The following is a 55,901-nucleotide window of genomic DNA, read 5'->3' as shown; positions in this document are numbered from 1 at the left end:
GGCGGGAGCGACGGCGGTGCTGGCGGGCGCCCGGGAGCGGTGGCGTGGCACGCTGCTCGTGGTGGGTCAGCCGGCGGAGGAGACCCTCGACGGCGCCCGGGCGATGCTCCGGGACGGGCTCTACGAACGCTTCGGCGTGCCGGACGTGGTCCTCGCCCAGCACACCGCCCCGCTGCCGGCCGGTACGGTCGCGCACGGCCAGGGGCCGCTGATGGCGGGCAGCGTCTCCCTCGAGGTGGTCGTGCACGGCAGCGGCGGCCACCCGGGCACGCCCCAACTCACCGTCGATCCGGTGGTCCTCGCGGCGGCGATCGTGCTCCGGCTCCAGACGGTGGTCTCCCGAGAGGCCGACCCGGCGGACCAGGTGGTGCTCACCGTGGGCACGCTGCACGCCGGGGACCGCGTCAACGTGGTTCCGGACAGCGCGCGGTTGGGCATCAGCCTGCGCGCCCACGGCGAGCGGGCGCTGACCCGCGCCCTGGCGGGTGTCCAGCGGGTCGTACGTGCCGAGTGTCAGGCCGCTGGATGCCCGCGGGACCCGGACATCCAGGTCACCGCGCGCTCGCCGGTGTTGGCCTGCGACGGCGCGCCGACAGCGTCCGTACGCGGGGAGCACCAGCGGGAGTTCGGCCCGAAGCGGGTGCTCACGGACCATCCCTGTCTGTCCGCGACCGAGGACTTCCCCTGGTACGGCCCGGACGGTGCCGAACTGCACGGCGGAACGGAGGTGTCGACGGTGTACTGGCTGCTCGGCACGACCGGCGCCCGGCAGTGGCGGGCCGCCCTGGAACGGGCCGAGGGCGGGAGACCGGAGATCCCGGCGCAACACTCCCCGCGGTTCGCCCCGGACGTACGTACCGCGTTGCCGACCGGCATCTCCGCGATGGCGGGCGCGGCGGCGCGGCTGCTCTCGGTGGCGGACGGATGAAGGGCGACGCGGATCCGGGCTACGTGGAGGCGGTCACGGTGTGTGATGCCTCCACGGCGCCGCACGCGGAGACCACCGCTATCCGGCTGGTCGGTCTGCTGCCGGCGGACTGGACGTGCGTGCCGGAGATCGCCCCCGGCCGGATACGACTACGGGTGCTGCTGGACGAGGAGACGGGCAGCAGCGGTCGGGTCCGGCGCCGGGTGGCGGCCGTACTGCGGGACCCGGCGTTGCGCGGCTGGCGGCAGCAGGGGGACTGAGCCGGCGCCGTACGCGTCCGGTGTGCGGCGGTCGGTGCGCGGGTGTGTGCCGGGGCCTTGCCGACGGGTCCTCAGAGCCACCCGAAGTCCCGGGCCAGCAGGGCGGCCTGGGCACGACTGGCCGCTCCCAGAGCGCGCATCAGGTCGGCCACATGGCGGCGGTAGGTGCGCACGGAGATGCCGAGCTGTCGGGCGCCGGCCTCGTCCTTGCCGACGGACACCAGCGACCGGAGCACGCGGCGCTCCATCTCGGAGAGCGTGGGGGCGTCCTCGCTCAACGGTTCGTCGGCGACACCGGGCAGCTCCGCGGAGTCCGCCCAGATCTTCTCGAACAGCGCGACGCTGTGCGAGACCAGACCCTCCTCGTGCGCCAGCAACGCGCCGCGGGTGCCGTCCTCGGGGTCCAGCCGGATCAGCGCGGCGCGGCGGTCGTAGACGAGCAGGTGCTCGGAGACGTCTGCGGTCCTGATCTCCGCGCCCGTGGCGGCGATCTCCCGTAGGTAGCGAGAGACCGGGCTGTGGCGCAGCGCCTCGGCCGGCACCACGTGGCGCAAACGCACCCCGCGCCGGAGGCACCGCTGATGCAGGGGTCTGAGGTGGTTGATGCTCTCGGCGTCGAGCTCCGCGCGCGGCTCGACACACAGGATCTCCTCCCGGGCGAAGAAGGCGAGATCGTCCATGCGGCTGCGGATCTGCGCCGGGTCGGGAAGCTGTTCCACGCCCCGCTGCCCCGAGTCGTGCACCCGCGCTTCCGCACGCAGCGCGTCCAACACCTGGTGTGCCTGGGTGACCCGGAGGAGTTCCTCCTGGAGTTCGCGCATCCGGCGGTCGATCAGCCGGGGCATGGCGATCTCCGGGTCGGTGGGGGAGATGCCGCGCTCCTCGCCGCCCCGGCCCACCAGGCCGAGTTGGCACAGCCGCTCCAGTATGGTCTCGGCCGCTTCGGGGTCCGTACGCAGCCGGTGCTGGAGGCCCTCCGTGGAGGAGTTGGGGTAACGCAGGAAGTACCGGTACATCTCCTCTTCCTCGGCGGAGACGCCGAAGGCGGCCATCGCGTTGGCATCCACGCTGCACTCCCCCTGCTGGATCAGAGCCAGTCGCGGTGCCGGTGGGCTCGCACGCGTGGCCGGGTCGTACTGCCTGTGATCGTGGGCAATGGGCCGAGGGTAAGCGCATGGGCGGGAGTTGGGGGAGCCCTGTTGCCAAAATGTGGAAGATTTGTGAGGGTGCGGAGCGGCGAGCCGTGATCATGTCGCGAGGGCGACGCCGCTCGGGCCGCTCGGGATGCTCACTTCTCGCTGGTGTCCCCTCAGCAGGAGCGGGGTTGGGAACCGTGTGGCGGTGACCGAGCCATCCCCGCATCGGATCAGAGGAAACCCGCGATCCCGCTCTCGGCTTCCCGCGCTGCACGGCGCCAGCCCTCGATCGCCGCGAGGACGTCGCCGTCCAGTGCTTCACGTAGTTCGGGCGTGCTGCTCTCCCACTGTCGTACGCGGAGCCGTTCGACCACCGCAGCCGTGCCGCCGGCGGGATCGAGGTTGTTCAGGCCCCGGGCCGGGGCTGCTGAACAACCCTTCCGTGAGCTGCAGTCGTAGCAGCACTCCGCATCCGCACCGCTCACTCGTACCGACCGAGAGGACGACGCATGCCTCCGGAACCAGATCCGCGTGGCGGACCCTCAGCCCGGCGTCAGGTGGCGACGTTCGCGTGGCCGGGGCACGAGGTGGGGGTGGGCGCCATGCTCTACCGCGACAACGCCTTCCGGCTGACGGGTCTGCCGTCGACCGCCACGCCCCGCCAGATCCGTCGCCGCGCCGAGGCGTTACGTGCGGCCGAGACCCTCGACGTGGACGGGCCGTCGGAGCCGAGCCCGCTGCCGCCGGCCCAGTCGCCCGGCCACGCACACGTGCGAGAGGCGCTACGCCGGCTCGACGACCCGCTGCGCCGGCTGAGCGACGAGTTCTTCTGGTTCTGGCCGCTGCCCGGCGAGGACCGGCTCCCCGACCCGGGGCGGGCCCAGGAACTGTGGCGCCAGCTCGCGGAGCACGGCGCGGCGGATGACCACCGACGCCCTGCCGCCCTGCACAACCTGGCCGTGCTGGCGCACGCGTCCGTACTGGAAGGCACGACCCCGTGCGGAATCCCCTCGTGGGACAAGCGGTGGCGCAGGGCGTACCGGCTGTGGCGCGAGCTGTTGGACGACGACCGCTGCTGGCGGCATCTCGACGACCGGATTCGCGCGCTGGAGGATCCCCGCCTGCGGGAGTGGTCGGGTGAGCGCTTGCGGCGGGAGCTGCCCGCACTGTTGCTGGACGTGCACGCGCACCTCGCCGTGGAGGTGGCCAGCGTCGATGCCGCGGCGACACGCAAGCACCTCACGCGGATGCGCGAGTTCGACGCGAGTCAGGTGATGGACGCGGCACTGGAACGGGCCGTCGAGCCGGTGGCCGCCCGGGTCCGGGCCCGGTACGAGCGGGAGGACCTGAGCTCCACGGACCCGGCCGAGCACGACCGGGCCGGAGCGGCGCTGCTCGACGAGACCCGGGCGGACCTGCGTGTGCTGCGCACCGTGCTGGACGGGAGCCACCCCGTCGTCCAGGACGCGTCCGACGCGGTCGCCACGGCCGTACACGCACACGCCGTGCAGTGCGTGAACAGGACGGTGCAGGACGAACCGGCGGTGTCCGCGCCGAGGCTCGAACGATGCGTTCGCCATCTGCACAACGCCAGGGAACTGGCGACCTCCAGGCACGTGTGCTCTCCCGTGGAACGCGACCTCGGCCGCGTAATCCTGAATATGATCAACCTGGCCTGTCAGGAGGCGGTGGACAAGAGCAGACGCACCCCCCACGAGGGAGCGAACTACGCCACTGAGCTGCTGGCGGCTGCTGGCCCCCGGATGAAGACGCTCAGGGGACTGCCGCGGGCCGCGGTCGAGGACCTCGACGACCTCGACGAGGTCGCGGACACCCTCGCCCTCACCGCTGCGTTGGCCCTGTTCGAACACCGGAAGGTATCCGGCGGTACCCAGCGCACGCTCGCCGGATTCCGGAAGGCTCTGGAGTTCGCCCGGACCCACCGGACCCGCACCATGCTCTACGGCCAGATCGCCGCACTCGCCAGCGGCACGGGCACTCCCTCGTACCGCCAGCTCACCCTCCCCCGAAGTGACGGCCACGGGTACGACGACTACGAGTACGACCACGGCCACGACTCTCGTTACGGTTCCCGCTCTCGTCCGCCGACGCCGTCGAACGGCGTGGGCCGTTCTGCGTACGCGAAACGGTGCCGGGGCTGCTACCGGAAGACCTACGAGACCTACGTCCGGCCCTCGCGGTCAGCGGCGATGGGAACCCCCGTGCCGTGCTGTGCCGACTGCCGGCCCCGGACGATGGCGATGGCGAGCCAGGGGCGGCCGGAGGCTTCCACCGAGACCGGATGCTGGCTGTCCTGCGCGAGCGCGCTGATGGTGCTGCTGGGCCTGATCACGCTCGTCCTCGCCTGGTGGGGCGACGGACATGAGGGCTGGTACTACGCCGGTGGTGCGGTGCTGGCTGTCGGCTACGTCCTGTCCGAGTACACAGAGAGGAACGTACCTTGACCCGCATACCCCCCGAGCCGGCCTATCCGCCTCAGCCGAAGCATCCCCCAGGAACGGCCGGGCCGGACGGCGGCGGACGCCCACGCGCCCCGGTGGACGTCGAGGCTGGAAGGCTGGCCGAAGTCGCGGTCGCGGCCTGGCGGGCGGCCGTGCGAGCGGAGTCGGGGACGGAGGCGTCGGCGACCGTCCGCCGGCACCTTCGCACGCTGCTCGACGTCCTCGCCGAAGCGGCCGTGGAACTCCGCGCGTACGACGGAACGGTCTTCGATCCGGGCATGCGTGTCCGGGTGCTGGCCTACCAGCCCATGCCGCACCTGGAGCACGAACTGATCACCGAGACCGTACGTCCGGCCGTGTACCTGCGCGGAGCGCTACTGGCGCCCGCGGAGATCATCGTCGGTACGCCGCCGCACGAGCCGGAGGGCCCGGGCCAGTCGGACGAGGAACCGTCGGAAGCTGCCGCGGAGTCGGCCAATGAGGGGGCGGAGCGGACGGAGCCGACAGAGCGGACCGACCAGCCGATGGAGGAACCGGCGACGAAGCCGGTGAGGGGAGCGCAGCGGTGACGAGAACGAGAACCACCATTGATATCGGCATCGACCTCGGGACGACCAACAGTGCCGTGGCCGTACTGAACGGCGTCCAGACGGAAGTGATCAAGAACAACGACGGGCGGGAGACCACGCCGTCGGCGGTCTGGATCGATCGTCGGCAGCGGTTGTGGGTCGGCCAGACGGCCCGCGACCGGGCCGAAGTGGAGCCGGAGAACACTTGCTTGGAGTTCAAGCTGCGCATGGGGACCGCCGGGCAGGACAAGAAGTTCACGGGTGGTCGGACGATGTCTCCCGAGGAGCTGTCCGCGGAGGTGCTCAAGTCCTTGCGTGCGGACGCCGCCGCGCGACTGGGAGAGGTCACCGCGGCGGTCATCACGGTGCCCGCCGCGTTCGACCTCAGCGCGTGTGAGTCCACCCAGCGGGCCGCCGCGCTCGCCGGGCTCGAACTCACCCGACTCCTCCAGGAACCGGCCGCCGCCGCGCACGCGTACGGCTTCCAGGCGATCGAGGAGAACGCGACCTGGCTCGTCTACGACTTCGGCGGCGGCACCTTCGACGCCGCCGTCATCCGGCTGCGGGACGGCGAGTTCTCGGTGATCGGACACCGTGGCGACAACCTGCTCGGCGGCAAGCTGCTCGACTGGCGCATCGTGGACGAGCTGCTCGTCCCCGTCGCCGCCCGGCAACACCGCGAACTCGCCGGTCTGGAGCGGGGCGACCCGCGGTGGAACGGGGCGATCGCCAAGCTCAAGCAGGCCGCCGAGACGGCTAAGGTCCGTCTCTCCCGCAGCGAGTCCGCCGAGCTGTGCGTCGAGTTGCCCGATGACCGCGGTCGCCGCTTCGACTTCGATCACGAGCTGACCCGCGCGGAGGTCGAGCGGTTGGCGGAGCCACTGGTGAGCCGTTCCCTCAACCTGTGTCGCAAGGCGCTGGAGGAACTCGGCCTGGGCCCCGGCGACCTGGAGAAGGCCATCATGGCGGGCGGGCAGACCAGCATGCCCTACCTGCGGGAGCGGATCGCCGACCCGCGGCACGGGCTCGGTATCCCGCTGGACTTCACCCACGATCCGATGACGGTCGTATCCCGCGGCGCGGCGATCTTCGCTGGCGGACAGCCACTGCCGCGCGACTGGGGAGTTTCCGAAGCGCCGGCCCAGGGGACGTACACGGTCCGCTGCGAGTACCCGCGGGTCAGCCCGGACCTCGACCCGGTCGTCGTGGGTCAGGTGACGTCCCCGGACGGCGCGCCGGCCGCGGGGATGACGGTGGAACTGTCGAACGAGGAGTCGGACCCGCCCTGGCGCAGCGGCCGGCTGCGGTTGACCGACCAGGGAGGGTTCACGAGCACGCTACGAGCCGAACGTGGACGCCAGAACACCTTCCATATCGCACTCGCCGACGGGGAGGGGACGGTCCGTGCCGCTCGCCCGGACCGGCTCGCCTACACCGTGGGCGCGGTGGAGACCGAGCCCATGCTCACCCAGAGTGTGGGCGTCGGACTCGCCGACAACCACACGCGTCCGCTGGTGGAGCGCGGAGCTCGGCTCCCGGCGAGGCGCACCGTTTCGCTACGCACGACGGTCACCGTGCAGCAGGGAACGGGAGGCGGGTTGATCCGCATTCCCGTCCTGCGTGGTGAGCAGGCCCGCTCCGACCGCAACCCCACGATCGGTCGCATCGAGGTGGGCGCCGCCGAGGTCGCCCGCACGGTCCCCGCGGGCAGCGAGGTGCGGCTCACCATCGAGATCGACGCTTCCCAGCTCGTACAGGTCAGTGCCTATGTGCCGCTGCTGGACGAGACGTACGAGACGGAGGTGAGCCTGCTCGCCGAACCGGAGCTAGACCGCGACCGGCTGGTCGCGGCGGCGGAGGCCGAACGTCTCCGCCTGGCCGCGCTGCGGGAACGGCAGTCCACGGTGGAGAGCGCGGTGGCCGGTCTCCTGCTCCAGCGCATCGCGGACGAGGCCGTCGAGGAGGACCTGGAGCGGTTGCTGGCCGCGGGCCGCACCGACGCGGGCGCGGCAGCCGAGGCTGACCAACGGATACGGGAGCTGCGGCTTCAGCTGGATGCCGTGGAGGAAGAGCTGGCCTGGCCGGAACTCGTGGCCGAGGCGGAATCGGTCGTGATAGCGGCACAGGACCTGGTCGCCGCACACGGCAGCGCCTCGGACCGGGAGGACCTACCGCTCCTGGAACGGGAGATCGCGGAGGCGATCGAAGCTCGCGAGGCGGCGTCGCTGCGGACGCGCTGCGAGCGGCTCCGTACGTACACCACCCGGGTGCTCGACCGGGCCGGAGCCCTGCAACCACTGTTCTTCGCACAGTTGTCCCAGGAGCAGTCCACCATGCGCCACCCGGCCCAGGCCGCCCGCCTGATCCGGGAGGGCGAACGAGCAAGGGACGCGGGGGAACAGGAGCGCCTACGGGCGATCAACTACCAGCTCCAGGACCTGCTTCCCGGGCCGCCACCGCCGCTCGACCTCAGCAGCACGGTTGAGTCGACCTGACCGGGACGTGGGGACCGGTCGTTGACGGCCCCGGTACGCGGGTGCGTCACGGCGTCGGGGCCCGTGTCAGTCAGCGGCGTTCGCCTCGCACCCGAAACCGCCGCCGGGCAGTCGGCGTTCGGCACCCGGGAGCCGCCGGGCGTCCCGCGCTGGAACCGTCTGGCCGTCAGCATGCGCGCGGGCGCCCGCCGGGGCGACGGCCTCCCGCCCTGTGGCCTGGGCCCCACCAGGGCCCACAGTGCCAGGGCGGCCAGCAGCCTCAGTCGTCGCGGACCGGCGGTACTTCCGCACGTCGTTTCCGCCCCGAGGCTCGTTCACATCCGGCGCCGTCGGCCCGGTCGCTCGCTGGCCAGGCACCACTCAACCGCCCGCGATCGCGCGGAGTTCCGTCTCGTTGAACGGCGGCCGGTCCGAGACTTGGCCGTACGGTCCCAGCAGCGTCGCGAACACGGCCTTCGGGCCGGCCAGGGCCGTCATCGGACCGGAGAGCGTGAAGGCCCGGAAGAGCGCCTCGGCGGCTGCGGGGCGCGAACCGGACGCCGCCATCAGCCGGTTGACGTAGTGCCCCATCAGCCGCCCGGAGAACCCGGGTTGGTCGCCACGCGCCTCGGGGTAGAGCACGTCCTGCGTGGTCGCCGTCGCCCAGGCGCCGTCTACCGTACGGGCGATGGCGCGCTGGATCCCGTACGCCGTGCCGGCGGCGTGCCCCTGCCGGGCGAGGCCGTTGGCCAGGCCGTTCCGCAGAGCGGCGGCACCCCAGGCGGCCACGGACATGCCATGCCCGTACACCGGGTTGTACGTCGCCACCGCGTCGCCCGTCACGACGAAGCCCTCCGGCCAGCGGGGCAGTCGCTCGAAGAACCGACGCCGGTTGACGGTGCTGCGGGAGCCGCGCACCGGTCCCAACGGCTCGGCGCCGGCGATCAGGTCACCGACGACGGGATGCCGTACGGCCCGGGCGAACGGCACGAACCGCTCCGGGTCGGTCGTCGGTTCGCCACCACGCGTGCCGGAGAGGGTGACCAGCCATCGGCCGCCCTCCACCGGGAGCAGTGTCGCCGTCTGCCCGGGACATCCCGCGTGCGGGTCGGCCTGCACGTTCACCACCGGGAAGTCGGCCGGAATGCCGTCCGGGGCGCGGAAGACCCGGGTGGCGTAGGTCAGTCCGGAGTCGACGGTCTCCTCCGGCACGGGCGGCAGCCCCAGCGAGGCGAGCCAGGCGGTGGCCCGGGAGCCCCGACCGGTGGCGTCGACCACCAGGTCGGCGGGACAGTCCCGCACGTCACCGGTGGCCCGTTCGCGCAGCCGGGCCCCGGTGACCCGGGTGCCGTCGCCGAGCAGTTCCTCAGCTCGCACGCCCTGGCGCAGCGTCACGTTCCCGATCTCCAGCACCCGTTCGCGTACCACCCAGTCCAGCAGGTCACGGCTACAGGTGAGGAGGAACTGCATCTGCGGCCAGCGACGCATCCAGCCCCGGGCGGACAGCGAGACCAGGCCGTCGGGGATGCCGATACGCCGTGCTCCGGCGTCCAGCCAGCGTTGGGTGACGCCGGGCAGCAGCGACTCGATGACGCGTGCGCCGCCGGACCACAGCAGGTGGGTGTGCCGTGCCTGCGGGACCCCCTTCCGGGGATCCGGTCCGGTCGGCGGGTCGTCGCTCTCGACGAGGGTGACCCGGTCCGTCGACCGGGCCGCCGCCGCGGCGGCGAGCAGCCCCGCCAAGGAGCCGCCGAGTACGACCGTGTGCGTGCGTCCGTGCACCGTTCCTCCGTCTCCGCCCGCGCGGTGGACACCGCCGGGAATCGCTGCCTCACCGGTCACCGCGCTCCGCGCCGCTCCGGCTGGACCGGCTGGTTCGGACGGCCCCGCCGTTCCGCCGCCACGGCCGTGCCGCTGGCGACGGCCTCGGCCACCAGGGGGGAACGGGCGAAGTCCCTGGACACGCGGACCAGCCAGGCGAGTTCGCCGACGCCGTCCGAGCCGCCGGACGACCGTCCCGCCGCCAGCGTGTCCGGTGCCTCGCCCAGCGCTCCCGCCGGCGCGTCCGGTACGCCGCCACGGAGGCCGTACGACCCCGCGTCCGGCCCCTCGTGTGGCCCCGCGCCCGGTGCGGGGGACTCGGACTCCGTGAAGTCGATGTCCGCGGCCTTGGCGGCCACCGCGGACCGCAGCTGGCTGGCGTCCACCACCGCCCGCAGTCGCGTGCCACTGAGCCCGGCGCGCACGGCCAACTCCCGCGCCGCTTCTCCGACACGCGGGTCGATGTGCGCACGCAGGGCCAGCCGGCCGTCGTTGATCTCCGCGAGCCGCCGCGTGAGGCGTAGCTCCAGGTCCCACCAGGGCACCCGGATGGGCGGCACGATGGCGGGCACGGCACGGCGCATCGCGTCCCACAGCGGATACAGGTCGCGGTAGGCGCGGTAGCGGGTGACCCGGCCGCGTGCCTCGGTCAACCGGTCGCCCCAGGCCGGTAGCGCGTACCCGGCGGCGCTCAGCACCAGCCCCAGGGTCGCGAAGACGGGGGCGATCTGGGAACTGAGCACGTCCCAGTCGGTGCCCGCCAGCCGTGCCGCCACCGCGACCAGCTTGGCCGCGCTGAACAGCAGCGCGCCCAACGAGCCGGCCGCGATCAACCGCAGCCCGCGCCGTAGCCAGGGTCGTCCCACCACCCGGGCCCAGCGGACGCCCACCCGGATCAGGCGGGTCATGGCGACCGCCAGGGCGAGCAGGTACAGCAGGATGAAGGAGCGGAGGTACGGCGCGTCGGCGTAGTGGGTGTCGAAGTCCACGCGGCGTTCCTGGGACGGTTCGCCGAGCAGGAAAAGGACGTTGAGCGCCACGATCAGCAGCGCGTAGGCGAACACCCAGCGGCGTACGATCCGGCGGGCGTGGGCGGGTGACTCCCGCCAGTAGGTGATCAGCGCGAGCGAGGAGGCGCTGAGGGCCAGCAGGAGGGAATAGACCAGCGGCGCGGCCAGGTTCGGCACGCCGGAGATCCGGTTGACGTGCGTGATGGTGGCGGGCGCGGCGCAGAACACCGCCGTCGCCGCCAGGAACAGTGTGACGCAGACCGTCTGGCGCATCGGGTTGCGCGGATCGTCCCGCAGGTCGTGCAGCTTGATCAGCAGCGTCACCCAACCCAGCGCGGAACACGTCCAGTACAGCGCGGTCTGCGCCGTCACGGCGCCCGCCGGTCCGGCCGTCGGCCCAGGGTGGTCTCCAGGCGCCGTACCACCTCCGAGGCCGAGCCGGACTCCGGGGCGCGCCAGGTCTCCGCCGGCAGCCACCGGCTGACCCTGGCCATCAGGAGCGAGGCGAAGAAGTCGGCTTCCTGTTCCTCCTCGGCGTCGCAGTGTGTACGACCCGCGAGGATACGGGTCACCGCCGCGCGACCGGCTCCCTCGGTGCTGCGCTTCGGGTCCGTCCGGTCCGCTGGGCCCGTACGAGCCGCTGGGTCGACCTCCGTGTGGCCCACGGCGTCGACGGAGGGGCCCAGCCGCCGCTGGATGTCGGCGGCGGTCGGCCCGGTGGCCTGGTGGTCCGCTTCCATGTGCCAGAACTCGTGGCAGGTGATGAGGAGTTGGTGCCACGGGCTGGTGTGCGCCTCGCAGAGTATGTAGTGCGCGTCGTCGGTGGCCATCCAGAGCCCGCTGACGGTGTTCGGCGGGAAGGCGACGAGACGGTGGTGCACGGGCTTGCCCTGGCGCTGTTCCATCCGCGCGCACAGAGCGGCGAGCACCTGCTCCGGTTCGGCGGGGAGCGGCAGGTCGAGATCACGTACGAGCGCCGCGCAGCTTCGACGCATCGACTTCAGATCCATCGGGCACACCACCCTCAGACGTCGGGGGGAGCGGAATCGGCCTGCGGAGGACCGCCGTGCCGGCGGCCGCGGGCCGGCTGCTCCGAGCCTCCCGCGCGGTCCGTACGGCCAGCCCCACCGCCGCGGGCGTGCTGGTCATCATGGCCGTCCAGGACGTCCTCGACGATGCGGGTCACGGCCGCGAGCCCCTCGGGGGAGAGCTCCAGGGCGCGTAACGCGAGTCTTCGGACACCGAGATTGTGGGCGACACTGGCCAACTCGATCTCCGCGCCCGCCGCCGCGGCCGACTGCTCGTCGAGGAAGTAGGCGACGGGCACGCCGAAGAAGCGGGCCAGCGCGGCCAGCAACTCGGTGGACGGGTTGCGCTTGGTGCCCTTGCGCAGTGCCGAGAGGTACGCGCCACCGACCCGGACGCCGGGGCTGTCCTGTTTGACGGCGGTCGCGACCTCCTCGTTGGTGTAGCGACGACCTCGGGGTCCGTGCGGGCGAACGTCCTCGAAGAGCCGGTCCAAAGACGCGGCCAGCGCTGGCCGCTCCTCAGCGTCGGGCACTACCGCTCACCTCCACGCACGGTCTTCCCCGTAATCTGACACCAATACTCCCTTTTCAACCCCTGGTTGACACCGAGGGTCGCTACGAGTCTAGACTCACACTGTGCGACGGCTCAACTACGGGTTGAGTCGCGCGCGGGACAACCTCCGTGCCGTGCCCGGCAGTCGGCGTGCTCAGCAGGAGGGATGCCGTGGATTCGGGCTTCCACGAGGTCGGGAGAGGCGATCGATGACCACAGCGCCAGGAGCGGCCGAGCAGACGCATTGCGCACTGTGCAGGAAGCCGCTCACCGACCGCCTCACCGGCGTGCTGGACCGGCAGGAATGGGACAGCCGAGCCGCCGCGGAGGCCACCCGAGCCCGCAGCCGGGGACAGCAACTCTCCCTGATACTCGTCGACCTGGACCGTTTCAAGGGCGTCAACGACACCTACGGCCACCTCGCCGGGGACGCGGTGCTGCGGGCCGCCGCCGCCGTGCTGCGCGGCATAGAGGGAGGCGTCACGGGTCGCTACGGCGGTCACGCGGGTGACGAGTTCCTGATCCTGTTGCCCGGAGCGAGTGCGGCACAGGCACTGACGACCGCCCAGCGGGCCCAGGAGCGCATCCGGCAGCTGGAGGTCACCGCCCGCTCCAGCCGCAGCGACACGGTACGACTGACCGGTCAGGCCGCTTCCATGGGCGTCGCCACCTGCCGGGTCGCCGGCGGGGTCCGCGCGACCCTGGCCGACCTGGTGCTGGACGCCGACGTCGCGCTGCGTACGGCCAAGCGAGCCGGCGGCGACCGGGCGGTGGCCGCCACCGACGCGATCGGGGCGACCGAGGCGACAGGGACGACCGAGACGGAGGACGCCGCCGCCCGACCCGGACGGCGCCCCCCGTCCCACGGTGCCGGCGCTCCGGCGCTCGCCCCGGGCGTACTGTCCGAGGTGCCCCGGCAGGGCGGCGTACGCGAGGACCCGCCACCGCACCCGGAGCACCAGCCGGCTGGCCAGACCGGCGAACTCCGCATCCCGCTGGCCGCCTTCGAACCGGACGCCCACCCCGCCGCCAACGACCTGGTGCTGTCCGCCCCGGCCGCCGAGCGGCTGCACTCGCTGCTGGGGGAACTCCTCGGGCGCCCGGCCACCGGGCAGGCCCACCCGTCGGCCCCCGCGTCCACGTCCTAGGCCCCAGGACGGGGCCGTATCGGTGTCACTGGCGAGGAAGGCGCTGGAGTTCCTCCACCACCGCCGCGCGTGCTTCCAACAAAGCCTTGTGGGTGGTCGCGTCAGGGGTCGCCGCCGGGTCGACGCTGTTGAGCGCCTCGCGCCGTACGGGGTTGTCGGCGCCGTCGCGTGCGGCGAGCTGCTCCAGCAGCGTGAAGTCCTCCTGGCCGTCGCGGAAGAGCTCCCAACCGATCTTGGAGACCGGGCCCTGGCCGCCTTTCCCCGGGTAGACGAGATACTCGTCGCCCTGACGGAACTCGGGATTGAAGATCGGGTCGTGGTAGGGCTCCTCGGGCCACGAGTTGTACGCCCAGCGCAGATAGCCGTCGAGGCCGCTCTTCGCGCTCTGCCAGGGCAGCACCCGGGAGCCGAGGGGGGCGGCATGGGTCACTGTGTTGGGATAGGCCGGTTCGGACCAGGTGTAGAAGCTGGTCAGCTTCCCTTCCGCGCGGCGTCGGTCGATGAGCTCCTGCGACCAGTCGTCGAAATCGGAGTAGTTGAGTGCCAGGTCATACGTGAAGGGGTCGGCCTCGGCGGTACCGGAGCCGGCGAATCCGTTGCGCGCGAGCGCGGGCGCGGCCTTCTCCGTGAGGTCCAGGGCCTGCCGCATCAGGTCGGCGGGACGCTCGTCGAAGCCCAGGTGGACGGAGTCGAGCCAGCCTCGGTCGCGCACGTGTTTCTCGAAGGCCGCAAGGAACGCTGACCAGGCGTCGGCCCAGACCGCGCTTCCCACGCCGACCTGCTTGTCGATCGTTTCGCCCGTACGGCTGTCGGTGTAGATCAGGAAGTCACGACGGAAGCCCAGGAGACCGTAGGCGTGGATGTACGGGCCGATGCCGGCCGCGAGTTGCCGTTCGACGAGCCGGTCCCAGTTGTCGAAACCGAACACCCAGTCATGGCCGTCGTAGGTCCAGTCGACCGGTGAGCGGTAGGGCAGGCGAGTCTGCGAGCGCCACTCGCCGTCCGGCCACTCGACGCGCCACGGGTCCTCGGTGATGGTGGTGTTGACGACACGTTGACCACGCTGAGCGAGGTCACGCAGGTAGGGTCGCATGGCGTCGACGTGATCGTCCGACCATGGTTCGAGCCCATGGTGGTCGGCGATGGTGTCCGGTTGGAGCCACACGTTGAGGTGGAAGCCTCGTTCGGGCGGGGCGGGGAGGGTCACGTCCGCGACCCGCAGGTCGAGGTCGTACCTCACCGGGTCGGCGTCGTCGGCCTCCAGCACGACCTGGCCCCGGTACGATCCCGCGTCGGCGTCGTCCGGAATGGTGAAGGTGAACCACACCGGCTGTGCGTCGCCGGCGCCCACGTCCACACTGGCAGCCTCGATCAACGGGTCGGCGATCAGCCCACCTTGCCCGTCAGGTACGTACGAGGGGTAGCGCACCTGGACATCGCTCGCGGGAATCGCCGCCGTGCCGGCGTCGTTCGCGGTCAGCGGGGTCACTCGCACACGCAGGCCCTTGATGCCGGCCGGGCCGGCCACCGCCAGCTGTCCGGAGGCATGTCCCCCGCGGACGCCCGAAACGGAGAGGGCCTGGCTGGCCTTCACCGGCAGGCTGTCGGGGGCGGCTCGTGGGACGCGCACGAAGGACGAGGACGCGAAGTCGCCGGTGGGCACCCACACCTTCAGCGCGTCCGGGCGCGGTTGTGCGTTCGCCGAGGTGGCGGATGTGGTGGCGGTCCAGACAGACAGGGCGGGGACTGCGGTGAGCAGCGTGCGACGGCGCAACGGGGCCTCCGTTGGTGACAGCGGTTGGCGGTTAACGGTGCGATATAGTCAACAGAAGTGAACAGGATAAAACATTCCCCAACAAGAGGATCAACGGTGTGGATCGGCGGAAACCGTTCGCGCGGTGAACCGCTCGGCGGTCCCATCCGTTGACGCCGCCCGCCCGGGCCCTACATTCTCGCCTCGAAAGATCAGTCATCTGATGTCTCATGCTCCATCACAATCCGTCGGGTGGGAATGGGTTGAACGGGAACAGACCTGTGAGAAGCACTCTCATGGCGACATGCCTGGTCGCGCTCCGCGCCTTCCCATTCGCTCCCGACGCCCCGGCCCGCGATGCCCGGTCGAAGTGGCTGCTGTTCAGCAACACCGAGGACACCGGCCTGCGCGCAACCTCACGGTGAAGATGTCCTGTGGTCAGCGGCACGGCTCCCGGCGACCACGAGGTGACCGCCACGGACACCGGTGACCGGGTGGATCTGCCGTAGCGAGGTGCGGAAGGGCCCGTACGGAGGCAGGACTCGCGGTGGACGCGCTCGGCACTCGCTGTGCCGGCGGTTCCCGAGCCGGTTTCCCGGTCAGCGGACGTGGGCACCCAGCGTCGTACGGTCCCGTTCGGCGCGCGCCCCGTCGCGCCCGCCGCTACGCTCGGACCTGAAGCCGTCGCAGCAGGAGCCGCACCGCACCAGCCGCAGCGCCGAGGGGATGGTCATGGCCGCCGGGAAAGTCGCCGATCAGCTCGTCGAGGTCCTCATCCAGTCGGGGGTAAAACGCGTCTACGGCGTCGTCGGCGACAGCCTCAACCCCTTCGTCGACGCCATTCGCCGCAGCGGCGGCGCGCTGACCTGGGTACACGTGCGAAACGAGGAAGCGGGAGCCTTCGCCGCCGCGGCCGAGGCCCAGCTCACCGGCCGGCTCGCGGTCTGCGCCGGCTCCTGCGGCCCCGGCAACACCCACCTGGTGCAGGGCCTCTACGACGCGAACCGCAGCGGAGCGCCCGTACTGGCCATCGTCTCGCACATCCCCACCAGCCAGATCGGCACTGGCTTCTTCCAGGAGACGCACCCGGAGAAGCTGTTCAGCGAGGCGGCTGACTGGTGCGAACTCCTCTCGCAGCCCGAGCAGATGCCCCGCCTCGCCCGGATCGCCGCACAGCACGCGCTCGGCGGCTCCACCGTCGCCGCACTCGTACTCCCCGGCGACATCGACGGGAAGGCCACCACGAACCCGACCGGCCGCACCGTCCCCACGCCGGCCTGCGGCGTCGTCCAACCGGCCGCGCACAGCGTGCGGGAACTGGCCCGGCTGCTCAACGAGGCCCGCACCGTGACCCTCTTCTGCGGCGCCGGCACCCGCGAGGCGCACAGCCAGGTGATGCGGCTCGCGGACACCCTCAACGCGCCGGTCGGCCACAGTCTGCGCGGCAAGGAATGGATCCAGCACAACAACCCGTACGACGTCGGCATGATCGGACTCCTCGGTTACGGCGCCTGCCATGACGCCGTGCACGACGCCGAGTTGATGGTGATGCTGGGCACCGACTTCCCGTACGACACCTTCCTGCCGCAGGCGAGGACCGTGCAGGTGGACAGCGACGCGCGCAAGCTGGGCCGCCGCACCCCGCTGGAGTTGGCCGTGCACGGTGATGTCGCCGCCACCCTGGACGCCGTGCAGCCGCACCTGGAGCACAAGAGTGACCGGCGCTTCCTGGACGGCATGCTGCGCAAGCACGAACGCGCGCTGGCCACCGCCGTCGACGCCTACACCCGGGACGTCGAGCACCACCTCCCGATCCATCCCGAGTACCCAGCGAGCATCCTGGACGGACTCGCCGACGACGACGCCGTCTTCACCGTCGACACCGGCATGAACAACGTCTGGGCCGCCCGCTACATCACGCCCAACGGCCGCCGCCGCGTCATCGGTTCGTTTAGCCACGGCAGCATGGCGAACGCGCTTCCGCACGCCATCGGCGCCGCCCTCGCCGACCGCTCCCGGCAGGTCATCTCGCTGTCCGGGGACGGCGGGCTCGCCATGCTGATGGGCGAGCTGCTGACCGTACGACAGCACGACCTGCCGGTGAAGACGATCCTCTTCAACAACACCTCACTAGCGATGGTGCGGCTCGAGATGATGGTGGACGGCCTGCCCGCGTACGAGACCGACCACGCCCCGGTGAACTACGGCGAGATCGCGCGTGGTTGCGGCATCCCGGCCTGGCGCGTCGAGCAGCCCGGCGACGTGCACGGCGCGCTCGCCGACGCGCTGGAGCGGCCGGGGCCCGCGCTGGTGGAGCTGATCACCGACCCGAACGCGCTGTCGCTGCCGCCCAACATCACCTTCGAGCAGGTCAAGGGCTTCGCCCTGGCCGCGGGGCGCACCGTGCTGGACGGCGGCGTCGGCACCATGCTCGACATGGCCCGCGCCAACCTGCGGAACATCCCACGGCCGTGAGGCGGTTGACCGGCTCGGCTGGTCGTCGGGTCCGCTCGCGTACGCTCAGTCGCGCCCGGAGGCGTACGAGACGAACGCCGCCCAGGCGGTGGGGGAGAGGTCGAGTCGTGGGCTGTGCGGCTCCTTCGAGTCGCGTACGGAGACTGTGGCGGGAGCGATGGCGACCTCCACGCAGTTGTCGCCGGACGTGCCGCTGTAGCTGCTCTTGAACCAGCTGGGGTCGGTACCGCTCATAGTTCTCCTCGGAGCTTCCGAAGCATGCTCAACGTGTCCTCGCGGCTGAGCGCTTGTGAACGCAGCTTCCCATAGCGCTGCTGGAGCGCGCTTACGTTCGGCGAGGTCGTGATGAGATTACTGCACTGCTGCCCTTCGGTGTATCCAACCCATTCGTACTCCTGGGTCTCGGCCAGATACAGCGGGCCGTCGAGTCCCGCGTGTTCAGGGGAACGCAGTGGCATGATCTGGATCTCGACATTGCTTTGAAGAGCGCGCTCGATCAGGTAATCCAGGAGAATCCGGCTGACCTGAGCACTCCCTGTGTGGCGCTCAAGGACGGCTTGTTCGATGATGAAGCCGAAAGCTGTGTTGGGGTTTTCGGCGAAGAGCCGCTGTCGCTCCACGCGTGCAGAGACCTGCTTCTCCTGTTGTTCGTCGGTTAGGGGCGGGAGTCGTCGATCGAAGATGGCCCGGATGTACGCCTCCGGCTGCAACAGCCCCGGCACGACCCGGCATTCGTACGCGTACAGGGTGACCGCGTCCTGTTCCAGGCACGCCCACTGGCGGAACCAGGAGGCTAGGCCCGGCCGTCGGGTGAGGTGCTTGCCGGCGGCCTTCAACACCCGGTCGGCGTCCAGCGCTTCCTCCGCCCGCTCGATGAACTCCCGGGTGGGGTAGCGCCTGGCCTGCTCGATGGAGGCCAAGTAGGCGGTGGAATAGCGCAGTTCGCCTGCCAACGCTTCCTGGGTGAACCTGGCCCGCTCGCGCAGCGCCTTGAGCACGGAACCGAAGGTCCGCAGTGCTTCGGAGGGTTCCGGTTCGATGGTGTGCGTCATGCTGCCGGTGACCTCCGGTGCGCCCGTACGTAAAAGCCAACCACTCCATGGTCACGTTACGTGCTGATGGAAGTCCACAGCGTGCACTCGTACAACATCGGCCGTACGAGCCAGAGTCAGCGGGACACGTCAGCCGGCGGGCTTCTCCCAGACCGAGACATGCTGGCCGCTCTCGTGTGTGAAGGGCTCCCGGGTCCAGCCGTCCCAGCGCTCGCGCAGCCGCAGGCCCGCCAGTTGGGCCATCAGGTCCAGCTCCGCCGGCCAGACGTACCGGAACGGGATGGAGCGGTACCGCCCTCGGCCCTCCACGACCTCCACGTAGTTCGAACTCAACGCCTGCGTCGCGCAGTCGTACGCGTCGAAGGCCCAGTGCGTCGCGCTGGTGCGCATCGGCACGGCGCGCTGTCCGGGCGGCAGCTTCCGCAGTTCGGGCACGCCCACCTCGACCACGAAACAGCCGCCGGGCGTCAGGTGTGCGGCGGCGTTGCGGAAGCAGGCGACCTGCTGCTCCTGCGTGGTGAGGTTGTTGATCGTGTTGAAGACCAGATACGCGACGGCGAACTCCCCGTCCACCCGCGTCGTCGTCATGTCGCCGATGGTCACGCCGATCGCGTCCCCGCCGGGCTTGGCACGCAGCCGGGAGACCATCGCCCGGGACGTGTCGATGCCGTGCACCGGCACTCCGCGCGCCGCCAGCGGCAGAGCCAAGCGCCCGGTGCCCACGGCGAGTTCGAGCGCGCGTCCCTCCCTGGCCAGTCCGGCCAGCAGGTCGACCGAGGGGTCCACGTCGGCCGGGTCGAAGCGTGCCGCTTCCTCCGTGTCGTACGTCGCCGCCGTGCTCTCGCCGAAGTATCCGTCCCGGTGGTCGTCCATGCGGGGACCGTACGGCGCGACGCGGGCCGAGCACCAACGGATTTCCGTGCGGTGGGCCGGACAAATTGAGGTGGCGGCACGCGATGGGTTCTCATCGAGGCGGGTTTTGAGCAGTGCGGTTCAGTTGGTCAATGATCGCATTGAGCGTGCAGGTGGCCCCACGGCACTGGTGTTTTCTGGTACGTCCTTCGTGGCTACGGAGGCGGCTGCCACGACGGCGTTGTCGCCGATTGTCAGACCCGGCAGAACGGTGGCGTTGGATCCGATCCACGCATTGCGGCCGACTACGATGGAGGTGGGGCGCATGTCCGCTCGGCGGCTCCGGGTGAGGTCGTGATTGAGGGTGGCCATCACCGTGTTGTGCCCGATGAGGCTGTCGTCCCCGATCGTCACGCCGCCCTGGTCCTGGAAGGTGCAACCGGAGTTGATGAAGGTGCGCTTCCCGAGGGCGATGTTCTTCCCAAATCCTGGGAATCACCAACAACACACACAAGAAGCGTGAGACCGCTCTGGCGCCATGCTTCTCAAGTCGACATCGGCATAGTCATGTTGCCTCCACAGCTATCGCAACTCGGACGGTTCGGCACGCTGCTAGCTGCGAGTGCACAGTCCGCACAGAGCACGTGGCCGCATTCGGTGCAGACCAGGGCCAGGTCCTCAATCGCGCCGTGATGGCTGACCAACACCGATGCCTGGGAACGCTGGAGCTTGACTTCAAGTAACGTGCGACAACTGCGGCACGGAGTCAGGTTTCCCTCGGTCAGTCCATGATGTATCCATGGCTGACGTCCGGCCCGATCGGTCGGTATGTATCGTCTCTTCTTCCCGGACTCGCTCATTCAGACCTCCATTTTGACCATTAGCGTGAGTGTCGATCGACCGCGTGCCGGGCTGTCTGTGGATGGAGAAATAGGTAGAGGAGCCCGCTGAACTGCGATGGTGGGATTTCCGGCGCTTCCACTGAGTACGATCGGTCAGGCACCTCTGAAGTGCAGTCTCCCACGGGCCGCGAGGTGTTCGCCGCGTTCGACGCCCCTGACCTGATTGCGGACGGCATCGAGGGCCTGGACGTCTGCGCACGGCGGGTTGCCCGGCCTTTCCGGCGGGGTGCGTGCGCCGTCCACGCTGGGGGTCGTTCCTTCGCGCTTCACCTGAGTGTCAGGTGCGTCAACTCGTAGAGGAGAGCGTCGAGTTCCATGACGTCCTTTCCCGGGCCTTCATCGGTGATTCCCCTGGGGACTACGGCTGGAGCAGGACCTTGACGGCCATGCGCTTGTCCATCGCGTCATACGCCTCAGCGGCCTGAGCCAGCGGCATGGTCCTGTCGAAGACCTTCCCCGGGTCGATCTTCCGGTCCCAGATCAACTGGATCAGGTCGGGAAGGAACCGCCGTACTGGGGCCGGACCGCCGTGCAGGTGCACCAGCCCGAAGAACAGTTCGGCGCCGGGCAACTCGACATCGTGGGAGACACCGACGTACCCCACTCGCCCACCGGGACGAGTGGAACGGATCGCCTGCATCATCGACTCCTGTGAACCCACGGCCTCGATGACGCTGTACGCTCCGAGTCCATCGGTCAGTTCCTTGACGCGCTCGACGCCGTCGTCGCCGCGTTCTTCGACGATCTCCGTCGCGCCGAATTCCCGGGCCAACTCCTGCCGCGCGCCGTGGCGGCTCATCGCGATGATCGTCTCCGCCCCCAGCTGCCTGGCTGCCAGGATTGCCATGAGTCCCACGGCACCGTCCCCGACGACGGCCACTGGCCTGCCCGGGCCGGCCTCGGACGTGACCGCGGCGAACCAGCCGGTGCCCAGGACGTCGGAGGCGGCCAACAGGGACGGGACCATGTCCTCGTCGGGTCTTCCCGGGGTGGCCACCAGGGTGCCGTCGGCGTACGGGATGCGGGCGTACTCCGCCTGGGTGCCGATCCCCCCGTCCACGAAGATGCCGTTGACGCACCGGGACTGGTACCCGGCCGCGCAGATCGAGCAGGTGTTGTCCGAGACCACGAAGGACCCGACGACGTGGTCGCCTGGCCTGAGGGTCCTGACCTCGGCACCGATCTGCTCGACCACGCCAACGTATTCGTGTCCCATGAGCTGCTGATCCGGAGTGTCCGCGCCACGATACGGCCACAGGTCGGAGCCGCACACACAGGTCGCCACGATCTTGATCACCGCATCGGTGGGTTCCTGGATCCGTGGGTCCACCCGTTCTTCCACCCGGACGTCTCCGGGGCCGTGCATGATCACGCCACGCATTGTCGGGTCCTCTCCTTCGGTTCGGTTGAGCTGGTCTGGCCCCGAGTACGCGAACCGCGTGACTTCCCCAGGGGGAGAGCGTCTGGCTCGCCAGGAGTCGTCTCACCGCAGCAGGCGCGACATCCGCCGGTCCGCGAGCGGCTTGCCGCCCGTCTGGCAGGTGGGGCAGTACTGCAACGAGGAGTCGCTGAAGGACACTTCGCGCACGGTGTCGCCACACACCGGGCACGGCTCGCCGGTGCGGCCGTGCACCCGCATCCCGCCGCGCTTCCGCGCCTTCAGGCTGCCCGCCGCGAACCCGCGGGAGCGCTCGACGGCGTCGCGCAGCGTCGTACGCAGTGCCTCGTACAGCGTGGCGGTCTGTTCCTCGGACAGCGAGCCGGCCAGCAGGTAGGGAGACATGCGAGCGGCGTGCAGGATCTCGTCCGAATAGGCGTTGCCGATCCCGGCGATCACCCGCTGATCCCGCAACACGCCCTTGACGCGGTGTTGTTGACCTGTCAGCAAGCCACGGAAGACGGCGAGGGTGAATCCGTCCGCGAGCGGGTCGGGCCCGAGTCGGGCGACGCCCGGTACCTCGGTCACCTCGCGTACGAGATACACGGCGAGCCGCTTCTGGGTCCCGGCCTCGGTGAGGTCGAAGCCCGCCGTGCCCACCGCCGGGTCGGCATCCTTGGATGCCGTCAGCCACAGCCGCAGCGCCAGCGGCCCCTTGCCGGGCCGGGGCGGTGCCGTCGGGAGCTGGTCCTGCCAGCGCAGCCAGCCGGCACGGGCCAGATGCAGCACCAAGTGGAGATCCCCCACCTCCAGGTCGAGGAACTTGCCGTGCCGCGCGACCCCGGCGCACGTGCCGCCCTCCAGGGCGCTCAGCGGCGGGTCGTACGTCTTGAGGACGCTCACCGCCAGCGGCAGCACCCGACTGACGGACCGGCCGCGCAACCGGTCCGTCAGGAAGTCTCGGAGGGCCTCGACCTCCGGCAGCTCGGGCATGGCTCCAGTCTGCGGGGGCGGTCAGCCGGCCGCAAACGAGACGTTGACCGGACTGCCGGGAGACACGCCGGGCGAGAGCGCATCCCCGGTTGGCCTGATCGGTAGACGTTGCGCTCCCGATGACGAGGGAGCGCAACGGAGTTGAACGAGCAATCCCGTGATGTCCGCGCCATTCAGGCCTCGCCGTGGGGGCGGGTGGTTTCGGACCCAGGTGTCGTGCCCTGGCTGGTCTTCGACGAGGAGGGGAAGGCAGTGCTGCCGGTCCACGGATTCCTGATCGGCTTCGTCGCCCGGGACAACCGGACCGGCAGTGCGCACCGCTTCGTATGCGATCCGATACTCCGCGTGCTCAAGACCGCCACCTCGTGAAGGGGGCTGCCACGCACCCCTCGGTTACCGCGTTCGACGCGACCGCAGCGCTCTGTGCCGTGCTCAACGAGAACGCGGCGGAGGACCAGCGCATCGTCAGCGAGATGCCGCTCGGCGAGCGGGCTGCCTTCGCCGAGCAGCGGGGCACGCTCCGACCGATGCTCACCGACCACTTCGGCAACGACATCCCGGCAGGTCTCCAGTAATCGATTCCATAATCCGGAAAAGGGTAAGCGGACCTCAGGTCTCCGTGGAGAGTTTGACCCGGGGCCCGAGCTTGATGGCGCATAGGTCAAGCATCGTCGGTGGTAGGCATGCCCATGCGTGACTTGAGGATCGCACTGCTCAGTGCCATCGATGCGGGCCAGGCGACCATCGTGACGGCGAAGGCGATGGGCCACGCGATGATGAACTGGCGGGGCCAGCTGGCCAACCACCGCATGGACGGCCCCGTGAAAATGAGGCCCATGATGCCTGACATGGTCGCGGCCATGATGAAGGTCATGATGACCTGAGTGAGAAAGACGCTCTTCCTGCTCATCGTCCGTTCCTCGTCCGGGACGACGGCGCCCTGCCCTCGATACTCGCTCTGGCGCCGCCGGCCGCGTTGTTGCGGCAGTTGGGCTGCGCCTCGGGTTCGCACCGTCGGGTGCGACTGCATCTCACAGGGGTGCGAGGGCTGGAATAACCACACCAGCCTGAATCTTCTAGGCCGGATCATTGTAAGGGGTACCTGAACCCGCCCGGGTGCCAAGGCGTACCAAGAGGCAGGTGCCTGGACACGTTCCGTCCCGGTGTTCGGATACGGGCAGCTACGGAGCTCCTCGCCCGACTCTTCGTGAACGACGCCGTGACGTCGATCGAGCACCTCCACGTAGCCCACCCGCGCGCTGACGAGGAGCGCTTCATGATCGATCCCTCAGTCCGGAAACGGTTCCCGTGGCGCTGGCCCGTGCGCACGTCAGCACGCCGCCGGCGGGCCAACGCCGAAGTCGGGATTCAGGCCGGGAACAGGACCGGGAACAGGGACGGGATCAGGCCAGGCTCGCGGTCAGGGTGATGCGGGTGCCGGTCAGGGCCTGGCTCACCGGGCAGTTCACCTTGGCGTCCTCCGCCGCCGCGACGAAGCCGCTCTCGTCCAGGCCCGGCACGTCGCCCTCCACGGTGAGGTGGATGCCGGTGATGCCCGTACCAGGCTGAAAGTCCACGTCGGCCTTGGTGGTCAGCCGGGTGGGCGGGGTGCCGCCGCCGTTCAGCCCGTTCGAGAGGGCCATGGAGAAGCAGCTGGAGTGCGCCGCGGCGATCAGCTCCTCGGGGCTGGTCTTCCCACCCGGCTCCTCGGACCGCGCGGCCCAGGTGACCGGGTACTGCCCGATCCCGGAGGAGTCGAGACTGACGGTGCCGGAGCCTTCCTTCAGGCCGCCGTTCCAGACCGTGTGCGCGGTGCGTGTGGTCGCCATGCTGGGCTTGCCTCCTGGTACGAACGTACGTCCACTGACCCCACGATCCTCCGCCTCCGCGTCGACGCGCGCGATAGGACGCGCCGGCGTCGGGGCGTGTGCCGGAGGACCGGGACGCCCAGGCTACGGGACGGGCCCCGCCGGCACCCGCTGGCGCGCGTCGGCGTCCCGGGGTGAGACGGGACCAGGTGCCTCCCGGTAACCTCCGGAACCACCGCACGTGTTCGGGGGAGTTGAAGGCGAGGGAAAGCACCCATGACGGCGCTCGACGAAGAAGAGGTCGACCAGACGGCCGTAGGGGCAGCCGCTGGTTCGTCCGGCCCGCTGACCGGCGGTACGACGGACGGTACCGGCGGGGTCGAGGGGGACGCGGAGGGCCGGCGCGGAACCGGAGGGGACGGCGGCAGCATGGCGGAGACCAGCCACCAGCACCCGGGACGGCGACCCGGGAAGAGCGCCCAGGAGAAGCCCGCGGAGTCCCCCGAGACCAGGGGCGCCGACGCCACGCTGGCGGGCGCCGGCCGCGGCGTCCCGGCGGGGGAGCGGAACGAGCCCGAGCCGGACGAGGCGATCGGTGAGGCCGCCGATGCCGGCACTGACGGGACCGAGGGCAGGGACGGAACCGACGGCACCGACGGAACCGACGGCAGGGACGGGGAGGACCCGGCGGACCCGGAGGCGACCCCGGACGGCGGGCCGGAGCGGGTGCCCAGACCGGGCATGACACCCCGACAGGCGCGTCGGATACGCGTGGTGACCTCCGGTGTCGTGATGGCGGCGGTCGCCGCGGCGCTGGTGATCCGCCTCGGCAACGCCCCCTCACTGCTGGTGGTGGGGCTCTACGGGATCGCGTTGATACTGTCCGGCATCGCCATCGTGCTCAGCCGCCGAGGCCGTACGCGAGTGGCCACGGCCGTGCTCGGCTGCGGCTTCGTCATGGTGATCCTCGCTGAACGGATGCTGCCGGACGGCAGTTGACGCCGCGACCCCGAGGAGGCTCCCGCGTCCCCGCGTCGGCCGCTGGCACCCGCCCACCCCACCGACGCTGCCGGGTGCGGGGCCCGTACGCTCACCCGCGTACGGGCCCCGCACCCGAGCCGTCAGGCGGCGTGTCCGCCGTCCACGGCGATCGACGCGCCGGTGACGTACCGGCCGCCGTCGCCGGCGAGGTGCGCCACGGTGGCGGCGATCTCGTCGGGTTGGCCGTGCCGGCCCAGGGCCGTGAAGCCCCGCTGCGCCGCCGCGTCGGGTCCGTCCGCCGGGTTCATGTCGGTGTCGATGGGGCCCGGGTGCACCACGTTCGAGGTGGTTCCTCGCGCGGCCAGTTCGCGTGCCAGCGCCTTCGAGAGCCCCGTCAGCGCGGACTTGCTGGCGGCGTAGAGCGAAGCGCCTGGGAAGGGCACCCGTTGGGTGACGCAGCTGCCGATGTGGATGAGCCGGCCGCCGTCGGCCAGGTGGCGCGCCGCCGCCTGCGCCGCCAGATACGCGCCGCGGACGTTGACCGCGAACACTCGATCGACATCTGCGAGGGGCAGCTCCTCGACCGGCCCGAGCACGCCCAGCCCCGCGTTGTTGACCAGAATGTCCAATCGGCCCAGCTCGGCCACCGCGCCGTCGACCATCGCGGTCACGTCCGTGGCCTCGGCCATGTCCGCCCGTACGGTCCACGCCCGGCGGCCCAGTTCCTCGATGCCGCCGGCGACCCGTTCGGCCTGGCCCTTGTCCTGTTGGTAACTCAGGGCGACATCGGCGCCGTCCCGCGCCAGCCGGAGCGCGGTAGCCGCGCCGATGCCTCGGCTGCCGCCGGTCACGAGGGCCACCTTGCCGTGCAGAGAATTCATAGGGGCTGTCCTAAAGATTCCGGATGTGCTGACGGAGTCGATCCTCACGCGCGGCGCGGTCGGGAGCTGGCGGAATCCGGACGGGGCACCGAGCGCCCCGTGGTTCCGGCCGTGGGGACGGGCGGGCGCGCTGGCTGTCGGGCCGGGCGCCGGTCCTGGTGCTGGCGGCGTGCCGGGGCGAATGCGGATGCCGGTTCTCCGCTTGGGGGTTAGTGTCCGGGCGTGACGACTGTTCAATACCGCACCCTCGACGAAGCGCACCTCGACCGCGCCCTCGACCACGCCGATCTCGCCTTCCACGAGAAGACCACGGACCGGCTGCGCAAGCAGTTCCGGGAGATGATGCTGCGCTGCGAGCGGGTCGGTGCCTACGACGGCGAGAGCCTGGTCGGGCTGTCCGTCGCGATCCCGTTCCGGATGTCCGTACCGGGCGGCGAACTCCCCGCGGCCGGTCTGACGTTCGTCTCCGTGTCGCCGACACATCGGCGCCGGGGTGTGCTGACCGGACTGCTCGACGAGGCATGGCGGCGCAGCGCGGCGAACGGCCAGCCGGTGGCCGTGCTGTGGGCCTCCCAGGACGCGATCTACGGACGCTTCGGCTTCGGGACGGCCACCCGCGCGTACAACCTGGAGATCGACTCCACTCGCCCGCTCGCCCTGCGGGTCACCCCCGACGACCGGCCGCTGCGGCTGATCGACCCGGAGCGCGCTCCCGGGGTACTGGCCGGGCTGCACGCGGCGCACCGTACGGAACGCGCCGGGCGCATGGCCCGCGACGACGTCTGGTGGCGTACGGAGGTGCTGCCTGAGGAGGACGAGCACGAGCGGGACTACAGCCCGCCCCGGGTGGTCGTCCTCGGTGAGGAGGCCCCGGACTCCCGGACCGGCGGCTACGCGGTCTACCGCACCCGGCGCGAGGCGGGTGGCCAGGCCGTGGTGCGCCTCGACGAGTTGGAGGCCGAGACGCCGGAGGCCGCGGCCGCGCTGTGGCAGTACCTCGTCGCGGTGGACCTCACCAGCAAGGTACGCGCACCCGGCCGGCCGCTGGACGATCCGCTGTTGTTCATGGCCGCCGACCGGGACCAGGTGCGGGTCGTCGCCGAGCTGCCCGCGATGTGGCTGCGCCTGGTGGACCCGGCCGCGGCGCTCGCCGAGCGTTCCTGGGCGGCCCCGGTGGACGTCGTACTGGAAGTCACCGACCGGACGCTGCCGGACAACGCCGGCCGCTACCGGCTCACCGCCGGCCCGGGGCAGCGCGCCGTCTACCGCCCGGCGGACCGGGCCGAGGACCCGCCGGTGGATCTCAGCCTCGACATGCGGGAGTTGGGCAGCTGCTACCTGGGCGGCGCGAAGCTGTGCCGCATGGTGCGGGCCGGGCTGGTCACCGAGCACACCCCGGGCGCCGCGCAACGGTTGGACGACGCCCTGCGCACGCCCCTGCTGCCGCACGCCGTGGACAGCTTCTGAGCGCTGCCGACCGCTTCTCCGCGCCGCTGTCGCTCGTACGCACGTCAGCGGCGGCACCGCCGGTTCGTGCGAGGCGTGACCCGCGGGCGAACCCGCCAGCCGGGCACGGATACTGGGACCCATGGGAGACGAACACCAGGACACCGCGGCGTACCTGCGCCGCATCGGCGTCACCCGTCCGGCTGTTCCGGACCTGCCAGCGCTGCGCGAGCTGCATCGCCGGCACCTGATCGCCGTACCCTTCGAGAACCTCTCCCTCCACCTCGATGAGGAGATCGTGCTGGAGGACCAGGCCCTGCTGGACAAGGTCGTCGCGCGCTCCCGGGGCGGTTTCTGCTACGAACTCAACGGCGCCTTCGCCTCGTTGCTGCGAAGGCTGGGCTTTCAGGTGGATCTGCTGGCCGCCAGGGTGTTCGACGGTGAGCGGCTGAGCGTGCCGTACGCGCACATGCTGCTGCGGGTTCAGCCGGTGGAGGGCACGGCGTGGCTGGCGGACGTCGGTTTCGGCCGGCACAGCCACTACCCGCTGGCGCTGGAGGAGACGGGCGACCAGGATGATCCGGGCGGAACCTTCCGACTCCGGCCGGCCCCGGAGGGTGACCTCGACGTGTTGCGGGACGGCCAGCCGGTCTATCGCCTGGAGCGGCGGGCGCGAGCGCTGTCGGACTTCGAGGGCGGCAGCTGGTACAACCGCACCCATCCCGACTCGACCTTCGTCCGCTCGCTCGTCTGCTCCCGGCTGACCGAGGACGGCTGTCGGCTGACTCTCAGCGGGCGGCAGTTCGTGACGACGGGCGCGGACGGCAGCCGCGGCGAGACAGAGCTGTCGGAGGGGCAGTTGCTGGAGACCTACCGGGAGCGGTTCGGGCTGCGGCTGGATCGCGCCCCCCGCGAGCCGGGCCGGCGGGCCGACGCGTCGGGAGCCTGAGCATGCTGACCGGACCGGCGAAGCGGGAACGGCCGGAGGGACCGGAGGGACCGGAGGGGCTAGAGCGGCGGGAGGGGCCAGCCTCCGGTGTCGGGGACTGGCCGCGCACCGAGACCGAGGCGCTCGCCGTACAGGACGACCTGCGGGCCCGGGTGGACCTCAGCGGCCACACTCCCGAGCCGGGCACCCCCGGCACGGTGGTGGCGGGCGTCGACGTCGCCTACGACGACGAGCGGGACCAGGTCGCCGCGGCCGCGGTGACGCTCGACGCGGCGACCCTCGAGGTGCTGGGCCGGTCCACCGCGCGTGCCAGGGTGCCCTTCCCGTACGTGCCCGGGCTGCTCGCCTTCCGTGAACTGCCCGCCGTGCTGTTGGCCTTGGAGCGGCTTGAGCGAGTCCCGGACCTGGTGGTGTGCGACGGCTACGGTCGGGCCCACCCGCGCCGTCTCGGCCTCGCCAGTCACCTCGGGGTGCTCACCGGGCTGGCGACGATCGGGGTGGCGAAGTCCCCGTTCCTCTTCCGGCACGCACCGGTCGGCGAGGCCCGTGGGGACGGCGCCGCGCTGCTGGACGGGGGCGAGGAGGTCGGGCGCGTGCTGCGTACGAGGGAGGGGGTGCGTCCGGTGTACGTGTCGGTCGGGCACCGGGTGAGCCTGGACGCCGCCTGCGCGTACACGCTGCACCTGGCCCCGCGCTACCGCCTGCCGGAGACCACCCGGCAGGCCGACGCGCTGTGCCGCGCGGCGCTGCGGGAGCTGCGGGATGGCGGAGCGGCCGGTCAGGCGTGTGGGCGTGCGTCGGAGGCCGGTCGGGAGTAATAGTGGACACTCGATAGGAACGTCTGTTCGCATAGGGAGCCGTCGATGACCGTCCGCCGTGTCGTGCCCAACATCCAGACCGAAGCCACCCAGGAGAGTCGGGAGTTCTACGGCCTGCTCGGTCTTCAGGAGGTCATGAACCAGGGCTGGATCGTCGCGCTGGCGTCCCCGTCCGTGCCGACGGCCCAGGTCGGCGTGATGACCAGCGACAAGACCGCGCCCGTCGTCCCCGACATCAGTGTCGAGGTGGACGACGTGGACGCGGTGCACGCGGACGTGCGGGCGAGCGGGGCGGAGATCGTCCACCCCTTGCAGGACGAGGAGTGGGGGGTGCGTCGCTTCTTCGTACGCGACCCGGCCGGCCGGGTGGTCAACGTCCTCAGCCACCACTGAGGCACCACTGAGGCACGGCAGCGCGCCGGCGGCGCTCAGCCGACGCGGCCCAACGCCCGCATCCCCGGGGCGCACAGGTCGCGCAGCATGGCCCGCTGCTCCGCCGGGAGCTGGCGGGCCGCGCCCGTACGGGCATCGTCCAGCATCGCGGAGCTCTCGGTCAGCCACTCCGGCCGCGGGGTCACCCCGACGAACCGGGCCAGCCGCGTCAGCTGCCCGCGCGGGTCCCGCAGCAGCTCCTCGTACGACAGCCCGGTGTGCCGCTCCGGCGGCAGCTGGTTCAGCAGCCGCACGCCCTCCGCGACCAGTTCGGACCACAGCGCGGCGAAGTCGGTCACCGGCATGGGGCGTTCCCACAGCAGCGCGGGGTCGAAGCGTTCGTCGAGGACGGCGGCGAGGTCCGGTGGCAGGGTGCGTACGACCTCCGGGGTGAGGTCGCCCAGCCCGTCCACACCGGTGCGGGCGAAGATCGTGCGGAGCACCGCGATCGAGCGGTAGCCGATGTGCCGGCTCATCGAGACGGCGCAGTCCGGCCCGTCCCGGAAGAGGTGTACGAAGCGGGCGTGCGGGAAGGCCGCGCGCAGCGCCGGCACGGACTGCAGGGAGTAGCCGGAGCGTTCGATCACCGCTCGTCCGCCGAAGCGCTTGCTGAGCATGGCGAACAGCGCCTCGTAGAGCCGCGGGACGGGCTGGCGCGGCAGCTCGCGGAACTCCCGGGCGAGCGCGTCGAAGGTCGCGTCGACCCGGTCGGTCAGTTGGGGCAGCACCATGAGGCAGAGCGCGGGGATGCCGGTGGTCTCGGCCGAGAAGCGCCCCGGGCGGCGGTTGTAGAGGAACTCCGGGAGTGGTACGCCGCTGCGGGTCAGGCCGTCGAAGAAGTGGTTCGGCGCGGCCAGGATGGTCCGCCAGAACTCCTCGCCGGTGAGCGGCTCCGGGGGCAGCGCCTCGTCGCCGCTGAGCGAGGCGAACAGCTCGTTGAGGCTCAGCACCTCGGGGTGGCGGTGCAGGATGCGGGACAGGGCGGTGGAGCCGCTGCGGCCGGTGCCCACGACGAAGGTCAGCGGGCGTACGGCTGCCGCGTCGGCGGCTGGCGACGGCTGGGTCTCATGATCGACGGTCACGCGGTGACCCTGCCCCGCTTCGGTCAGCCGTACGCCGCCGAACCCGTGGGGCGCAGACGGCGGGCGGTCCCCGATCCGGTGAACTATCGCGCGGAGCGGCGGATCGTTCGTATGCCAGTGGCGAGCCCGCCGGCGCAGGTGGCCACCGCGGCGACGAGACCCCACAGCACCGTGGGTGACGCGAAGGTGCCCGTGAACAGTTCCCGTTCGGCACTGACGATGTAGGTCAGGGGGTTGAACCGGGCCAGGGTCTGCATCCATGTCGGTCCGGTCTCCAGCGGGAGCATCATTCCCGACAGCAGGAGCAGCGGGAACGTGAGTGACTGCTGGACGGCCCAGAACATCCACTCCTTGCCCCGCGTGGCGATCGCGAGTGCGTAGGACAGGGCGCCGAGCCCGATGCCGAAGACTCCCAGGACGAGGATTCCGACGAGCACGTGTGCCAGATGCAGGGTGACGCCGAAGGGGGCCGCCAAGAGGGTGATGAGAAGCGCCTGGACCACGAGTGGTGCGAACTCCTTGAGCGCGCGCCCGGTCAGGATGGACGCCCGCCCGAGTGGCGAGGCGAGTATGCGTTCGTAGGACCCGGTCTGCATCTCGTACTGCAAGTTCGATCCGGTCATGCCCGTGCCGAACACGCAGATCATCACGACGACTCCCGGCAGGAACCACTGCCGCGTGCTTGCTCCGTCGATCCCGCCGCCACCGACCGTGCCGGCCAGCAGGGGAGCGAAGAGGGCGAGGAACACCAGCGGTTGGAGAAGCGAGAAGATCAGGGAGAACGGGTCGCGCAGCACGAGCATGATCTCGCGCTTGAAGACGGCGCGGGTGTCCGAGGTGAAGCGCCGGAGTCCGCCCGTGTGGCGCTTCTCGGCGACAGCGATGTCCTCCACGGTCCGGGCGATCATGCGGCGTCGACTCCGTTCGTGGCGTTCGCGGCGGTGGGGGAACCACTGGCGGGCGTGTCCTGCTCGGTGCTCTCCCGCAGGCTCCGGCCGGTGAGGTGGAGGAAGACGTCGTCGAGGGTGGCCTCCCTGATGGTCGCCGCGGCCGGAGGTGCTCCGGCCGCGTCCAGGAGGTACAGGATGCTCGGCAGCTTCCGTGCGCCGTGGTCCGTCGTGATCACGAGGGTCTCTGGTGTGCGCACGTCGAGAGAATCGGCGTGCCGCCCGTCCGTCCGCAGGGCCTGCTCCGCGAGTTCCGCCTCATCCGACGAGTGGAAGCTCAGGGTGACGACGTCGTCGGCGTGGTCGAGCTTGAGCTGCTCGGGCGAGTCGTCGGCGATGACCGTGCCGTGATCGATCACGATGACCCGCTCGGCCATGTCGTCTGCTTCCTCGAGGTAGTGCGTGGTGAGGACGAGGGTCATGCCGAGGTCCTCGCGCATCGTGGTGATGTGTTCCCACAGGTTCGCCCGGCCCTGCGGGTCCATGCCGGTGGACGGTTCGTCGAGGAACAGCAGCGCCGGGTGGTTCATGAGGCCCATCGCGACATCCAGGCGCCGACGCTGTCCGCCCGACAGGCTCATGACGGGTCGCTTCTCGAGTCCGTCGAGCTGAAGCGCGGGCAGCAACGCGTCCGCGCGCTCGCGCGAGACGGCTGGCGAGAGTCCGTAGAACGAGCCCTGGACGTGCAACTCGTCGATGACGCGGTAGTTGTGTCCGGCGCCGTTGCCCTGCCCGATGTAGCCGATGCGACGGCGCACGAGTGCTGGTTCGGTGCGCACGTCCGCTCCGACCACCTTGGCTGTCCCGGCACTTGGGCGCAGCAGGCTGGTGAGCATCCGCAGGGTCGTGGACTTGCCGGCGCCGTTCGGACCGAGAAAGGCGACGAGCTCGCCTGGCGCGATGTCGAGATCAACCGCCTTGACGGCGTGAACCAGTTGCTTCTTGCGCGTGAAGGTCTTGCTCAGGCCCTCGGTGTGAATCATGCGATCCCCAATTCGCGTACGCCGTACTGAAACATGTGGGCAAGTTAGCATACGGCGTACGGGAATGTGTGCCGAGTCCGGCGCCTCCCGTATCGGAGGTCTGGAAGACTGGTTGCGTGGCCAACAGAGGACAGAAGTTCCCCGCACCGGGGAGGGCACCCGATGCTCCGGGAGGTGACCCGGGTTCCGAGGTGACCTCCGAGTCGGGCGGAGCGTCGACGTCCCCGGAAGCGGCGGCGATCGCCCGTCGGTTCGCCCTCCTGTGGGACCCGCCCGCGCCCTCCACGCTCGGGCGCAAGGCACGGCTGAACCAGGACGCCGTCGTCGACGCGGCGATCGACCTCGTGCAGGAATCGGGACTCGACTCACTCTCGATGCGCGGTGTCGCGGCACGACTCGGCGTCGGCGCTATGTCCCTGTACACCTACGTGCCCGGTCGGAGCGAGCTCGTTGACCTCATGATCGACCGCGCCTACGCGTCCCTCGAGCTGCCCGGCTCGGATGCCGACTGGCGCCCCGCGCTGGAGCAGCACGCGCGACAGACGTACGCCCTCTTCCGGCGGCACTCGTGGATCGTTGCGCTGAACCGCGATCGCCTGCCCCTGGCTCCGCACGTCCTCGACGCGGAGGAGGCCGGACTGCGTACGCTCATCGACACCGGGCTGCCCGAGCAGCGGGTGGTCGAAGTGCTCGAACTCGTCAACGGGTTCGTCTGGGGACTCGCCTCCACCGCGGCACGCGAAGCCGCCGAGAGCGAGGCGACCGGTCAGGGTTACGGCGAGTACTGGCGGGACCGGAGCGGGTTCTGGGAGACGTACTTCGACGCCGAGCGCTACCCGAGCATGACACGTGTGTACCTCGCGGGGGCCTTCGACGAGGGGACCGATTTCGACCGTGTGCTGGACCGTCTCCTCGACAGCGTCGAGTACATGATCGAACGTACGGTGGATGGGCCATGAGGGGCTCGCCCGGATGGGGATTGACCGGTCCACGGCCAGAGCAGCCCCGCGGTGCGAGCTCAACCGCCGAGGCTAGGTTCGCCCCGTGACCGGGAAGACACCGCCGCCGGAAGGCGAGGCGCGTGAGGCGCTAAGGGCACGGGAGGCCGTACGCGCCTTCGCGCTGGAACTGCCGGAGGCGGTGGAGGAGTTTCCCTGGGGCGAGGATGCCGTGGCCAAGGTCAACAGGAAGATCTTCGTGTTCCTCGGCGGCGTGCGAGGCGGCCACGCGCCCCGGGTGACCGTCAAGCTCCGGGACCCCGACGCGCACGCCCACGCGCTGAGCTTCCCCGCCGCGGCCCCGTCCGGATACGGCCTCGGCCGGTCCGGATGGGTCACCATACCGCTGGCGGGGCGGGAGGCGCCCGCCGTGGATCTGCTGTGCGACTGGGTGTTGGAGAGTTACCGGGACTCTTGCATTCATCCCCGGTGTTCACGCCGGGGATGAATGCATCTCAAGACTGCTCTGAGGTGCACTTTAGAGCGGACGTTTTTGCTGCTCGATGTACTGGTGGACGATTGCCAACGGTGCTTCGCCACATGAGGCCGAGAAGTACGAGGGTGACCACAGGTGCGCGTGCATGATGGCGTGGTTGATCTGGCCGGTGAACTCCTGCTGTATCCGGCGGGCGGAGACGCGCTTGAGGCTGTTAACCAGCTTCGAGACGGCGACCTTGGGCGGGTAGTGCACCAGGAGGTGGACGTGATCGCGTTCGCCGTTGAACTCCTTCAGCTCCGCTTCGAAGTCCTCGCAGACCTTGCGCATGATCTCTTCGCAGCGCGTCAGCACTCGTCGTTGAACACCCCGCGCCGGTACTTCGTCACGAAGACCAAGTGCACATGCATCGCCGAGACTACGTGTCTCCCACGCCTGTAATCGTTCTGTCCCGTTATGAGGCCAATCGTAGGTAGGATCCCGGTCATGCACCTCCGCTACAACTACCGGGCCTACCCAAACGCCCCGCAGCGCCGTGCGCTGGCCCAGGCGTTCGGGTGCGCCCGCGTGGTGTGGAACGACTGCCTGCGCGACCGGAAGCAAGCGCACGTGGCGGGGCTGCCGTATGTGCAGTCGGCCGAGTTGTCCCGGCTTCGCCTCACCCAGGCCAAGCGCACTGAGGAACGCGCCTGGCTCGCCGATGTGTCAGCGGTCGTCCTGCAACAGTCCCTTCGCGACCTCGACACCGCCTACAAGAACTTCTTCGACAGCCTCAAGGGCAAGCGGCAGGGCCGCAAGGCCGGACCTCCCCCGCTACAAGTCGAAAAAGGACACCCGGCAGTCGATCCGCCTCAACACCAACGCCTTCTGCCTCCAGGGCGACGGCACGGTGTACGTGGCAAAGGTCGGCAACCTCAAGGTCACGTGGTCCCGCTGGCTTCCGGCCGCACCCACGTCCCTGACCGTCACCAAGGACAGCTCCGGCCGATACTTCCTCAGCTTCGTCGTGGACACCGAACCGGACATCTTGCCTGAGCTGGAGACCGACGCCGGTATCGACCTCGGCCTGTCCGCCTTCGCCGTCCTGTCCGACGGCAGCAAGATCGACAGCCCACGCTTCCTGCGCAGGGCGGAGAAGAAACTCAAGCGTCTTCAGCGGGAGCTGTCCCGCAAGGCCAAGGGATCGAAGAACCGGGCCAAAGCCCGCGTGAAGGTCGCACGCCAGCACACCAAGGTGGCGGACCGGCGCCGGGACTGGCACCACAAGGCATCCACACAGATCATTCGCGACAACCAAGCGGTGTATGTGGAAGACCTCGCGGTGTCCGGCCTCGGCCGCACCCGGCTCGCCAAGTCCGTGCACGACGCGGGATGGTCCGCGTTCGTCGGCATGCTGGAGTACAAGGCAGTCAAGCACGGTCGCACCTTCGCCAAGGTGGACCGTGCGCTCCCGTCCTCTCAGGCCTGCTCGGCCTGCGGATTCCGGGACGGCCCCAAGCCCCTGCACGTCCGGGAGTGGACGTGCGGCGCGTGCGGCACCGCGCATGACCGCGACCACAACGCAGCCCGCAACGTCCTCTTCGAAGGACGCCGTATCGCCGCCGGACGGGCGGAGACGCCAAACGCCTGTGGAGCGCCGGTAAGACGGGCACACGTGCCCGCGCAGCGCGATGAAGCAGGAAGCCCCCGGAAGGGTCAGAAGACCCAGGCCGGAATCCCTGAACTTTAGGCCAGGGAGCACGTCAACGCATCATCGCCCCGAAGGCGCTGCTGAGCCGACTCGACCAACTCCCCGACCCCGACGAGCGCTAGCAGGCCCCACCGCACAAGTTACTGGCGGGTCTTGTGGAAGGGCCACGCCCGTTCATAGCATCACCGGTGTTACATCAACACTGTCACGGCAGCGAGGATCCTCCACATGACCGCGGACTCCAGCACGGCGGGTGACGCTCCCGGGGAGGACGACCGGCCTGGTCCGCTGGCCGGACTCCGGGTGGTGGAGATCGCCGGGATCGGCCCCGGCCCGTTCGCCGCGATGCTGCTCGCCGACCTGGGCGCCGACGTCGTACGGGTCGACCGCCCCGGCGGGCCGGCCCTGGGCGTCGACCCGGAAGCCGACCTCACCAACCGGAACAAGCGCTCGGTGGTCGTCGACCTGAAGAGCACGCGCGGTCCCGCCGTCGTGCTGGACCTCGCCGAGCGCGCCGACATCCTACTGGAGGGATACCGCCCCGGCGTGGCCGAGCGGCTCGGTATCGGCCCGGACCCCTGCCTGGCACGTAATCCCCGGCTGGTCTACGGGCGGATGACCGGCTGGGGACAGGACGGCCCGCTGGCGTCCCGCGCCGGACACGACATCGGCTACACCGCCGTGACCGGCGCGCTCGGCCTCGCCGGCCCGGCCGGCGGACCGCCGTACCCCCCGGCGAACCTACTGGGGGACTACGCGGGCGGCTCGCTGTACCTGGTGGTCGGCGTGCTCGCGGCGCTGCGGCACGCGCAGGCGGAGGGCGGAGCCGGCCAGGTGGTGGACGCGGCGATCGTGGACGGGACCAGTCACCTCTCCACCATGATCCACGCCATGCTCGCCGCCGGCAGTTGGCAGGATCGGCGCGGCAGCAACCTGCTGGACGGTGGCAGCCCGTTCTACGGCACGTACGAGACGCGCGACGGCGGCCACATGGCGGTTGGCGCCCTGGAGCCGCGGTTCTACGCGGAGTTCGTCGAGCTGCTCGGACTGCCCGCCGACACGCCCTCGCGTGAGGACCTCGACGGCTGGGACGCGTTGCGTGAGGCGATCGCCGGGCGCTTCCGCACCCGCAGCCGGGAGGAGTGGACGCGGATCTTCGCCGACTCGGACGCCTGCGTGGCCCCGGTGCTCGCCCTCGGCGAGGCGCCCGAGCACCCGCACCTCGCGGCTCGGGGCACCTTCGTCGAGCACGCCGGGCAGGTGCAGCCGGCGCCGGCCCCGCGGTTCTCCGCCACCCCGGGCGCCCTGCGTAGGCCGCCGGCCCGCCCCGGTGCGGACGGTGCCGAGGTCGCGCGGGACTGGGACGTGCCGGCCCTGGCTCAGGAGCCGACATGAGCGGTGCATACGGCGTACGCCCGCGTGCGCGCTCAGCGGCATCCTGGAGGGTGGGGACCCGTACGCCTGCGGGAGCCGGCCGCCCGCCACACGCGCCCCGTACCTCGCGCCCACAGCGGTGCGCACGCCGAGCTAGGCACACCACGATCCGCCCCATCCCACGACTCGCCCCTTCGAAAGGTCGCACACCATGACCACGGAAGCGTTCCTGTACGAAGCCGTCCGCACCCCGCGAGGACGCGGCAAGCCGAACGGCGCGCTGCACGGCACCAAGCCCATCGACCTGGTGACCGGGCTGATCCGGGAGCTCCGGCGGCGCTTCCCGGGCCTGGACCCGGCCGCCATCGACGACGTGGTGCTCGGCGTGGTCAGCCCGCTCGGCGACCAGGGCTCCGACATCGCCAAGACGGCGGCGATCGCGGCGGGCCTGCCGGACACGGTGGCCGGCGTACAGGAGAACCGGTTCTGTGCCTCCGGACTGGAGGCGGTCAACCTCGCCGCCGCGAAGGTGCGTTCCGGCTGGGAGGATCTGATCCTCGCGGGTGGCGTCGAGTCCATGTCCCGGGTGCCGATCGGCAGTGACGGCGGTGCCTGGGCGATGGACCCGATGACCAGCTTCGACACCGGCTTCGTGCCCCAGGGCATCGGCGCCGACCTGATCGCCACCGTCGAGGGATTCAGCCGCCGGGACGTCGACGAATTCGCCGCGCTGTCCCAGGAGCGCGCCGCCGCGGCCTGGAAGGACGGTCGCTTCGAGCGGTCCGTCGTGCCGGTGGCCGACCGTAGCGGCCTGACCGTGCTGGACCGGGACGAGCACATCCGGCCCGGCACCACCGCGGACTCGCTGGCCGCACTCAAGCCGTCGTTCGCCACCATCGGGGAGACGGGCGGTTTCGACGCCGTCGCGCTGCAGAAGTACCACTGGGTGGAGGCCGTCGAGCATGTGCACCATGCCGGCAACTCCTCCGGCATCGTGGACGGTTCGGCGCTGGTGGCGATCGGCAACGAAGCGGTCGGCAGTCGGTACGGCCTCACCCCACGGGCCCGGATCGTCTCCGCCGCCGTCTCCGGAGCCGACCCCACCATCATGCTCACCGGTCCCGCCCCGGCCACCCGTAAGGCCCTCGACAAAGCCGGACTGGCCATCGAGGACATGGACCTGGTGGAGATCAACGAAGCCTTCGCCGCCGTCGTCCTGCGCTTCGTACGGGAGATGGGCCTGCCACTGGAGAAGGTCAACGTGAACGGCGGCGCCATCGCCATGGGACACCCGCTCGGCGCCACCGGCGCGATGATCCTCGGCACCCTCGTCGACGAACTCGAGCGCCGCGACCAGCGGTACGGCCTGGCCACCCTGTGCGTCGGCGGCGGGATGGGCATCGCGACCGTCGTCGAACGCCTCTGACCGGTCCGGCACCCCGCGCCCCGGCCCCGCCGTCCAACCCTTACGGAGACCCACCACCATGGCCCCATCCAGCACCCCCGAGGCATCCGCCCCCCAGGAGTCCACGATCCGCTGGGAGCGTGACGAGACCGGCGTCGTCACCCTCGTCCTGGACGATCCCCGACAGTCCGCCAACACCATGAACGACGCCTTCAAGGCGTCCCTGACCGCCGTCGCCGACCGGCTCGAGGCCGAACGCGACACCGTACGGGGCATCATCGTCACCTCCGCCAAGAAGACCTTCTTCGCCGGCGGCGATCTGGACGAACTGATCCGCGTACGCCCCGAGGACGCCGAGAGCGCGTTCGCCAAGAGCATGGACGTCAAGCGGAACCTGCGGCGGATCGAGACCCTGGGCAAACCCGTCGTCGCCGCGCTGAACGGCGCCGCCCTCGGCGGCGGCCTGGAGATCGCGCTCGCCTGCCACCACCGGGTCGCCCTGGACGCGCCCGGCTCCCGGATCGGCTGCCCCGAGTCCAGCCTCGGGCTGCTGCCCGCCGGCGGTGGCGTGACCCGTACCGTACGGCTGCTGGGGGTCACCGACGCACTGCTCAACGTACTGCTGCAGGGCCAGCGGCACACGCCCGCGCGGGCCCGCGAGGTCGGGCTGGTGCACGAGGTGGTGGACACCGGGGAGGAACTGCTCGCCGCGGCCCGCGCGTACGTCGACGCGCACCCGGAGTCCGCGCAGCCCTGGGACCGCGAGGGCTACCGTATCCCCGGCGGCACGCCGGCACAGGCCAAGTTCGCCGCCAACCTGCCAGCCTTCCCGGCGAACCTGGCGAAGCAGACCGGCGGGGCGCCGTACCCCGCCCAGCGCAACATCCTGGCCGCCGCCGTCGAGGGCTCCCAGGTCGACTTCGAGACCGCGCAGGTCGTCGAGGCCCGCTACTTCACCGAGTTGGTGACCGGGCAGATCGCCAAGAACATGATCCAGGCGTTCTTCTTCGACCTGCAGGCCGTCAACGCCGGCGCCAGCCGCCCCGAGGGCGTCGAGGAGCGCCCGGCTGCCAGGGTCGCGGTGCTCGGCGCCGGCATGATGGGCGCGGGCATCGCGTACTCCTGCGCACGTGCCGGGCTCGAGGTGGTACTCAAGGACGTCTCCCGGGAGGCCGCCGAGAAGGGCAGGGAGTACTCCGAGGGCCTGGTGTCCAAGGCGCTCGCGCGAGGCCGTACGACCGAGGAGCAGGGTGCCGCGCTGCTGGAGCGGATCCGGCCCACCGGCGACCCCGGGGACGTGGCGGGCTGCGATGTCGTGATCGAGGCGGTCTTCGAGGACCCGGAGTTGAAACACCGGGTCTTCCAGGAGATCGAGGACGTCGTCGCCCCCGACGCGCTGCTGTGCTCCAACACCTCGACACTGCCGATCACCGAACTGGCCGACGGGGTCAAGCGCCAGTCCGACTTCGTCGGCCTGCACTTCTTCTCGCCGGTCGACAAGATGCCGCTCGTCGAGATCATTCGGGGGCGGGAGACCGGTGACGAGGCCCTGGCGCGTGCATTCGACCTGGTGCGGCGGATCCGCAAGACGCCCGTGGTCGTGGGCGACTCGCGTGGTTTCTTCACCTCCCGGGTGATCGGGCACTTCATCAACGAGGGCCTCGCGATGCTCGCCGAGGGCGTCGAGCCGGCGACGGTGGAGCAGGCGGCGGCGCAGGCCGGCTATCCGGCGAAGGTGCTGTCCCTGGTGGATGACCTCACCCTGACCCTGCCCCGGGAGATTCGGAACCGTACCCGGCAGGCCGTCGAGGCCGCTGGGCAGAGCTGGCCGGAGCACCCCGGGGACGCCGTACTCGACCGGATGGTGGACGAGTTCGGGCGGCCCGGGCGCAGCGGCGGCGCCGGCTTCTACGAGTACGACGAGAGCGGCAAGCGGCTGCGCCTGTGGCCGGGACTGCGCGAGCACTTCACCGGCGAGGGGGCTCCCGCGGAGCTGGGGGAGCTGTCCGAGCGACTGCTCTTCGTGGAGGCGCTGGACAGCGTCCGCTGTCTGGAGGAGGGGGTGTTGGCCTCCGTTCCGGACGCCAACATCGGCTCCCTCATGGGCATCGGCTTCCCGCCGTGGACCGGCGGGGTGCTGCAGTACATCGACGGGTACGCCGGCGGGCCGGCCGGATTCGTCGCGCGCGCCCGGGAGTTGGAGCAGCGGTACGGCCCGCGGTTCGCCGTCCCGGACACGCTGGCCGCCAGGGCGGCGAGCGGTGCCGCGTACCGGGAGGGCACTCAGCGGGACAGCGCGGGCTGAGCGACCGAGAGCGACCGTCGCCGTGCGAGCGGGATCTGCCGCCGGGCGCTCAGTCCCGGCCGGTCGACTCCTCCGGGTCGGCCGGCCGCCGGTCCGGTAGCGGGACCCGCTCCCTCGGGAAGGTGTCCCGCAACTCCTCCCGCATGGACCGCTGAAAGGCCGTCACCAGCGCCTGCAGCACCATCGGTTGCATGTGGGCGGACAGCGAGCGCATCTGCTCGACCTGCTCCGGGTCCGCCTCCCACACGCGATAGGGCTGCCACACCTCGTCCCGGAAGAGTCGTCTCAACTCCCGTGCGGTCGCCCGCGCGTGTTCCTGGACGACCTGGCGTGCGGCCAGGATGGAGTCCTGCGACATCGGGACGTCCAGTAGCCGCACGCCCAGGTGCAGCAGTGCGGGATCGACCCGGAAGACGGCGGGATCGTCCGTCGCGGTCAACACGCTCATGGCCTCGAGCCGCGCCAAGTCGTCCTCGGTCAGCCGTCGACCGACCCGCCCCGCCAACTGCTCGCGGGTGCTCTCGTCCAGCGTGTGCGGCAGCCAGGACACCACCATCGCGCGATGGATGGCCAGTTCGTGCGCGGTGATGTCGTCGGGCAACCCCTGGAGGTAGCGTTCGATCGCGGACAGTGTCATGCCCTGGTGCTGCAACTCCTCGATGAGCGCGAGCCGGGAGAGATGGTCGGGGCCGTAGCGGCCCACCCGGCGTGGCCCGATGCTGGGCGGAGGCAGCAGGCCACGGGTGCCGTAGAAACGGATCGTCCGCACCGTGACCCCGGCCCGGGCGGCGAGTTCGTCGACCGTGAGGGTGTCGGTCTCGGCCGTGTGGCCCTCCGTCTCGGGAGCGTCCTCCCGACCCGTCGCCGGGCCAGTGCCCCAACGCGGCTCGGCGTTCCGGTCGTCCATCGCTCGCGCCTCTCTCGCTCCACCGCAGGCCGGTCCCAGGGTGCACCAGTATCGCTGTCGCACCAGATGTGTAGAACCACGGCCTACGCGGTCGCGGCGGCCCGTCCGAGAGTCACCGGCCGGTCGGCGGAGTGCGGACGGCGGCCTCGATGCCGTCGAGTAGTGCCCGGAGGCCGAACTCCCTGGCCTCGGCGACACTTTCGGCAGTGCTGCCGGCCAGCCCGTCCGCCGCCCAGAGCCGCGTGATGGTCGGGTAGGAGGGTGGGTCGAAGAGGTCCTCCCAGAAGGATTGCCGTGCCGCCCACCACTCCGCCTCCGTCTGTCCGGTCACCTCGTGGGCGTGTTGGTGCTCGGCCTCGAATCCCGCCGTGGCGTCCACGAAGGCGACGACGGCTCCGGCCGAGGCCGTGACCTGCCGCGCGGGTAGTCCGATGTCGGCCAGGCTGGAGAGCAGGTACTCCTGCCGGCCCAGCAGGCCGGGACCGAGCGGCGGGCGCACCGTGGTGATCTCCCGCAGCCACGGATGCCGACGGTACAGCGCGAGAGTCTCCCGGGCGTACAGCTGGACCTGCTCGCGCCAGCCCTCGGGGCGCGCTGGCGGTTCGGCCGGCAGGTCGAGTTCACCCCACGCCGCGTCGACCATCAGGTCCATGAGTTCGGCCTTGCCGGGGACGTGCGTGTACAGCGACATCGTGCCCACACCCAACGCGGCGGCCACTCCCTCCATGGTGACCGCCGGCAGTCTCTCCCGGTCGGCCAGTGAGACGGCGGCGGACACGATCTGGTCCGCCGTGATCCGTGGCTTGCGGCCCCGGGCCGGCTTGCCGGGCTTCTCAGCCAGGCCGCGCCACAGTAGTCGCAGGGTCTGCCGGGGGTCGCCCCGCCCGCTGTCGCTCAGCGCCATGAACCGGACCGCGTCCTCTCCCGCCCGTGACAGGGCGCCGGGCTCCTTTTCCCGTATAAGATACGTTAAATAAAAGCCGTAGCACATACGGAAAAGCTGACGCGATGCCGTGCGCCGGACGGCTCGCCCATGACGAGAGGAGCACTGATGAGGGTGCTGGTGACTGGTGCGGCGGGAACGGTCGGGCGTCTCGTCGTCGAAGAACTCCTCGGGGCCGGAGGCTGGGACGTCCGTGTGCTGACCCGCGACCCGGAGCGGGCGGCCCTGCCCAAGGGCGCGGAGGTGGCGGTCGGCGATCTCTCCCGGCCGGACAGCCTGCGCGCGGCGCTCGCGGGGGTCGAGCGGATGTACCTCTTCCCCGTGGCCGAGACGGCTCGCGAGGTCGTCGCGCGGGCGAAGGCCGCTGGGGTACGACGCGTGGTCGTGCTGTCCTCCGGCGCGGTGACCGGCGGGATGGACACCAGCTTCCATCTCCCGGTGGAGCGAGCGGTGGAGGATTCCGGGCTGGAGTGGACGCACGTACGACCCGGCGAGTTCGCGATGAACAAGGTGTCCCTGTGGGGCCCGTCCATCCGGGAGGAGCGCACCGTACGGCATCCGGACCCGACAGCTGCGTGGTTCCCCGTGCACGAGCGGGACATCGCCGACATCGCCGTGACGGCTCTGCTGCACGAGGGTCACGTCGGCGCGGCCTATACGCTGAGCGGGCCGCAACTCCTCAGCCTGCGCCAACAGGCGCACGCGATCGCCTCGGCTCTCGGGGAGGAGATCCACTTCGAGCAGGTCACGCCGGAGGAAGCACGGGAGCTGTACCTCCGGCAGGGCGGTTTCGCGGCGGCCAACGCCGAGTTCCTCCTCGGTTTCGTGGACTACGAGGGCCGGCCGGCCGATCCGCGTGCGATGCCGGACTTCGACCCGTCCGCCCTCGGCCCCCAACCCACCGCCCGGGATGTGACCGGTCGGCCGGCCCGTACGTTCGCCCAGTGGGCCCACGACCACCGTGACGACTTCCGCTGAGATGGCCAGAGCCGCCCGGGTCAGGGCATCGGCAGCTCGTCCAGCACGGGGAGCAGCTGCTGCTCCTCGTAGGCCAGGTGCTCCTCCAGCTCGGTGGTGAGCCGCGTCACCTCGCGCAGCAGCCTGGCCGGGTCCGTGGTGTCGTCCGCGAGCACCGTCCGTAGCTCCTCCAGGAGTACGGCCAGCCGCTCGTGCTCGGCGCGCAGCCGCTCCAGGATGGGGGCGAGGTCCGGGCGCCGTTCGGCGACGAGGTGGAACAGTCCGACGTCCTCGCCCTGATGGTGCTGGCCCAGGCCCAGGCAGAGGGTCAGGCAGTTCATCCGCAATTGGCCGCCCAGGGTCCGGCCCGAGCCGGCGGCCTCCTTCCGGATCAGCGCCAGCTCGCGGCGGATGCCGTCGTGGCTGCCGAGCAGGAACGCGCCCAGCGTGTCACCGGTCGGGCGCGGTGGTCCCGGCGCCGGCCGCAGGGCCACCACCGGGAGCACCCGGGAGGTCTTCCCCTGGTACTCGGCCCAGCCCGGGTCGGCCTCGACGGCGCGCGCGAACAGCCGGTCGCGTTCCTCGCTCTCCAGCACCACGGCGTCCGCCGGGTAGCGGAACGCCCCGTCCTCGACCGTGACGCGGGGGCGTGTGCGCAGGTTGTGGTACCAGGCCGGATGCCGTGGCGCGCCCGCGGCGGAGGCGATGACCAGGGACCGTTCACCGTCTGGCAGGCAGCCGAGGGGGACGGTGTGCGGTTGCCCGGACCGGGCACCGGTGGTGGTCAGCAGTATCAGGCGGGCGTCCTCGAAGGGCCCGCCCACTCGGCCGCCGTTCGCGCGGAATTCCTCGATGACGCGTTGATTGAAGTCGAGTGTCATGTGCGGTGTGTCTCCAAGGGGTGACGAGTGACGGGAAGCGTGAATTGGGCGGTGCTGGAATTCGGGCATGACGAAATAGGGCGCTGGCGCGAGGGCCGCTCTCCGGATGGATTTCGGCAGAGGTCGCGTGACGTACGGCCGCACGTCAGGCGGGCATACGGCACATGGCGCCCGGCCCGAAAGCCCGAAGGCGCGGAAAGGCAGCACGCGGCATACGCCGGCCGGGAGCAGAGTGGCCCGGAACAGCGATGACGAGTGTCACAGGGCGATTTCGACGCCCACGGTGAGGAACGCGGTGGCATGCTCCCGACGTGATTTCGACACCACGAGTGCCACAGCGAGAGAAGGACATCACGGCAGAAAGCCGCACAAAAGAACGAGCGGCGGGCCTCTCGCCCGCCCCGGGCTCACGCCGAGGCCGGGAACCCGTTTCGTGAATGGCACAAGGCCGACCCGGCAGTCACCCGCGCAACTTTAGTGTGGAAAGCGGCCGATGACAATCCCGCCGCAATCCCCGGCCCCGCGGCGCGCGTGGATTCCCCCGCGCGCCTTTCCCCGTACGCGTTCGCCGTCCCACGCGCCACAGGCGCACCATGAGGGTATGCACGCCGAACCACCCGAGCCAGCGGAGCTGACCTTTCCACGGCCCGCGCCGCCGCCCACCCGCGGTGGCGACGCCCGTACGCCCGAGTCGGACCCGGTGCCTCCGCCCCCGGGCGGGATGCTGTGGGACCTGGTCGGCGAGGTGCGCACGTTGCTCACGCTGCCCGCCGCGCTCCTCCTGCAGGTCGCGCACCCGGCGGTGGGCGCGGGGGTGGACGAGCACAGCGTGTTCCGCACGGACCCCTGGGGCCGCGCCGAACGCTCGCTGCACAGCCTGCAACTGTGGGTGTACGGACAGGACCGTGCCGTCGAGGAGGGCCACCGGCTGCGCCGGCTGCACCGCGGCATCCGGGGCACCGACAGCCGCGGCCGGCCGTACCACGCGCTCACTCCCGCGTACTACGCCTGGGTGCACGCGACCGGCTTTCCGGTGTTCCAGCACACCCAGCGCTACCTCGGGAAGCGGCCGTTCACCCCGGCGCAGGAGCGGCAACTCTACGCGGAGTGGCTGCGGGTGGGCCGGGTGCTCGGCATCGCGGACCGGGACATGCCGCAGAACCTGGAGGAGTTCTGGCCGTACTACCGACGGACGCTGACGGAGGAGCTGGAGCCGAACACGGTCGTGCGGGATCTGGTCTCGATCACCGAGCCGCTGCCACCGCCGGACCGGGGTCCGCGAGCCGCGCGCCTGCTCCTACGGGCCGGGTGGCCGGTGTTGGGCCCGATGCTCAGCCGGCTGCGGCGGTTCGTCACGATCGGCTACCTGCCACCGGACGCCCGGCGGGCCCTCGAACTGCCCTGGAGCGTGGCGCAGGAGCGTCGGCTGAGACGGTTCAGCGCGGTGGTACGCCACATCCTGCCCCGGTTGCCCGAGCGGCTGCGCTACCTGCCCGCTGCCCGTGCCGCGCGGGCCGCTCACCGCGCGCGGGCTCGACGCGGTCTGGCGGGGTCGCCGGCGCCGGCGTCCTGACCTGGTCGCCAGAAGCCAGGTCGTCAGCCGTTGGCGGGTGCTGGGGAACTCTTGCCGGGCTCGGAGGACCGCCCGGTGTAGGCGCGGAAGATCTTCGTGGTGGCGTCTTCCCGTCCGGTGTCCAGCGGGACCTGTTCCTGCGTTGTGTCGTCCGCGCCGAACAGCGCGATGGAGGTGACGAGTTCGGCGCTGAGCCGACATACCACTCGCCCTTGCCGTCGTCGCTCGGGCCGGTGACCGTGCGCCGTGTGGAGTGCCGTGCGGCGACGGCGCTGTCCACGGCCTGGTCACCGACGGCTTCCCGTACTGACCGGCGTTCTCCCGCGCGGTTGGCGGAGCGCACAATCGAGGGCGTGAGCTGCTTGCCGTCGTGCTGCAGGCTGGCGTACGCGCCGGCGATCTCCATGGGGCTCACTCTGACCAGACCGAGGAAGGCCCTCTTGGCGGCAGTCGTGCCGGCTGGGGGCCTGCAGCACAGCGGCGAGGCTGGACGGCCACATCTGAGCAAGCCCGGCGGCCCGACACGCCCGTGCCGGGCCGCCGCCGCGCACCGTACGGCTACCGCTCACAACTCCTCGTCCGGGTCCACCTCGGTCAGCTCGCCGTCCATCCGCAGCCAGCGGGTCATGCCCAACTCGTGCAGGAACGGCAGGTCGTGCCCGGCGACCAGCAGCGCGCCCTCGTAGTCCTCCAGCGCCGAGCCGAGCTGCCGGATACTCGCCAGGTCCAGGTTGTTAGTCGGCTCGTCCAGCATCAACAGCTGGGGAGCCGGCTCGGCCAGGAGCACGGCGGCGAGTGTGGCCCGGAAGCGTTCGCCGCCGGACAGCGTCCCCACCCGCTGGTCCGCCCGCTTGGCCTTGAACAGGAAGTGCGCCAGCCGTGCCCGGATCTGGTTGTTGCTCGCGCCCGGCGCCATCCTGGCCACGTTCTCCACGATCGACAGTCCGTCGTCCAGCACGTCCAACCGTTGCGGGAGACAACGGACCGGCACGTGCCGGTGCACCTCGCCCTCCTCCGCCGGAATCCGGCCCTCGATGGTGCGCAGCAGTGTGGACTTGCCGGCGCCGTTCCGTCCGACCAGCGCGACCCGCTCGGGGCCGTGCAGATCCACCTCGACCCGGCCGCCGTGGCGCAGTCGCACCCCGCGCAGGGTGAGCACCTGACGACCGCTCGGCACCCGGGTCGCGGGCAGGTCCACCCGGATCTCGTCGTCGTCCCGTACCGCGTCGCTCGCCTCGTCGAGTCTGTCCCGGGCGCCCTCCAGGCGCTGCTCGTGCATGATGCGGTGCTTGCCGGCGGACTCCTGGGCGGCGCGCTTGCGCAGCTTCATGACCGCCCGGGGCTCCCGCTTGTTGGCGTACATCTTGTTGCCGTAGCGCACCCGCTTGGACAGCTTCTCCTGGGCGTCGGCCAACTCGCGCTTCTGTCGCCGCAGGTCGGCCTCGGCGACCCGCACCATGCGCTGCGCGGCCTCCTGCTCGGTGGCCAGCGCCTCCTCGTACGCCGCGAAGTCGCCGCCGTACCAGTGCACTCCGTCCGCGCGCAGATCCGCGATGCGGTCGACCAGGCTCAGCAGCTCCCGATCGTGGCTGACGACCACCAGTACTCCGGTCCAGGACACGACTGCGTCGTAGAGCCGATGGCGCGCGTGCCGGTCGAGGTTGTTCGTCGGCTCGTCCAGCAGCAGGACGTCCGGCCTGCCGAGCAGCAGGGCCGCGAGCCGCAGGAGCACCGTCTCGCCGCCGGAGATCTCACCGATCCGCCGGTCCAGCTGGATGTCGGTCAGACCCAACTGGTCGAGCGTAGCCCGGGCACGCTCCTCGACGTCCCAGTCGTCCCCGACCGCGGTGAAGTGCTCCTCGGCGGTGTCTCCCGCCTCGATGGCGTGCAGTGCGGACCTGGCGGTGGCGATGCCGAGCGCCTCGTCCACCCGTAGCGCGGTGTCCAGGGTGAGGTTCTGTGGAAGGTAACCGACCTCGCCGGTGGCCTGGACCGAGCCCTCCTGCGGGGTGAGTTCCCCGGCCAGCAGTCTGAGCAGCGTGGACTTTCCGGCGCCGTTCAGTCCGACCAGGCCGGTGCGTCCGGGGCCGATCGTGAGGTCGAAGTCCTCCAGTACGGTCCGGCCGTCCGGCCAGCCGAAGGAGAGGTGATGACAGGACAGCGAGACGGTGGGTGCTGACATGGGCCGCTCCGGATGGTGGTGGAGCCCGCGGACGTTTGGCCGTCACGAACGGACTCCCGAGTACGAGGAAACCCGAGAAGGGGCAAACGCGGAGACACCAGGCCCCGAAAAGGGGCACCGGGCGGGCGCCGAAGAAGGCGGCTCGCTTCGAGGTCACATCCGTGGCAGTCAGCGGGGCACACGGTGTCTCAGGACCTCAGACGAGCAACGGACCTCTCCAATCGGCGGCAACAGAACCGCCCATGACGGTACACCCGCCCACGACGCCGGGCAATCGCATTTGGAGCGGCCGGTAGCGGGTGAGCGGGCACCTGTGCGGGGGTGTATGTTGGCCGATCCCCGGTGCACTCCCTGTTCCACTCACCCGCCGCCGGACGCACTCAACCCCGACTGGCGCCGGCGGCGTCACCGACATCACGGGCACTGTCCGCATCGCCGAGCCCACCGGCGCCGGCGGCGTCACCGACAGCGCCGACGCGGCCAGCACTCCCACCACCAGCACTCCGACCACCAGCATCACCGGCCTGGTCGCTCGCCCCACCCGACGCGCCACTCGGCGTGCGCGTGGCGTACCACACCGTGATGATCACCAGCACGCTGCCGAGGATCTGGCTGGGCGTGGGTCGCTCGTCCAGCACCACCACCCCGACCAGTACGGCCAGCACCGGCTGCGTCAGCAGTAGCCCCGCGCCCACGTTGGGCGCCAGGCGGGGCAGGGCAGCGTTGATCAGCAGCCAGGCGAGCACCTGCCCCAGCAGCGCCAACGCGGCCAGCCAGGCCCAGGCCGCCACCGTGTCCGGCAGCGCGATCCCCGTCCAGGCGCCGCCCAGCAGGCCGGCCGCCGCCGTGGCGCCCACCGTGGCCACGCAGACCGGCAGCGCCTGGTGCGTACGCCCGCCCGCCAGCCGGGCCAGGAAGAGGTAACCGGCGTACGCCACCCCGGAGGCCGTGCCGTACAGCACTCCGGCCACCGGGTCGCCCTCGCCGTCGGCGCCCCCCATCGCACCGCCGGCCAGCGCGACACCAGCCAGCATCACCGGCGCCGCCAGCAGGAACCGTCCGGGCAGTGGGGTGCCGGACACCAGCCGGGCCAACAGCGGGAAGACGACCACCTGCACGTTGAGCAGCACGGCCGCGATGGACGCGCCGAGGTTGAGCACACAGGCGGTCCAGAGTACGAAGTCCAGGCCCAGCAGCGCTCCCGCGGCCAGGTCCAGCAGCAGCCAGCGTCCGGCCCGGGTGCCCCGGCGTACGACCTCGCGCCAGGCGAGCGGGGCCAGCACGAGCAGCGCGAGGGCGCACCGGAAGAAGGCGGCCGTGCCCGCGTCCGTACCGGACAGCTTGACGAAGGCGCCGGACGCGGCGGTGCACGCGGCGCCCCCCAGGACCAGCAGCACGGGGTTGTCGAAGCCGTGTCGGTGCCCGCCGGCCGCACGGGTCTTGCTGGCGGTGACGCTACGGGAGGTGGGTACGGATGCCATGGACTACACCTTGGGGGCCACGACCCGATAGTAAAAGCGATGTTTTCTGCGGGGTACACGACAGTGTTGCTACTGTTTCTCCGTGTACAGCCTCGAACGCCTCCGCGCCCTCGCCGCGGTCGCCACGCACGGCACCATCGCGCGGGCCGCGACCGCGCTGCACGTCACGCCCTCCGGGCTGTCCCAGCAACTGGCCAAGCTGGAGCGGGAGTCCGGTCATCGACTGCTGGAGCGGGACGGCCGCAGCGTGCGGCTCACGCACGCCGGTCGGGTCCTCACCGGCCACGCGAACAGCATCCTGGCCCAGCTCACCGCCGCCGAGACGGACCTGGTCGACCTGCACGACGAGATCCTCGGCCCGCTACGCCTCGGCGGTGTGGGCAGCGCCGTCCGCAGCCTGCTCATCGGCGCGCTCGCCGACCTCGCCCAGGCGCACCCCCGGTTGACCCCGTCCCTGCGGGACGGCGAGGGTATCGACATGCTGCCGTTGCTCCTCGCCGGCGACCTGGACCTGCTGGTGATCGAGAGCTGGAGCAGCCGGCCGATGCGGTTGCCCGAGGGGGTCGCCATCCAGGCTCTCGTACGCGAACCTGTTCGGGTCGCGCTTCCGGCCGAGCACCCTGGCGGCAGCGGAACCTCGCTCGACCTGGCCGAGTTGGGCGGCACGCCCTGGGCCAGCTGCGCGCCCGGCACCGAGCCGTACGAAGCGCTCGTACAGGCGCTGCGCAGCCGTGGCCGGGAGCCGGACATCCGGTACGACGTCGCTGAGTACGCCACCCAGCTCTCCCTGGTGGAGGCTGGCTTGGCCACCGCGCTGGTGCCGGCCATGGCGGAACGTCCGACGCCGACCGGGGTGCGCTTCGTTGACTGTGAACCACCCCTGGAGCGGGACGTGTTGGCCGCCTGGCGGGCCGGTCCGGACAGACCGGCGATCCGCGCCTGTCTTGCCGCGCTGCACCACCGCGTGCTGTCCTGACAGTATGGTCCATACCAATACGGATGCCGCCTCGTCGCCCGTCACCTCGTCGCCCGGCACTCCGCCGCCCGTCACCGTTCCGCTGCGTCCCATGGACGTACCGGCGGACCAGGCGGCGGCCCGCGCCGAGGAGTTCCACGAACGGATGGCCCGGCGCCGCACCGTCCGGGACTTCGACTCCCGGCCGCTGCCCGAGGACGTGCTCGACTGGGCGATCCGCACCGCCGCGACCGCGCCCAGCGGAGCGCACGTACAGCCCTGGCGGTTCGTCGTCGTCACCGATCCGGCGCGTAAGGCCCGCCTGCGCGAGGCCGCCGAGGCCGAGGAGCGGGAGTTCTACGGCCGCCGCGCGTCCCTGGAGTGGCTGGCGGCCCTGGCGCCGCTCGGCACCGACGAGCACAAGCCGTTTTTGGAGGCCGCGCCCGCCGTGCTCGTCGTCTTCGAAGTGCACCGGGGCCCGCACTCCCCACGCCCGTACTACACCAAGGAGTCCGTCGGCATCGCCGTGGGCCTGCTGCTGGCCACGTTGCACCTGGCCGGGCTGGCGACGCTCACCCACACGCCGAGCCCGATGCGCTTCCTGAACGAGATCTGTGACCGGCCGAGCGAGGAGCGTGCGGCGTACGTCATCCCGGTCGGCTATCCGGCGCCTGACGCGCGGGTGCCGGACCTGAGCCGCAAGCCGCTTGACGAGGTCATGGTCCGGCTGTAGGAGCGAGCGGGTCGGGCGCCTCTCCCGTGCAGGCGTGGCACGCCGCTGGCCCAGGGCTACATGTCCTCCAGGAAGTAGCTGTCGTGGCGGAGCCGGAAGTCGAGTTGCTCGGTGCCGCCACGCCGCGCCATCTCCGCGAGGTTCTCGAAGTAGTCCTCGCGGGGCGCTCCGGGGGAGAAGAGCAGCAGCATGGAGGCGGGTTCGTTCGAGTCGTTCCGGAACGCGTGGAGACCGCCGACCGGGACGTACAGGAAGTCGCCGGCCGTGGCGGATGTCCACTCCTCGCCGTTGAACAGGCTGACGGTGCCGGAGAGGACGTAGAAGGACTCCGAGATGGTCTTGTGGAAGTGGGTGCTGGGGCCGCCAGCCCGGGGCGCCATGTCGACCTGGTACAGGCCGAACTCGCCCTGGGTGGTGTGGTGTGTGGCCAGATAGCGCGTCTCGCTGCCGTTCGCCGCGGTGAGGTCCGGTGCCGTGCTGGCGGGCCGGAACACCGCGTTCACCTCGCCGGTGTCGCCGGAGTACCGCTGTGGGGGATAGGACACCTGTGAGCCCTTCCGCTGGGGGTGGATGCCGCGGGAGGCGGATCGCCGCCCGGAGGGGACCGTACGCGACTCGTGCGGCGTACGGGTGCTGCCGCACGACTCGCCCTGGGCACCGGCACCCATCGGACGTAGCCATGAAGGAACGGCCCGCCCACTGTCGAACAGTTCGACAGTGGGGCGCCCTACACTGGCACCTTGCTGCTGGTGACCCACCACCGTCGGACGATGGACACGGTACGCGTGACCGCCGGGGTGAGACACGCGACGGTCAACTGCGGAAGCGTCGACCGCAGGACGCCAGCTGGAGACCGCCGACAGCCGAGCAGGGAGCAGCGACATGACGGAGCCGTTCACGGTCCGGGTGACCGTGCGCGCGTACGAGACCGACGCGCAGGGGCACCTGACCGCGGTGGCGTATCTGCAGTACGCCGAACACGCGCGGTGGGAGCTGCTCCGCGCGGCGGGTCTGCGGCACGGCGAGATCCAGGCCGCCGGATTCGGCCCGGTGACCCTGGAGACGACGATCCGATACCACCGTGAGGTGGTCGTCGGAGACGACGTCGACATCTCCTGCGCGCTCGTCTTCGGCGAGGGCAAGACCTTCCGTGTCGAGCAGCGCCTCACGTGCCCGGACGGGAGCCTGGTGGCCGAGGTCTCCGGGGTCGGGGGCCTCCTGGATCTGACCGAGCGGAAGCTGGTGCGGACGCCCCGCGACCACTTCCGGTCTGAGGCGCGGGACCCGGGCCTGCTCGGCCTGTGAGCGGCCGGGACCGGGGGCCCGGGACCCTGCCCCGGGCGGCTTGTACGCGCCGCGGGCGTCAGCACCAGCGGGGCGGCGGTCACGCCGCCGGTCGCCCCGCCTCCTCGGCGCGGGCCGCGAGGCGTGCCTGGCGCGCCTCCAGGCGCTCGTCGAACTTGCGGGCCTGGTCGTCGAGTCCGTTCAGGTACGTACCCAACTCCTCCTGCGCGCGCAGCCCCTCCGGGCCGAGACCGTCGATCTGGAGCGCCTTGAGGAAGCGCAGCACCGGCTGGATCACGTCGTCATGGTGGATGCGCAGGTTGTAGACGCCGCCGAGGGCGATCCGCGCCGCGGCCCGCTCGAAGCCCGGCATGCCGTGTCCGGGCATCCGGAAGTTCGTCACGACGTCCCGGACGGCACGCATCGTCAGGTCCGGGGCGATCTCGAACGCCGCGCGCAGCAGGTTGCGATAGAAGATCATGTGCAGGTTCTCGTCGGTGGCGATGCGGGCGAGCATCCGGTCGCAGACCGGGTCGCCGGACTGGTGCCCGGTGTTGCGGTGCGAGACCCGGGTGGCCAGTTCCTGGAAGGCGACGTACGCCACCGAGTGCAGCATGCTGTGCTGGTTGTCGGACTCGAAGCCCTCCGACATGTGCGCCATCCGCAGCCGTTCCAACTCGTCCGGGTCGACCGCCCGGGAGGTGAGGAGGTAGTCCCGCATCACGATGCCGTGCCGGCCCTCCTCCGCCGTCCAGCGGTGCACCCAGTTGCCCCAGGCGCCGTCCCGGCCGAAGAGGCTGGCGATCTCGTGGTGGTAGGAGGGCAGGTTGTCCTCGGTGAGGAGGTTCACCACCAGGGCGGTACGGCCCACCGCGGTGACCTTGGACTGTTCCGGTGCCCATGCCGCGCCCTCCAACGGGCCGTCGAAGTCCCGGCCCTCGCTCCACGGGACGTACTGGTGCGGCATCCAGTCCTTGGCGACCGACAGGTGTCGGTTCAGCTCCTTCTCCACCACCTCTTCGAGGGCGTAGAGCAGTTGCCTGTCTGTCCACTCGGACGTGCTGGTGTGCGGAACGGCGGTCGAACTCACGGGGACTCCAGAAAACGGGGACGCTCGGGCACGAAACGCCTGTGGGGAGGGCATTACTTACGGTGCCGTAGGTTACGATATCGTAGGTTGTGCGATGCCGAAAAGTCCCCTCGAGACGCTGACCAGCAGGGCTTTCGCGACCGGGTGGCGGGTCGGCCGCCCGCCGAAGGCGCCGGGCGCCGGATCGCAGCCGCCGCTCGCCGGTCGAAAAGCCCTTCGCGGGGCTGCGGTTGACCGGTTATCGTGCGCGGATGCTCTTTCCTGCGATGTCTGTGGATCCCGGGAGGTCCTGCCTCGGGCGCCGATGAGCGGCCGACAGCGCGCCCCGGCGCTGCGCGTCCGTACGCGCCGCGAGCTGCGCCAGTTCCGGCGCGGCAGAGCGCACTCCTGCTGGGATCATCTGTACGCCGCTCCGCTCTGGCCATTGCACGGCGCGAACCTCGGCACCCTGCTGCGCACGTGTGACGCGGTCGGCGCCTGTCTGATCGTGCCCCGGTTCCCCTGGGTGCCCGAGGCGCTCGCTCGGGGTGACACGCTTCGGCGCCCCGCCTGTGTGCACTGGACCGGAGATCCCCTCGGCTGGCTCGAACGCCAGCGGGCCCGCGGACTGCGGGTGATCGGGGTGGAGTTGGCCGAAGGGGCGGTACGCCTCGCGGACCTGCCGCCGGTGCGGCAGGCCACCGTGGTGGTGCTCGGGCACGAACAGTCCGGCGTTCCGCCGGAGGCCCTGGATCTGCTGGACAGCGCGGTGGAGATCCCGATGATCGGGACGGGCGCCAGCCTCAACGTGGCGGTGGCCGGCTCTCTGGTGCTGTACAAGGCGGCCGGGTTGCTGTGAGGCTCAGTGCTTCCCGCCGTCCGTGCGTCCCGCCCGTGCCCGCCGCCGCGCCGGTTCGGACACGATGGTCTACGGTCCGGGCATGGCGGTCGAGCACCCGGATCTCTTCGTCTACGGCACGCTGCGCTTCCCCGAGGTGCTGGCAGCGCTACTCGGCCGGGTGCCGCCCCGCGCGCCGGCACGGGTGCGCGGCTGGCGGGCCGCGGCGCTGGCCGGACACGTCTATCCGGGGCTGGTGCCCGCTCCGGGCGTGATCACAGCCGGTCTGGTGCTGTCCGGTCTGACCGCCGCTGAGCGCCGTGTGCTGGACGAGTTCGAGGGCCCGGAGTACGAGCCCCGCCCGCTTGAGCTGACCGACGGCGGACGGACCTGCTCGTACGTGTGGCGGGGTAGCGGCGTCCTCGCCGAGGACTGGGACGCCGCCGCGTTCGCCAAGTGCGAGCTGCCCGCGTACGTGGCCCGGCTGGCCTGAGCCGGCGGCCGTACGCGCTGCTGTCGGCAGCGCACCGTACGGCCGCCGATGTTGCGTACGGCCACCGACGGAGTGGCGGGAGACGTTCAGCGTTTCCCGCCGCCACCCAGCAGCCCGGCGCGGCGGAGGGCGTCCGCCATCTCGCTGTTGGCCGGCGGTGCGTCACGACGCTTGCCGCCACCCGAACCCTCGCGACCGCGCTGGCCCTTGCCGCTGCCGGAGCCGCCCGACCTGCCTGATCCCCCTGACCCGCTCGGCCTGCCCGACCCGCCGGCG

The 55,901-nt window shown here is 71.0% G+C and carries 55 protein-coding genes and 2 pseudogenes (1 of these 57 running past the window's edge); 28 read left to right on the top strand and 29 right to left on the bottom strand.

The genetic code is table 11. The annotated features are described in order from the left end of the window. Positions 1 to 928, top strand: partial view of an amidohydrolase gene (locus AN216_RS07555; RefSeq protein WP_070196095.1) — the 3' portion only. The gene continues 335 nt to the left of window position 1, outside the view; only the last 928 of its 1,263 coding nucleotides appear in the window; the start codon falls outside the window, past its left edge; it ends in the stop codon at positions 926 to 928. Continuing rightward, positions 925 to 1,188, top strand: a complete 264-nt coding sequence (locus AN216_RS07550; RefSeq protein WP_070195829.1) for a hypothetical protein — start codon at positions 925 to 927, stop codon at positions 1,186 to 1,188. Before AN216_RS07555 ends, AN216_RS07550 begins: the two co-directional genes overlap by 4 nt. A 71-nt stretch (positions 1,189 to 1,259) precedes the next feature. Here the strand turns inward: AN216_RS07550 and AN216_RS07545 are convergent, their stop codons facing one another. Beyond that, positions 1,260 to 2,255: a helix-turn-helix domain-containing protein gene (locus AN216_RS07545; protein WP_107401918.1), complete on the bottom strand. Its 996-nt coding sequence runs from the start codon at positions 2,253 to 2,255 to the stop codon at positions 1,260 to 1,262. Positions 2,256 to 2,554: 299 nt separating this feature from the next. Then, positions 2,555 to 2,809 carry a hypothetical protein gene (locus AN216_RS07540; protein WP_070195828.1) on the bottom strand — a complete coding sequence of 85 codons (255 nt, stop codon included), beginning with the start codon at positions 2,807 to 2,809 and terminating at the stop codon, positions 2,555 to 2,557. 24 nt (positions 2,810 to 2,833) lie between these two features. On the opposite strand from AN216_RS07540, the gene AN216_RS07535 reads away from it, so the two are divergent. From AN216_RS07535 to AN216_RS07525, 3 genes are read left to right on the top strand one after another with little or no spacing between them, the layout of a single operon-like run. Continuing rightward, positions 2,834 to 4,789, top strand: a complete 1,956-nt coding sequence (locus AN216_RS07535) for a hypothetical protein (protein ID WP_139140875.1) — start codon at positions 2,834 to 2,836, stop codon at positions 4,787 to 4,789. Continuing rightward, positions 4,786 to 5,355: a hypothetical protein gene (locus AN216_RS07530; RefSeq protein WP_139140874.1), complete on the top strand. Its 570-nt coding sequence runs from the start codon at positions 4,786 to 4,788 to the stop codon at positions 5,353 to 5,355. The genes AN216_RS07535 and AN216_RS07530 overlap by 4 nt, the downstream gene beginning before the upstream one ends. Further along, entirely contained in the window at positions 5,352 to 7,850 is a 2,499-nt protein-coding gene (locus tag AN216_RS07525) for an Hsp70 family protein (protein ID WP_079166367.1), read from the top strand. The genes AN216_RS07530 and AN216_RS07525 overlap by 4 nt, the downstream gene beginning before the upstream one ends. Positions 7,851 to 8,210: 360 nt before the next feature. On the opposite strand, the gene AN216_RS07520 is transcribed toward AN216_RS07525, so the two are convergent. The 4 genes from AN216_RS07520 to AN216_RS07505 are packed head-to-tail and all read right to left on the bottom strand — an operon-like array spanning position 8,211 to position 12,221. Continuing rightward, the gene (locus AN216_RS07520) at positions 8,211 to 9,611 is read right to left on the bottom strand and encodes an NAD(P)/FAD-dependent oxidoreductase (protein WP_070196092.1); all 1,401 of its coding nucleotides are present in this window, start codon (positions 9,609 to 9,611) and stop codon (positions 8,211 to 8,213) included. A gap of 56 nt (positions 9,612 to 9,667) precedes the next feature. Next, positions 9,668 to 11,032 (bottom strand): MAB_1171c family putative transporter, encoded by a 1,365-nt coding sequence (locus tag AN216_RS07515; protein WP_070195825.1) that lies wholly within the window; start codon positions 11,030 to 11,032, stop codon positions 9,668 to 9,670. Next, positions 11,029 to 11,670: a hypothetical protein gene (locus tag AN216_RS07510; protein WP_070195824.1), complete on the bottom strand. Its 642-nt coding sequence runs from the start codon at positions 11,668 to 11,670 to the stop codon at positions 11,029 to 11,031. Before AN216_RS07510 ends, AN216_RS07515 begins: the two co-directional genes overlap by 4 nt. A 14-nt stretch (positions 11,671 to 11,684) precedes the next feature. After that, entirely contained in the window at positions 11,685 to 12,221 is a 537-nt protein-coding gene (locus AN216_RS07505) for a helix-turn-helix domain-containing protein (RefSeq protein WP_070195823.1), read from the bottom strand. A gap of 229 nt (positions 12,222 to 12,450) precedes the next feature. On the opposite strand from AN216_RS07505, the gene AN216_RS07500 reads away from it, so the two are divergent. Beyond that, positions 12,451 to 13,389, top strand: coding sequence for a GGDEF domain-containing protein (locus AN216_RS07500; RefSeq protein WP_070195822.1), 939 nt, complete (start codon positions 12,451 to 12,453; stop codon positions 13,387 to 13,389). Between the two features lie 25 nt (positions 13,390 to 13,414). On the opposite strand, the gene AN216_RS07495 is transcribed toward AN216_RS07500, so the two are convergent. After that, the gene (locus AN216_RS07495; RefSeq protein WP_070195821.1) at positions 13,415 to 15,163 is read right to left on the bottom strand and encodes a DUF4091 domain-containing protein; all 1,749 of its coding nucleotides are present in this window, start codon (positions 15,161 to 15,163) and stop codon (positions 13,415 to 13,417) included. A 275-nt stretch (positions 15,164 to 15,438) separates the two neighbouring features. Here AN216_RS07495 and AN216_RS30625 point away from each other — a divergent pair, with 275 nt between their 5' ends. Both AN216_RS30625 and AN216_RS07490 read left to right on the top strand, forming a co-directional pair. Beyond that, the gene (locus AN216_RS30625) at positions 15,439 to 15,567 is read left to right on the top strand and encodes a hypothetical protein (protein WP_275522175.1); all 129 of its coding nucleotides are present in this window, start codon (positions 15,439 to 15,441) and stop codon (positions 15,565 to 15,567) included. Between the two features lie 307 nt (positions 15,568 to 15,874). Further along, entirely contained in the window at positions 15,875 to 17,617 is a 1,743-nt protein-coding gene (locus tag AN216_RS07490; protein WP_070196091.1) for a pyruvate dehydrogenase, read from the top strand. A gap of 45 nt (positions 17,618 to 17,662) precedes the next feature. Here AN216_RS07490 and AN216_RS07485 read toward each other — a convergent pair whose 3' ends face one another. The 6 genes from AN216_RS07485 to AN216_RS07460 all read right to left on the bottom strand — a co-directional run bounded on the left by AN216_RS07485 (position 17,663) and on the right by AN216_RS07460 (position 22,794). Further along, entirely contained in the window at positions 17,663 to 17,851 is a 189-nt protein-coding gene (locus tag AN216_RS07485) for a DUF397 domain-containing protein (protein WP_070195820.1), read from the bottom strand. Beyond that, the gene (locus AN216_RS07480; protein WP_070195819.1) at positions 17,848 to 18,669 is read right to left on the bottom strand and encodes a helix-turn-helix domain-containing protein; all 822 of its coding nucleotides are present in this window, start codon (positions 18,667 to 18,669) and stop codon (positions 17,848 to 17,850) included. The genes AN216_RS07485 and AN216_RS07480 overlap by 4 nt, the downstream gene beginning before the upstream one ends. A 129-nt stretch (positions 18,670 to 18,798) precedes the next feature. Then, the gene (locus AN216_RS07475; RefSeq protein ID WP_070195818.1) at positions 18,799 to 19,542 is read right to left on the bottom strand and encodes a class I SAM-dependent DNA methyltransferase; all 744 of its coding nucleotides are present in this window, start codon (positions 19,540 to 19,542) and stop codon (positions 18,799 to 18,801) included. 120 nt (positions 19,543 to 19,662) lie between these two features. Next, positions 19,663 to 19,935 (bottom strand): acyltransferase, encoded by a 273-nt coding sequence (locus AN216_RS07470; RefSeq protein ID WP_212732684.1) that lies wholly within the window; start codon positions 19,933 to 19,935, stop codon positions 19,663 to 19,665. An 846-nt stretch (positions 19,936 to 20,781) separates the two neighbouring features. After that, the gene (locus AN216_RS07465; protein ID WP_070195817.1) at positions 20,782 to 21,804 is read right to left on the bottom strand and encodes a zinc-dependent alcohol dehydrogenase family protein; all 1,023 of its coding nucleotides are present in this window, start codon (positions 21,802 to 21,804) and stop codon (positions 20,782 to 20,784) included. Between the two features lie 102 nt (positions 21,805 to 21,906). Then, the gene (locus tag AN216_RS07460; RefSeq protein ID WP_070195816.1) at positions 21,907 to 22,794 is read right to left on the bottom strand and encodes an Fpg/Nei family DNA glycosylase; all 888 of its coding nucleotides are present in this window, start codon (positions 22,792 to 22,794) and stop codon (positions 21,907 to 21,909) included. A gap of 141 nt (positions 22,795 to 22,935) precedes the next feature. Between AN216_RS07460 and AN216_RS28615 the strand changes: the two genes are divergently transcribed. Next, positions 22,936 to 23,163 carry a hypothetical protein gene (locus tag AN216_RS28615; protein ID WP_139140873.1) on the top strand — a complete coding sequence of 76 codons (228 nt, stop codon included), beginning with the start codon at positions 22,936 to 22,938 and terminating at the stop codon, positions 23,161 to 23,163. After that, a complete protein-coding gene (locus AN216_RS07455; protein WP_070195815.1) occupies positions 23,160 to 23,369 on the top strand; it encodes a hypothetical protein in 210 nt (69 codons plus the stop codon). The genes AN216_RS28615 and AN216_RS07455 overlap by 4 nt, the downstream gene beginning before the upstream one ends. An 86-nt stretch (positions 23,370 to 23,455) precedes the next feature. On the opposite strand, the gene AN216_RS07450 is transcribed toward AN216_RS07455, so the two are convergent. Together AN216_RS07450 and AN216_RS07445 are read right to left on the bottom strand one after the other, a co-directional pair. Continuing rightward, positions 23,456 to 23,704 carry a DUF2798 domain-containing protein gene (locus AN216_RS07450; RefSeq protein WP_070195814.1) on the bottom strand — a complete coding sequence of 83 codons (249 nt, stop codon included), beginning with the start codon at positions 23,702 to 23,704 and terminating at the stop codon, positions 23,456 to 23,458. Positions 23,705 to 24,197: 493 nt separating this feature from the next. Then, a complete protein-coding gene (locus AN216_RS07445) occupies positions 24,198 to 24,623 on the bottom strand; it encodes an OsmC family protein (RefSeq protein WP_070195813.1) in 426 nt (141 codons plus the stop codon). A 255-nt stretch (positions 24,624 to 24,878) separates the two neighbouring features. On the opposite strand from AN216_RS07445, the gene AN216_RS30035 reads away from it, so the two are divergent. Further along, complete coding sequence (locus AN216_RS30035) at positions 24,879 to 25,601, top strand: hypothetical protein (RefSeq protein WP_244502363.1); 723 nt, start codon at positions 24,879 to 24,881, stop codon at positions 25,599 to 25,601. A gap of 122 nt (positions 25,602 to 25,723) precedes the next feature. Here the strand turns inward: AN216_RS30035 and AN216_RS07435 are convergent, their stop codons facing one another. After that, positions 25,724 to 26,464 carry an SDR family NAD(P)-dependent oxidoreductase gene (locus AN216_RS07435; protein ID WP_070195812.1) on the bottom strand — a complete coding sequence of 247 codons (741 nt, stop codon included), beginning with the start codon at positions 26,462 to 26,464 and terminating at the stop codon, positions 25,724 to 25,726. A gap of 222 nt (positions 26,465 to 26,686) precedes the next feature. On the opposite strand from AN216_RS07435, the gene AN216_RS07430 reads away from it, so the two are divergent. From AN216_RS07430 to AN216_RS07415, 4 genes are all read left to right on the top strand, one after another. Beyond that, positions 26,687 to 27,931 (top strand): GNAT family N-acetyltransferase, encoded by a 1,245-nt coding sequence (locus AN216_RS07430; protein WP_070195811.1) that lies wholly within the window; start codon positions 26,687 to 26,689, stop codon positions 27,929 to 27,931. Between the two features lie 121 nt (positions 27,932 to 28,052). Continuing rightward, positions 28,053 to 28,859 (top strand): arylamine N-acetyltransferase family protein, encoded by an 807-nt coding sequence (locus AN216_RS07425; RefSeq protein WP_070195810.1) that lies wholly within the window; start codon positions 28,053 to 28,055, stop codon positions 28,857 to 28,859. A 2-nt stretch (positions 28,860 to 28,861) separates the two neighbouring features. Next, on the top strand, positions 28,862 to 29,677 hold the full coding sequence (locus AN216_RS07420; RefSeq protein WP_079166365.1) for an endonuclease V: 816 nt from the start codon (positions 28,862 to 28,864) through the stop codon (positions 29,675 to 29,677). Between the two features lie 45 nt (positions 29,678 to 29,722). After that, positions 29,723 to 30,070, top strand: coding sequence for a VOC family protein (locus tag AN216_RS07415; RefSeq protein WP_070195809.1), 348 nt, complete (start codon positions 29,723 to 29,725; stop codon positions 30,068 to 30,070). A 35-nt stretch (positions 30,071 to 30,105) separates the two neighbouring features. On the opposite strand, the gene AN216_RS07410 is transcribed toward AN216_RS07415, so the two are convergent. The 3 genes from AN216_RS07410 to AN216_RS07400 all read right to left on the bottom strand — a co-directional run bounded on the left by AN216_RS07410 (position 30,106) and on the right by AN216_RS07400 (position 33,121). Beyond that, on the bottom strand, positions 30,106 to 31,191 hold the full coding sequence (locus AN216_RS07410; RefSeq protein ID WP_070195808.1) for a sulfotransferase family protein: 1,086 nt from the start codon (positions 31,189 to 31,191) through the stop codon (positions 30,106 to 30,108). A gap of 83 nt (positions 31,192 to 31,274) precedes the next feature. Continuing rightward, positions 31,275 to 32,099, bottom strand: coding sequence for an ABC transporter permease (locus AN216_RS07405; protein WP_070195807.1), 825 nt, complete (start codon positions 32,097 to 32,099; stop codon positions 31,275 to 31,277). Then, the gene (locus AN216_RS07400; protein ID WP_070195806.1) at positions 32,096 to 33,121 is read right to left on the bottom strand and encodes an ABC transporter ATP-binding protein; all 1,026 of its coding nucleotides are present in this window, start codon (positions 33,119 to 33,121) and stop codon (positions 32,096 to 32,098) included. Before AN216_RS07400 ends, AN216_RS07405 begins: the two co-directional genes overlap by 4 nt. A 116-nt stretch (positions 33,122 to 33,237) precedes the next feature. On the opposite strand from AN216_RS07400, the gene AN216_RS07395 reads away from it, so the two are divergent. After that, a complete protein-coding gene (locus AN216_RS07395) occupies positions 33,238 to 34,080 on the top strand; it encodes a TetR/AcrR family transcriptional regulator (protein ID WP_139140872.1) in 843 nt (280 codons plus the stop codon). 85 nt (positions 34,081 to 34,165) lie between these two features. Then, the gene (locus AN216_RS07390) at positions 34,166 to 34,567 is read left to right on the top strand and encodes an MmcQ/YjbR family DNA-binding protein (protein WP_070195805.1); all 402 of its coding nucleotides are present in this window, start codon (positions 34,166 to 34,168) and stop codon (positions 34,565 to 34,567) included. A gap of 30 nt (positions 34,568 to 34,597) precedes the next feature. Here the strand turns inward: AN216_RS07390 and tnpA are convergent. After that, positions 34,598 to 35,013, bottom strand: a pseudogene (tnpA, locus tag AN216_RS07385) (IS200/IS605 family transposase). 28 nt (positions 35,014 to 35,041) lie between these two features. On the opposite strand from tnpA, the pseudogene AN216_RS07380 reads away from it, so the two are divergent. The 4 genes and pseudogenes from AN216_RS07380 to AN216_RS07365 all read left to right on the top strand — a co-directional run bounded on the left by AN216_RS07380 (position 35,042) and on the right by AN216_RS07365 (position 41,329). Further along, a pseudogene (locus AN216_RS07380) lies at positions 35,042 to 36,284 on the top strand (RNA-guided endonuclease InsQ/TnpB family protein). 189 nt (positions 36,285 to 36,473) lie between these two features. Next, a complete protein-coding gene (locus AN216_RS07375; RefSeq protein WP_079166363.1) occupies positions 36,474 to 37,640 on the top strand; it encodes a CaiB/BaiF CoA transferase family protein in 1,167 nt (388 codons plus the stop codon). A 190-nt stretch (positions 37,641 to 37,830) separates the two neighbouring features. Further along, positions 37,831 to 39,045 carry an acetyl-CoA C-acetyltransferase gene (locus AN216_RS07370; protein WP_070195804.1) on the top strand — a complete coding sequence of 405 codons (1,215 nt, stop codon included), beginning with the start codon at positions 37,831 to 37,833 and terminating at the stop codon, positions 39,043 to 39,045. A gap of 58 nt (positions 39,046 to 39,103) precedes the next feature. Next, positions 39,104 to 41,329, top strand: coding sequence for a 3-hydroxyacyl-CoA dehydrogenase NAD-binding domain-containing protein (locus tag AN216_RS07365; protein WP_070195803.1), 2,226 nt, complete (start codon positions 39,104 to 39,106; stop codon positions 41,327 to 41,329). A 49-nt stretch (positions 41,330 to 41,378) separates the two neighbouring features. On the opposite strand, the gene AN216_RS07360 is transcribed toward AN216_RS07365, so the two are convergent. Beyond that, complete coding sequence (locus AN216_RS07360; protein WP_079166362.1) at positions 41,379 to 42,236, bottom strand: MerR family transcriptional regulator; 858 nt, start codon at positions 42,234 to 42,236, stop codon at positions 41,379 to 41,381. 112 nt (positions 42,237 to 42,348) lie between these two features. Then, complete coding sequence (locus tag AN216_RS07355; RefSeq protein WP_070195802.1) at positions 42,349 to 43,140, bottom strand: TetR/AcrR family transcriptional regulator; 792 nt, start codon at positions 43,138 to 43,140, stop codon at positions 42,349 to 42,351. 147 nt (positions 43,141 to 43,287) lie between these two features. Between AN216_RS07355 and AN216_RS07350 the strand changes: the two genes are divergently transcribed. Continuing rightward, the gene (locus AN216_RS07350) at positions 43,288 to 44,157 is read left to right on the top strand and encodes an SDR family oxidoreductase (RefSeq protein ID WP_070195801.1); all 870 of its coding nucleotides are present in this window, start codon (positions 43,288 to 43,290) and stop codon (positions 44,155 to 44,157) included. A 20-nt stretch (positions 44,158 to 44,177) separates the two neighbouring features. On the opposite strand, the gene AN216_RS07345 is transcribed toward AN216_RS07350, so the two are convergent. After that, positions 44,178 to 45,017: a nitroreductase/quinone reductase family protein gene (locus tag AN216_RS07345; RefSeq protein WP_070195800.1), complete on the bottom strand. Its 840-nt coding sequence runs from the start codon at positions 45,015 to 45,017 to the stop codon at positions 44,178 to 44,180. A gap of 601 nt (positions 45,018 to 45,618) precedes the next feature. Between AN216_RS07345 and AN216_RS07340 the strand changes: the two genes are divergently transcribed. Then, complete coding sequence (locus AN216_RS07340) at positions 45,619 to 46,590, top strand: oxygenase MpaB family protein (RefSeq protein ID WP_079166361.1); 972 nt, start codon at positions 45,619 to 45,621, stop codon at positions 46,588 to 46,590. A 23-nt stretch (positions 46,591 to 46,613) separates the two neighbouring features. On the opposite strand, the gene AN216_RS07335 is transcribed toward AN216_RS07340, so the two are convergent. The 3 genes from AN216_RS07335 to AN216_RS07325 form a co-directional block, all read right to left on the bottom strand. Further along, positions 46,614 to 46,796 (bottom strand): hypothetical protein, encoded by a 183-nt coding sequence (locus tag AN216_RS07335; RefSeq protein WP_070195799.1) that lies wholly within the window; start codon positions 46,794 to 46,796, stop codon positions 46,614 to 46,616. Between the two features lie 359 nt (positions 46,797 to 47,155). Then, positions 47,156 to 48,772, bottom strand: a complete 1,617-nt coding sequence (locus AN216_RS07330; RefSeq protein ID WP_070195798.1) for an ABC-F family ATP-binding cassette domain-containing protein — start codon at positions 48,770 to 48,772, stop codon at positions 47,156 to 47,158. 380 nt (positions 48,773 to 49,152) lie between these two features. Beyond that, positions 49,153 to 50,253, bottom strand: a complete 1,101-nt coding sequence (locus AN216_RS07325) for a DMT family transporter (RefSeq protein WP_070195797.1) — start codon at positions 50,251 to 50,253, stop codon at positions 49,153 to 49,155. Positions 50,254 to 50,335: 82 nt separating this feature from the next. On the opposite strand from AN216_RS07325, the gene AN216_RS07320 reads away from it, so the two are divergent. Together AN216_RS07320 and AN216_RS07315 are read left to right on the top strand one after the other, a co-directional pair. Next, entirely contained in the window at positions 50,336 to 51,229 is an 894-nt protein-coding gene (locus tag AN216_RS07320; protein WP_070195796.1) for a LysR family transcriptional regulator, read from the top strand. Between the two features lie 91 nt (positions 51,230 to 51,320). Beyond that, positions 51,321 to 51,941, top strand: coding sequence for a nitroreductase family protein (locus tag AN216_RS07315; protein WP_244502362.1), 621 nt, complete (start codon positions 51,321 to 51,323; stop codon positions 51,939 to 51,941). 56 nt (positions 51,942 to 51,997) lie between these two features. Here AN216_RS07315 and AN216_RS07310 read toward each other — a convergent pair whose 3' ends face one another. Next, positions 51,998 to 52,486 (bottom strand): cupin domain-containing protein, encoded by a 489-nt coding sequence (locus tag AN216_RS07310; protein WP_070196085.1) that lies wholly within the window; start codon positions 52,484 to 52,486, stop codon positions 51,998 to 52,000. 337 nt (positions 52,487 to 52,823) lie between these two features. On the opposite strand from AN216_RS07310, the gene AN216_RS07305 reads away from it, so the two are divergent. Continuing rightward, complete coding sequence (locus AN216_RS07305; RefSeq protein ID WP_070195794.1) at positions 52,824 to 53,246, top strand: acyl-CoA thioesterase; 423 nt, start codon at positions 52,824 to 52,826, stop codon at positions 53,244 to 53,246. 79 nt (positions 53,247 to 53,325) lie between these two features. Here the strand turns inward: AN216_RS07305 and AN216_RS07300 are convergent, their stop codons facing one another. Then, positions 53,326 to 54,315 (bottom strand): acyl-ACP desaturase, encoded by a 990-nt coding sequence (locus AN216_RS07300; RefSeq protein ID WP_070195793.1) that lies wholly within the window; start codon positions 54,313 to 54,315, stop codon positions 53,326 to 53,328. Between the two features lie 304 nt (positions 54,316 to 54,619). Here AN216_RS07300 and AN216_RS07295 point away from each other — a divergent pair, with 304 nt between their 5' ends. Next, complete coding sequence (locus tag AN216_RS07295; protein WP_070195792.1) at positions 54,620 to 55,153, top strand: TrmH family RNA methyltransferase; 534 nt, start codon at positions 54,620 to 54,622, stop codon at positions 55,151 to 55,153. 82 nt (positions 55,154 to 55,235) lie between these two features. Beyond that, positions 55,236 to 55,625 carry a gamma-glutamylcyclotransferase family protein gene (locus AN216_RS07290; RefSeq protein ID WP_244502361.1) on the top strand — a complete coding sequence of 130 codons (390 nt, stop codon included), beginning with the start codon at positions 55,236 to 55,238 and terminating at the stop codon, positions 55,623 to 55,625. Positions 55,626 to 55,711: 86 nt separating this feature from the next. Here AN216_RS07290 and AN216_RS29600 read toward each other — a convergent pair. After that, positions 55,712 to 55,901: hypothetical protein (locus AN216_RS29600; RefSeq protein ID WP_139140871.1), on the bottom strand; the 190-nt coding region annotated here is incomplete at its 5' end.

The sequence above is a fragment of the Streptomyces oceani genome, assembly GCF_001751245.1.
Lineage (GTDB): Bacteria > Actinomycetota > Actinomycetes > Streptomycetales > Streptomycetaceae > Streptomyces > Streptomyces oceani.
The sequence above is the reverse complement of the archived record's forward strand: the minus strand, read 5'-3'. Positions and strand labels throughout refer to the sequence as shown.

Coding starts and splice junctions, on each gene's coding strand:
- AN216_RS07550 (WP_070195829.1), top strand. CDS start 925: ATGAAGGGCGACGCGGATCCGGGCTACGTGGAGGCGGTCACGGTGTGT.
- AN216_RS07535 (WP_139140875.1), top strand. CDS start 2,834: ATGCCTCCGGAACCAGATCCGCGTGGCGGACCCTCAGCCCGGCGTCAG.
- AN216_RS07510 (WP_070195824.1), bottom strand. CDS start 11,670: ATGGATCTGAAGTCGATGCGTCGAAGCTGCGCGGCGCTCGTACGTGAT.
- AN216_RS07500 (WP_070195822.1), top strand. CDS start 12,451: ATGACCACAGCGCCAGGAGCGGCCGAGCAGACGCATTGCGCACTGTGC.
- AN216_RS30625 (WP_275522175.1), top strand. CDS start 15,439: ATGGCGACATGCCTGGTCGCGCTCCGCGCCTTCCCATTCGCTCCCGAC.
- AN216_RS07490 (WP_070196091.1), top strand. CDS start 15,875: ATGGCCGCCGGGAAAGTCGCCGATCAGCTCGTCGAGGTCCTCATCCAG.
- AN216_RS07485 (WP_070195820.1), bottom strand. CDS start 17,851: ATGAGCGGTACCGACCCCAGCTGGTTCAAGAGCAGCTACAGCGGCACG.
- AN216_RS07480 (WP_070195819.1), bottom strand. CDS start 18,669: ATGACGCACACCATCGAACCGGAACCCTCCGAAGCACTGCGGACCTTC.
- AN216_RS07475 (WP_070195818.1), bottom strand. CDS start 19,542: ATGGACGACCACCGGGACGGATACTTCGGCGAGAGCACGGCGGCGACG.
- AN216_RS07465 (WP_070195817.1), bottom strand. CDS start 21,804: ATGCGTGGCGTGATCATGCACGGCCCCGGAGACGTCCGGGTGGAAGAA.
- AN216_RS07460 (WP_070195816.1), bottom strand. CDS start 22,794: ATGCCCGAGCTGCCGGAGGTCGAGGCCCTCCGAGACTTCCTGACGGAC.
- AN216_RS07450 (WP_070195814.1), bottom strand. CDS start 23,704: ATGAGCAGGAAGAGCGTCTTTCTCACTCAGGTCATCATGACCTTCATC.
- AN216_RS07445 (WP_070195813.1), bottom strand. CDS start 24,623: ATGGCGACCACACGCACCGCGCACACGGTCTGGAACGGCGGCCTGAAG.
- AN216_RS30035 (WP_244502363.1), top strand. CDS start 24,879: ATGACGGCGCTCGACGAAGAAGAGGTCGACCAGACGGCCGTAGGGGCA.
- AN216_RS07435 (WP_070195812.1), bottom strand. CDS start 26,464: ATGAATTCTCTGCACGGCAAGGTGGCCCTCGTGACCGGCGGCAGCCGA.
- AN216_RS07425 (WP_070195810.1), top strand. CDS start 28,053: ATGGGAGACGAACACCAGGACACCGCGGCGTACCTGCGCCGCATCGGC.
- AN216_RS07420 (WP_079166365.1), top strand. CDS start 28,862: ATGCTGACCGGACCGGCGAAGCGGGAACGGCCGGAGGGACCGGAGGGA.
- AN216_RS07415 (WP_070195809.1), top strand. CDS start 29,723: ATGACCGTCCGCCGTGTCGTGCCCAACATCCAGACCGAAGCCACCCAG.
- AN216_RS07405 (WP_070195807.1), bottom strand. CDS start 32,099: ATGATCGCCCGGACCGTGGAGGACATCGCTGTCGCCGAGAAGCGCCAC.
- AN216_RS07400 (WP_070195806.1), bottom strand. CDS start 33,121: ATGATTCACACCGAGGGCCTGAGCAAGACCTTCACGCGCAAGAAGCAA.
- AN216_RS07375 (WP_079166363.1), top strand. CDS start 36,474: ATGACCGCGGACTCCAGCACGGCGGGTGACGCTCCCGGGGAGGACGAC.
- AN216_RS07370 (WP_070195804.1), top strand. CDS start 37,831: ATGACCACGGAAGCGTTCCTGTACGAAGCCGTCCGCACCCCGCGAGGA.
- AN216_RS07365 (WP_070195803.1), top strand. CDS start 39,104: ATGGCCCCATCCAGCACCCCCGAGGCATCCGCCCCCCAGGAGTCCACG.
- AN216_RS07360 (WP_079166362.1), bottom strand. CDS start 42,236: ATGGACGACCGGAACGCCGAGCCGCGTTGGGGCACTGGCCCGGCGACG.
- AN216_RS07355 (WP_070195802.1), bottom strand. CDS start 43,140: ATGGCGCTGAGCGACAGCGGGCGGGGCGACCCCCGGCAGACCCTGCGA.
- AN216_RS07350 (WP_070195801.1), top strand. CDS start 43,288: ATGAGGGTGCTGGTGACTGGTGCGGCGGGAACGGTCGGGCGTCTCGTC.
- AN216_RS07345 (WP_070195800.1), bottom strand. CDS start 45,017: ATGACACTCGACTTCAATCAACGCGTCATCGAGGAATTCCGCGCGAAC.
- AN216_RS07340 (WP_079166361.1), top strand. CDS start 45,619: ATGCACGCCGAACCACCCGAGCCAGCGGAGCTGACCTTTCCACGGCCC.
- AN216_RS07330 (WP_070195798.1), bottom strand. CDS start 48,772: ATGTCAGCACCCACCGTCTCGCTGTCCTGTCATCACCTCTCCTTCGGC.
- AN216_RS07325 (WP_070195797.1), bottom strand. CDS start 50,253: ATGGCATCCGTACCCACCTCCCGTAGCGTCACCGCCAGCAAGACCCGT.
- AN216_RS07315 (WP_244502362.1), top strand. CDS start 51,321: ATGGACGTACCGGCGGACCAGGCGGCGGCCCGCGCCGAGGAGTTCCAC.
- AN216_RS07305 (WP_070195794.1), top strand. CDS start 52,824: ATGACGGAGCCGTTCACGGTCCGGGTGACCGTGCGCGCGTACGAGACC.
- AN216_RS07295 (WP_070195792.1), top strand. CDS start 54,620: ATGAGCGGCCGACAGCGCGCCCCGGCGCTGCGCGTCCGTACGCGCCGC.
- AN216_RS07290 (WP_244502361.1), top strand. CDS start 55,236: ATGGCGGTCGAGCACCCGGATCTCTTCGTCTACGGCACGCTGCGCTTC.